The organism is Nocardia sp. NPDC051750 (assembly GCF_044453135.1).
In the GTDB taxonomy this organism is placed as follows: Bacteria; Actinomycetota; Actinomycetes; order Mycobacteriales; family Mycobacteriaceae; genus Nocardia.
In genome coordinates, this window is the sequence record NZ_JBITCK010000002.1 from 1,081,365 (window position 1) to 1,131,688 (window position 50,324).

42 protein-coding genes (1 of these 42 only partly in view) are annotated in these 50,324 nt (G+C 69.0%); 29 read left to right on the plus strand and 13 right to left on the minus strand.

The features are described 5' to 3' along the window. Positions 1–110: the start of an anthranilate phosphoribosyltransferase gene (gene trpD, locus ACIA75_RS12440; RefSeq protein WP_397102986.1), read on the minus strand. The gene continues 949 nt to the left of window position 1, outside the view; only the first 110 of its 1,059 coding nucleotides appear in the window; the start codon lies at positions 108–110; its stop codon lies off the left edge, out of view. Between the two features lie 373 nt (positions 111–483). Between trpD and ACIA75_RS12445 the strand changes: the two genes are divergently transcribed. The 4 genes from ACIA75_RS12445 to ACIA75_RS12460 are packed head-to-tail and all read left to right on the plus strand — an operon-like array spanning position 484 to position 4,818. After that, the gene (locus ACIA75_RS12445; protein ID WP_397102988.1) at positions 484–1,092 is read left to right on the plus strand and encodes a heme-copper oxidase subunit III; all 609 of its coding nucleotides are present in this window, start codon (positions 484–486) and stop codon (positions 1,090–1,092) included. Between the two features lie 59 nt (positions 1,093–1,151). After that, entirely contained in the window at positions 1,152–2,009 is an 858-nt protein-coding gene (locus ACIA75_RS12450; RefSeq protein ID WP_397102990.1) for a c-type cytochrome, read from the plus strand. A gap of 23 nt (positions 2,010–2,032) precedes the next feature. After that, entirely contained in the window at positions 2,033–3,181 is a 1,149-nt protein-coding gene (locus ACIA75_RS12455) for a ubiquinol-cytochrome c reductase iron-sulfur subunit (RefSeq protein WP_397103468.1), read from the plus strand. Further along, complete coding sequence (locus tag ACIA75_RS12460) at positions 3,178–4,818, plus strand: cytochrome bc complex cytochrome b subunit (protein ID WP_397102992.1); 1,641 nt, start codon at positions 3,178–3,180, stop codon at positions 4,816–4,818. Before ACIA75_RS12455 ends, ACIA75_RS12460 begins: the two co-directional genes overlap by 4 nt. Positions 4,819–4,880: 62 nt before the next feature. Here ACIA75_RS12460 and ACIA75_RS12465 read toward each other — a convergent pair whose 3' ends face one another. Next, complete coding sequence (locus ACIA75_RS12465; RefSeq protein WP_397102994.1) at positions 4,881–5,375, minus strand: polyadenylate-specific 3'-exoribonuclease AS; 495 nt, start codon at positions 5,373–5,375, stop codon at positions 4,881–4,883. 112 nt (positions 5,376–5,487) lie between these two features. On the opposite strand from ACIA75_RS12465, the gene ACIA75_RS12470 reads away from it, so the two are divergent. Then, positions 5,488–6,873: a class II 3-deoxy-7-phosphoheptulonate synthase gene (locus tag ACIA75_RS12470; RefSeq protein WP_397102996.1), complete on the plus strand. Its 1,386-nt coding sequence runs from the start codon at positions 5,488–5,490 to the stop codon at positions 6,871–6,873. A 161-nt stretch (positions 6,874–7,034) separates the two neighbouring features. On the opposite strand, the gene pknB is transcribed toward ACIA75_RS12470, so the two are convergent. Continuing rightward, positions 7,035–8,954: a Stk1 family PASTA domain-containing Ser/Thr kinase gene (pknB, locus tag ACIA75_RS12475; RefSeq protein WP_397103470.1), complete on the minus strand. Its 1,920-nt coding sequence runs from the start codon at positions 8,952–8,954 to the stop codon at positions 7,035–7,037. 143 nt (positions 8,955–9,097) lie between these two features. Between pknB and ACIA75_RS12480 the strand changes: the two genes are divergently transcribed. Continuing rightward, on the plus strand, positions 9,098–9,466 hold the full coding sequence (locus ACIA75_RS12480) for an Rv2175c family DNA-binding protein (RefSeq protein WP_397102998.1): 369 nt from the start codon (positions 9,098–9,100) through the stop codon (positions 9,464–9,466). Positions 9,467–9,599: 133 nt separating this feature from the next. On the opposite strand, the gene ACIA75_RS12485 is transcribed toward ACIA75_RS12480, so the two are convergent. The 4 genes from ACIA75_RS12485 to ACIA75_RS12500 form a co-directional block, all read right to left on the minus strand. Beyond that, on the minus strand, positions 9,600–10,691 hold the full coding sequence (locus ACIA75_RS12485) for a phytoene/squalene synthase family protein (RefSeq protein ID WP_397103000.1): 1,092 nt from the start codon (positions 10,689–10,691) through the stop codon (positions 9,600–9,602). Continuing rightward, positions 10,688–12,250, minus strand: a complete 1,563-nt coding sequence (locus ACIA75_RS12490) for an alpha-(1->6)-mannopyranosyltransferase A (RefSeq protein WP_397103472.1) — start codon at positions 12,248–12,250, stop codon at positions 10,688–10,690. Before ACIA75_RS12490 ends, ACIA75_RS12485 begins: the two co-directional genes overlap by 4 nt. A 172-nt stretch (positions 12,251–12,422) precedes the next feature. After that, the gene (gene crtI / locus ACIA75_RS12495) at positions 12,423–14,021 is read right to left on the minus strand and encodes a phytoene desaturase family protein (RefSeq protein WP_397103002.1); all 1,599 of its coding nucleotides are present in this window, start codon (positions 14,019–14,021) and stop codon (positions 12,423–12,425) included. 346 nt (positions 14,022–14,367) lie between these two features. Continuing rightward, positions 14,368–15,531 (minus strand): polyprenyl synthetase family protein, encoded by a 1,164-nt coding sequence (locus ACIA75_RS12500; protein WP_397103004.1) that lies wholly within the window; start codon positions 15,529–15,531, stop codon positions 14,368–14,370. A 263-nt stretch (positions 15,532–15,794) separates the two neighbouring features. On the opposite strand from ACIA75_RS12500, the gene ACIA75_RS12505 reads away from it, so the two are divergent. Next, positions 15,795–16,796, plus strand: a complete 1,002-nt coding sequence (locus tag ACIA75_RS12505; protein ID WP_397103006.1) for a methylenetetrahydrofolate reductase — start codon at positions 15,795–15,797, stop codon at positions 16,794–16,796. Positions 16,797–17,041: 245 nt separating this feature from the next. On the opposite strand, the gene ACIA75_RS12510 is transcribed toward ACIA75_RS12505, so the two are convergent. The 6 genes from ACIA75_RS12510 to ACIA75_RS12535 form a co-directional block, all read right to left on the minus strand. Then, the gene (locus ACIA75_RS12510) at positions 17,042–17,401 is read right to left on the minus strand and encodes a hypothetical protein (RefSeq protein ID WP_397103008.1); all 360 of its coding nucleotides are present in this window, start codon (positions 17,399–17,401) and stop codon (positions 17,042–17,044) included. A gap of 103 nt (positions 17,402–17,504) precedes the next feature. Next, positions 17,505–18,668: a glycosyltransferase gene (locus ACIA75_RS12515; protein ID WP_397103010.1), complete on the minus strand. Its 1,164-nt coding sequence runs from the start codon at positions 18,666–18,668 to the stop codon at positions 17,505–17,507. A 262-nt stretch (positions 18,669–18,930) separates the two neighbouring features. Next, entirely contained in the window at positions 18,931–19,707 is a 777-nt protein-coding gene (locus ACIA75_RS12520) for an LppM family (lipo)protein (RefSeq protein WP_397103012.1), read from the minus strand. A gap of 16 nt (positions 19,708–19,723) precedes the next feature. Continuing rightward, positions 19,724–20,566 carry a carotenoid biosynthesis protein gene (locus ACIA75_RS12525; protein ID WP_397103014.1) on the minus strand — a complete coding sequence of 281 codons (843 nt, stop codon included), beginning with the start codon at positions 20,564–20,566 and terminating at the stop codon, positions 19,724–19,726. Continuing rightward, positions 20,563–22,128: a phytoene desaturase family protein gene (locus ACIA75_RS12530; protein WP_397103016.1), complete on the minus strand. Its 1,566-nt coding sequence runs from the start codon at positions 22,126–22,128 to the stop codon at positions 20,563–20,565. Before ACIA75_RS12530 ends, ACIA75_RS12525 begins: the two co-directional genes overlap by 4 nt. Further along, positions 22,125–22,739 carry a GNAT family N-acetyltransferase gene (locus tag ACIA75_RS12535; protein WP_397103018.1) on the minus strand — a complete coding sequence of 205 codons (615 nt, stop codon included), beginning with the start codon at positions 22,737–22,739 and terminating at the stop codon, positions 22,125–22,127. The genes ACIA75_RS12530 and ACIA75_RS12535 overlap by 4 nt, the downstream gene beginning before the upstream one ends. 244 nt (positions 22,740–22,983) lie before the next feature. Between ACIA75_RS12535 and ACIA75_RS12540 the strand changes: the two genes are divergently transcribed. From ACIA75_RS12540 to ileS, 22 genes are all read left to right on the plus strand, one after another. Beyond that, a complete protein-coding gene (locus tag ACIA75_RS12540; protein ID WP_397103474.1) occupies positions 22,984–23,376 on the plus strand; it encodes an SAV_6107 family HEPN domain-containing protein in 393 nt (130 codons plus the stop codon). 360 nt (positions 23,377–23,736) lie between these two features. Then, complete coding sequence (locus ACIA75_RS12545) at positions 23,737–24,171, plus strand: DUF3040 domain-containing protein (RefSeq protein ID WP_397103020.1); 435 nt, start codon at positions 23,737–23,739, stop codon at positions 24,169–24,171. A 621-nt stretch (positions 24,172–24,792) separates the two neighbouring features. Further along, a complete protein-coding gene (mraZ, locus tag ACIA75_RS12550; protein ID WP_033245100.1) occupies positions 24,793–25,224 on the plus strand; it encodes a division/cell wall cluster transcriptional repressor MraZ in 432 nt (143 codons plus the stop codon). A gap of 265 nt (positions 25,225–25,489) precedes the next feature. Next, the gene (gene rsmH, locus ACIA75_RS12555; protein ID WP_397103023.1) at positions 25,490–26,467 is read left to right on the plus strand and encodes a 16S rRNA (cytosine(1402)-N(4))-methyltransferase RsmH; all 978 of its coding nucleotides are present in this window, start codon (positions 25,490–25,492) and stop codon (positions 26,465–26,467) included. 448 nt (positions 26,468–26,915) lie between these two features. Further along, complete coding sequence (locus ACIA75_RS12560; RefSeq protein ID WP_397103025.1) at positions 26,916–27,932, plus strand: hypothetical protein; 1,017 nt, start codon at positions 26,916–26,918, stop codon at positions 27,930–27,932. Beyond that, positions 27,929–29,878: a peptidoglycan D,D-transpeptidase FtsI family protein gene (locus ACIA75_RS12565; protein ID WP_397103027.1), complete on the plus strand. Its 1,950-nt coding sequence runs from the start codon at positions 27,929–27,931 to the stop codon at positions 29,876–29,878. The genes ACIA75_RS12560 and ACIA75_RS12565 overlap by 4 nt, the downstream gene beginning before the upstream one ends. A gap of 91 nt (positions 29,879–29,969) precedes the next feature. Next, on the plus strand, positions 29,970–31,565 hold the full coding sequence (locus ACIA75_RS12570) for a UDP-N-acetylmuramoyl-L-alanyl-D-glutamate--2,6-diaminopimelate ligase (RefSeq protein ID WP_397103029.1): 1,596 nt from the start codon (positions 29,970–29,972) through the stop codon (positions 31,563–31,565). A gap of 169 nt (positions 31,566–31,734) precedes the next feature. Continuing rightward, positions 31,735–33,339 (plus strand): UDP-N-acetylmuramoyl-tripeptide--D-alanyl-D-alanine ligase, encoded by a 1,605-nt coding sequence (gene murF, locus ACIA75_RS12575; protein ID WP_397103031.1) that lies wholly within the window; start codon positions 31,735–31,737, stop codon positions 33,337–33,339. After that, the gene (gene mraY, locus ACIA75_RS12580; RefSeq protein ID WP_397103033.1) at positions 33,336–34,412 is read left to right on the plus strand and encodes a phospho-N-acetylmuramoyl-pentapeptide-transferase; all 1,077 of its coding nucleotides are present in this window, start codon (positions 33,336–33,338) and stop codon (positions 34,410–34,412) included. The genes murF and mraY overlap by 4 nt, the downstream gene beginning before the upstream one ends. Before the next feature lie 49 nt (positions 34,413–34,461). Beyond that, complete coding sequence (murD, locus tag ACIA75_RS12585; RefSeq protein ID WP_397103476.1) at positions 34,462–35,928, plus strand: UDP-N-acetylmuramoyl-L-alanine--D-glutamate ligase; 1,467 nt, start codon at positions 34,462–34,464, stop codon at positions 35,926–35,928. After that, positions 35,925–37,367, plus strand: coding sequence for a putative lipid II flippase FtsW (gene ftsW / locus ACIA75_RS12590; protein WP_397103035.1), 1,443 nt, complete (start codon positions 35,925–35,927; stop codon positions 37,365–37,367). Before murD ends, ftsW begins: the two co-directional genes overlap by 4 nt. Positions 37,368–37,486: 119 nt before the next feature. Further along, the gene (gene murG / locus ACIA75_RS12595; protein WP_397103478.1) at positions 37,487–38,599 is read left to right on the plus strand and encodes an undecaprenyldiphospho-muramoylpentapeptide beta-N-acetylglucosaminyltransferase; all 1,113 of its coding nucleotides are present in this window, start codon (positions 37,487–37,489) and stop codon (positions 38,597–38,599) included. 68 nt (positions 38,600–38,667) lie between these two features. After that, a complete protein-coding gene (gene murC / locus ACIA75_RS12600; RefSeq protein WP_397103480.1) occupies positions 38,668–40,107 on the plus strand; it encodes a UDP-N-acetylmuramate--L-alanine ligase in 1,440 nt (479 codons plus the stop codon). Between the two features lie 6 nt (positions 40,108–40,113). Next, complete coding sequence (locus tag ACIA75_RS12605) at positions 40,114–40,806, plus strand: cell division protein FtsQ/DivIB (protein WP_397103037.1); 693 nt, start codon at positions 40,114–40,116, stop codon at positions 40,804–40,806. A 382-nt stretch (positions 40,807–41,188) separates the two neighbouring features. After that, positions 41,189–42,484 carry a cell division protein FtsZ gene (gene ftsZ, locus ACIA75_RS12610; protein WP_397103039.1) on the plus strand — a complete coding sequence of 432 codons (1,296 nt, stop codon included), beginning with the start codon at positions 41,189–41,191 and terminating at the stop codon, positions 42,482–42,484. Between the two features lie 135 nt (positions 42,485–42,619). Continuing rightward, positions 42,620–43,348 (plus strand): peptidoglycan editing factor PgeF, encoded by a 729-nt coding sequence (pgeF, locus tag ACIA75_RS12615; protein WP_397103041.1) that lies wholly within the window; start codon positions 42,620–42,622, stop codon positions 43,346–43,348. A 68-nt stretch (positions 43,349–43,416) separates the two neighbouring features. Then, positions 43,417–44,115, plus strand: a complete 699-nt coding sequence (locus ACIA75_RS12620) for a YggS family pyridoxal phosphate-dependent enzyme (protein WP_397103482.1) — start codon at positions 43,417–43,419, stop codon at positions 44,113–44,115. 187 nt (positions 44,116–44,302) lie between these two features. Then, the gene (locus ACIA75_RS12625) at positions 44,303–45,067 is read left to right on the plus strand and encodes a cell division protein SepF (RefSeq protein WP_397103043.1); all 765 of its coding nucleotides are present in this window, start codon (positions 44,303–44,305) and stop codon (positions 45,065–45,067) included. A 90-nt stretch (positions 45,068–45,157) separates the two neighbouring features. Continuing rightward, positions 45,158–45,460: a YggT family protein gene (locus ACIA75_RS12630; protein ID WP_280398432.1), complete on the plus strand. Its 303-nt coding sequence runs from the start codon at positions 45,158–45,160 to the stop codon at positions 45,458–45,460. 63 nt (positions 45,461–45,523) lie between these two features. Continuing rightward, entirely contained in the window at positions 45,524–46,369 is an 846-nt protein-coding gene (locus ACIA75_RS12635; protein WP_397103046.1) for a DivIVA domain-containing protein, read from the plus strand. 57 nt (positions 46,370–46,426) lie between these two features. Next, positions 46,427–46,624 carry a hypothetical protein gene (locus tag ACIA75_RS12640; RefSeq protein ID WP_397103048.1) on the plus strand — a complete coding sequence of 66 codons (198 nt, stop codon included), beginning with the start codon at positions 46,427–46,429 and terminating at the stop codon, positions 46,622–46,624. Between the two features lie 389 nt (positions 46,625–47,013). Further along, positions 47,014–50,157 (plus strand): isoleucine--tRNA ligase, encoded by a 3,144-nt coding sequence (gene ileS / locus ACIA75_RS12645; protein WP_397103050.1) that lies wholly within the window; start codon positions 47,014–47,016, stop codon positions 50,155–50,157. The last annotated feature ends 167 nt before the right edge of the window (positions 50,158–50,324 follow it).

The window sequence follows — 50,324 nt, forward strand, 5'->3', positions numbered from 1 at the left end:
GTGGAGTTGTCGGTGAAGATCTCGTCGATCACCCAGGTCGTATCGTCCGCGGTGAGGTCGTGTCCGTCGGCGAGGGCCCCGAGCATCAGGGGCCAGCTGCGCACGCTCATCTCAATCTCCTCGTAGCGCCGAAACAGGTGACCGAACGGTCATGAACACCCTAATGTGCGCGGGCGAGCGGAGCTCATCGGCAGACCGCGTGCGTCCCGGGACGTACGCCGTCCGCGCTGGATGGTGGTGTGTTCGGTGTGTCGGGATGTCGGCGCGGACGCCGGAGCGGAGGCGGGGGATCGCACGAGGTCGGTGCTGGATGGTGGTGTGTTCGGTGTGTCGGGATGTTGACGCGGACGCCGGAGCGGAGGCGGAGGATCGCAACACGCCGGAGGGTGGCGAGAAGCCCGCTGAGCCGGTGAATCCCGACACAAAAGATCTAGATGGGAACCCGACTTCGACTGTCGTACTACGAAGAGTCATACTTACGTCGTGACGACCGCAGTAGGTACCTCAGGATCGGCCATAACCCAGCGTGTGCACTCGCTGAACCGGCCCAACATGGTCAGCGTCGGTACCATCATCTGGCTGTCCAGCGAGCTGATGTTCTTCGCCGGCCTCTTCGCGATGTACTTCGTCGCGCGCAGCCAGGCGCCCGAGTGGCCGATGCCGCCGACCGAGCTCAACATCACGCTGGCCATCCCGGTCACCGCCGTGCTGATCGCCTCGTCGTTCACCTGCCAGATGGGCGTGTTCGCGGCCGAGCGCGGTGATGTGTTCGGGCTGCGCCGCTGGTACACGCTGACCTTCTTCATGGGCCTGTTCTTCGTGCTCGGTCAGGCTTACGAGTACTACCACCTGGTGGAGCACGGGACCTCGATCTCGGGCAGCTCCTACGGTTCGGTGTTCTACATCACCACCGGGTTCCACGGTCTGCACGTCATCGGCGGTCTGATCGCCTTCTTGTTCCTCCTCGCACGGACCAAGATGAGTAAGTTCACCCCCGCGCAGGCCACCGCCGCGATCGTCGTCTCGTACTACTGGCACTTCGTCGACATCGTCTGGATCGGGCTGTTCGCCGTGATCTATTTCGTCCAGTGACGCCGGCCAGCGACCGAGCGAATGCCCACCACGGTTCCGTCTACTCCAAAGGGACACAGATGAGTTCATCGCCCCCGACAGCGCCAGCGCCCGCCAGTGGTGGTGAGGCCGGCAAAAAGCGCAGGCAGCGCCGCATCCGGCGACGGATAGCGGGTGGCCTCGCGCTCATGGTGGGCCTCGTCGGAGCCGGCTTCCTCGCCTCGGCACTCACCCCTGAGCCTCAGGTCGCCACGGCGAACGAGGATTCGGTGGCGCTGATCCGCGAGGGTCAGCAGCTGTACGAGACCTCCTGCATCACCTGTCACGGCGCCAACCTGCAGGGTGTGCCGGACCGCGGTCCCAGCCTCATCGGTGTGGGCGAGGCGGCCGTGTACTTCCAGGTGTCGTCCGGGCGTATGCCGATGACCCGCAACGAGGCGCAGGCCGAACGCAAGCCCGTGAAGTTCGACGCCCACCAGACCGATGCGATCGGCGCCTATGTCGCCGCCAACGGTGGTGGCCCGACCGTGGTTCGCGACGCCAACGGCGAGATCGCCCAGGAATCGCTGCGCGGCGACGATATCGGCCGCGGTAGCGAACTGTTCCGGATGAACTGCGCCTCCTGCCACAACTTCACCGGCCGCGGTGGCGCACTGTCCTCGGGTAAGTTCGCCCCGCCGCTGGACCCGGCCTCCGAGCAGCAGATCTGGGCCGCGATGGTCACCGGCCCGCAGAACATGCCGAAATTCTCCGACCGGCAGCTCAGCCCGGAGGAGAAGCGCGACATCATCGCCTACGTCAAGGATTCGACCGAGGCCAAGACGCCCGGCGGCTGGGGCCTGGGTGGTTTCGGTCCCGCCACCGAGGGCCTCGCCATCTGGGTGATCGGCATCGTGGCAGTGGTCGGTTCCGCGATCTGGATCGGATCCCGGACATGAGTGAAGAACAGGAGCGAAACGAGATGGGTCGCCTGGACAAAGATTCCGCGGCCGCGACCCCGGCGGAACCGACCGAGGCCGAACTGGACGCGATGACGCGCGACGAGCTGGTCGAGCTCGGCACCGCGCGGGACGGCGTCGAGGTCGCCTACCGGCGGGAACGCTGGCCGGTGCCGGGCACTCGCGCCGAGAAACGGGCCGAACGGCAGGTCGCGATGTGGTTCGCGATCTCCGGTCTGGCCGCGGCCGCCCTGGTGGGTGTGTTCCTGTTCTGGCCCTGGGAGTACAAGGGCAAGGACGACGAGGGCCACGGCCTGTACTCGCTCACCACCCCGCTCTACGGTCTGACCTTCGGTATCTCGATCCTGGCCATCGGTATCGCGGTGGTGCTGATCCGCAAGAAGTTCATTCCCGCGGAGCTGTCGGTCCAGGACCGGCACGACGGCAAGTCCAGTGAGGTCGACCGGCGTACGCTGGCGGCCCAGCTGTCCGACGCCGGCGAGACCTCCACGCTGGGCCGCCGCAAGCTGATCACCCGCACCGCCGGTGCCGGCGTCGGCGTGCTCGGTATCGGCGCGCTGCTGGTGTTCGTCGGCGGCATGATCAAGAACCCGTGGGCCAAGGGCGATAAATCGCCGCTGTGGGTGTCCGGCTGGACCCCCGATTACAAGGGCGAGACCGTTTACATCCGCCGCGACACCGGCCGGCCGCAGGACATCGTGCTGGTCCGCCCCGAGGATCTCGACTCGGGCGCTATGGAGACCGTCTTCCCGTGGAAGGAATCCTGGCGCGGCGACGAGCACGCGACCCTGCAGTCGCTGCGTGGTATCCGCAATGCCGTGATGCTCATCCGCCTGCGGCCCGAGGACGCGAAGAACGCGATCAAACGCAAGGGTCAGGAAAGCTTCAACTTCGGCGACTATTTCGCCTACTCGAAGATCTGCACCCACCTCGGCTGCCCGACCTCGCTGTTCGAACAGCAGACCAACCGGATCCTGTGCCCGTGCCATCAGTCGCAGTTCTCCGCGACCGAATGGGGCAAGCCGATCTTCGGTCCTGCCGCCCGAGCGCTACCGCAGCTGCCGATCACCGTAAACTCAGAGGGGTACCTGGTCGCCAACGGTGACTTCATCGAACCCCTCGGCCCCGCCTTCTGGGAGCGTCGATCATGAGTGCTGGAACCGGTGTAGGCCGCAAGATTGCGGCACAAGCCAACGAAATGGACGAGCGCTATCGCGGCGCCGCCTTTGTGAAGCGATCGATCAACAAGGTGTTCCCCACCCATTGGTCGTTCCTGTTGGGTGAGATCGCGCTGTACGCGTTCATCATCCTGCTGCTGTCGGGTGTGTACCTGACGTTGTACTTCGACCCGTCGATGGCGCATGTCACCTACGACGGTGCCTATCAGCCGCTGCGCGGTGTCGGCATGTCGCGGGCCTACGAGACCGCCCTGAACATCTCCTTCGAGGTGCGTGGCGGCCTGTTCGTCCGCCAGGTGCACCACTGGGCGGCGCTGCTGTTCGCGGCGTCGATCATCATCCACCTGTTCCGCATCTTCTTCACCGGTGCGTTCCGCAAACCGCGTGAAGCGAACTGGGTGATCGGTTCGCTGCTGCTGATCCTGGCCATGTTCGAGGGCTTCTTCGGCTACTCTCTGCCGGACGATCTGCTGTCGGGCACCGGGCTGCGGGCGGCGTTCTCCGGTATCACCATCGGTATCCCGGTGATCGGTACCTGGATGCACTGGTTGATGTTCGGCGGCGACTTCCCGGGCGACATCATCATCCCGCGCCTCTACATCGCGCATGTGCTGCTGTTCCCGGGCATCATGCTGGCGCTCATCGCCGCGCACGTCGCGATCGTCTGGTACCAGAAGCACACGCAGTTCCCCGGGCCGGGCCGCACCGAGAACAACGTGGTCGGCTCCCGGATCGTCCCGGTGTTCGCCGCCGACCAGGGCGCGTTCTTCGCGTTCACCCTCGGCTTCGTCGCCCTCATGGGTGGCGTCCTGCAGATCAACCCGATCTGGAACCTGGGCCCGTACAACCCCTCGCAGGTATCGGCCGGTTCCCAGCCGGACTTCTACATGATGTGGACCGACGGTATGGCTCGTCTGATGCCGCCCTGGGAGATCTATCTGGGCCGGTACACGATCCCCGCCGTCTTCTGGGTGGCGCTGATCATGGGCCTGGTGTTCATGGTGCTCATCGCCTACCCGTGGATCGAGAAGAGACTCACCGGCGACACTGCCCGGCACAACCTGTTGCAGCGGCCGCGCGATGTGCCGGTCCGCACGGCGATCGGCGCCATGGCGATCACCTTCTATGTGGTGCTGACCCTGTCGTGCGTCAACGACATCCTGGCGCTGAAGTTCGATATCTCGCTGAATGCCACCACCTGGATCGGTCGTATCGGCCTGCTCGTCGCACCGCCGCTCGCCTACTTCCTGGCGTACCGGTTCTGCATCGGATTGCAGCGCAGCGACCGGGCGGTCCTGGAACACGGCATCGAAACCGGTGTGATCAAGCGCCTGCCGCACGGTGAGTACATCGAGGTGCACCAGCCGCTGGGCCCGGTCGACGACCACGGCCACCCGCTGCCCCTGGAATACCAGGGCGCCGTGGTGCCCAAGAAGATGAACCAGCTGGGTTCGGCGGGTCAGCCGGGCACCGGTAGCTTCCTGCGGCCCGACCCCCGTTCGGAAAGCGAACAGCATTTCGCCAACGAACTGGAAGAGGAGCACCGGCAGCTCGCCGTCCTCAAACGAGTGCAGGACGAAGCGCGCTCGAACGGACAGCACGGGCACTGACCCGTACCGCACAACAGGCCCCCTGGAATCCAGGGGGCCTGTTCGCGTTGTGCCCGGTTAATTCAGCTCGCCCGCCGCCGGGCGGCCTCGATGGCCTCGAATTTGGCGAGATTGTGCCGTGCGTCGGCCAGGGCGTCGTGGGCGTCGCGTGGCGGGGGCGGTAACTCCGGCCGGCCGTGCGCCTCCCAGTGCTGACGCAGTTCGTTGGTGTAGCGGGGCAGGTCGGAGGGCAGATCCACCATCGAACCCCACAGCTGGCACAGCACCACATGGTCGTACGCGCCCACCCACGCCCACATCTCGGGCTGGACGGTCGGCCGGGGGACCAGGAACCGGTGCAGCTCGTCCCGGATCTGCGTCCGGGTCCGCCACAGCGGCGACGTCTGTGGCGGCAGCTTCGGCAGCACATGCTTGGTCACCCAGGGCCCCGCCCGGCCGGCATCGAATTCGGAGGACACGGCGTAGTACTCACGCCCGTCCTCACAGACGACACCGATCGACACGAGATCGATCACGCGCCCGTCCTCGATGAACTCCGAATCGTAGAAATACCTCAACTGCGGGGGTCCCCTCGGCGACAACAGAACGGACCGAGCCTAGCCGTGCCGATCGGCGCCGAAAACCGCAGCCGGAAATACCCCCGGATCGGACACCACTTATCCTGAACTGGTGAATTGGACCGTCGACGTTCCCATCGACCGCTTGCCCGAGCTGCCGCCGCTGCCCGCCGAACTGCGTAAGCGTCTCGACGACGCGCTGTCGCGGCCCGCGCTGCAGCAGCCGTCGTGGGATGCCGGCCAGGCGGAGGATATGCGGACCGTGCTGGAGAGCGTGCCGCCGATCTGCCTGCCTGCCGAGGTCGACGAGTTGCGGGAGCAGCTGGCCGATGTGGCGCGCGGGGAAGCGTTCCTGATGCAGGGCGGGGACTGCGCGGAAACGTTCGCGGACAACACCGAGCCGCATATCCGCGGCAATATCCGGACCCTGCTGCAGATGGCCGTGGTCCTCACCTACGGTGCCAGCGTGCCGGTGGTGAAGGTGGCGCGGATCGCCGGTCAGTACGCGAAACCGCGGTCCTCCGATACCGATGCGCTCGGCTTGCGGTCCTATCGCGGCGATATGGTCAATTCGCTGGTCGCCGACGCCGCGGTGCGGGAACACGACCCGTCGCGCCTGGTGCGCGCCTACGCCAACGCCAGCGCGGCCATGAACCTGGTGCGGGCGCTGACCAGTGCCGGAATGGCGGATCTGCACCGGGTGCACGACTGGAACCGGGATTTCGTCTCGCAGTCACCGGCCGGGGCGCGCTACGAGGCGCTGGCCGAGGAAATCGACCGTGGCCTGCGGTTCATGACGGCGTGCCGGGTCAACGATCCGGGCCTGAAATCGGCTCGTATCTACGCATCGCATGAGGCGCTGGTGCTGGACTACGAGCGGGCGATGCTGCGCCTGGCCGAGAACACCGCGGGCGATCCGGTGCTCTACGACCTGTCCGCGCATTTCCTGTGGATCGGGGAACGCACCCGCCAGCTCGACGGCGCCCATATCGCGTTCGCCGAACTCCTCGCCAACCCGATCGGCCTGAAGATCGGGCCGGGCACCACCCCGGCGCAGGCGGTGGAGTACGTGGAACGGCTCGATCCGAACAACGAACCCGGCCGGTTGACGCTGGTCTCGCGGATGGGCAACACCAAGGTCCGTGAGGTTCTCCCGGCGATCGTGGAGAAGGTGCAGGCCACCGGGCACCAGGTCATCTGGCAGTGCGACCCGATGCACGGCAACACCCACGAATCCTCCACCGGCTTCAAGACCCGCCATTTCGACCGGATCGTCGACGAGGTGCAGGGCTTCTTCGAGGTGCACCACGCCCTCGGAACGCATCCCGGCGGGCTGCACATCGAGCTCACCGGCGAGGACGTCACGGAATGCCTGGGCGGTGCGCAGGACATCTCCGACCTGGACCTCTCCGGCCGCTACGAAACGGCCTGCGACCCCCGCCTCAACACCCAGCAGTCGCTGGAGCTGTCGTTCCTCGTCGCGGAGATGCTGCGGTAATTCGATGGGCTTGTCCGCGACGATGGATGAGTCCGAATGCAGGGCCGAACCGCCGAGGCATCGCCGGCTCGGCGGCGCCGGGTCCGTTCGGTTCGGGCGTGGGGCGAACCGCCGATGTCCCGCTGGACTCGGCGGTGCCGATGGGTACGTTCGTCCGGGGTTTACGGCAGAGCGACCACGGAGACCGAAGCGCCCGATTCGACGTTGGCGTTCGCGGCCGGGTTCTGGGACACCACGACCGACGAATCGAGGGGCGCGAACTGGCGGACCTGGACCTGTAGACCCAGTCCCTCCAGGGTGCGGCGGGCCTCGGCCACCGATTTGCCGACGACCGAGGGCATAGTGACGGCTTCGCAGACCACCAGCGTGACCGCGGAGCCGGCGTCGACCGTGGTGCCTACGCCGGGTTCGGTGCCGATCACGCGGCCGACCTCGACCAGCTCGTCGTAGGCGGGGCGTTCACCGGCGACTGTGAGACCCAGGCCCTCGAGCTTTTTCCGCGCCTGGTCGAGGGTGTCGGCGCGCAGATCCGGCAGCTGTACCGGTTTCGAGCCGTTGCTCTTCCAGACCTGGACGTGGGCGCCCGCCGGAAGTACGGTGCCGGGGCCCGGGTCCACACGGGCGAGGGTGCCCTCGGGGGCGGTGCTGGCGACCTCGCCGCCGTCGACCGGCTGCAATCCCTGGTCGCGGATCAGCTGCTGGACCTCGTCCCAGTCGTCGCCGGGAGAGACGGCGGGCACCTGGGGTTTACCGCTGGACACCAGGATATCGACGGTAGTGCCCTTGGTTTCCCGGGCGCCCGGCCCCGGGTCGGTGCCTACGACACCACCAACCGGGACGGTGTCGGAGGCTCGGTCGCGGGTTCCGGTGTCGAATCCGGCCTCCTGGAGCTCTGCGGTCGCCTGGTCGAGGGTCATACCGGCGACCGACGGAACGGTGTTGTAGCGGCCCATTCCGAGCCACCAGCCGCCGATTCCGACCACGAGGGTCAGGGCGACCACCGCGGCCGTCCAGATCATGCCGTTGCGGCGGTTGCCGGCGTGCGCCTCCTGATAGGAGCTGTACTGGGTGGGGCGCTGCGGTGGTATGTAGGCGGGCGGCGGCGGTGGGTCGGTTCGCGGTCGCGCCGCGGTGACCATCCGGGTCGGATGTGGCTCCGGCGGCGCCGCGGCGGATTCCGCCGGCGGCGGGGTGACCGGGTGCCGGGCGCTGGTGTGCTCGGCCGAATCCTGTGGGGCCGGAACCCGGTAGGAGGGCAGGTTCAGGCGGTCGGCGACGGCCCGCAGTTCGGCCACCATTTCGCCGGCGTCGGCGAACCGGTGCCCGGGCTCGCGGGCGGTGGCGCGGGCGACGAGCCGGTCGAATTCGGGCGGTACACCGGCGATGAGCCCGCTCGGGCTCGGCACATCGTTCTCGACGCGCTGATAGGCCACGGACAACGAGTTGTCGCCGGTGAACGGGACCTTGCCGGTGAGCAGCTCGAAGATCAGGATCCCGAAGGCGTACACATCGCTGCGGGCGTCGGCGCTACCGCTGGTCACCTGTTCGGGCGAGAGGTAGGCGGCGGTGCCCAGGATGACACTGGCGGAGGTGGTGTTGGCGGCGGCGACCGCCCGGACCAGGCCGAAATCGGCGATTTTGACGTCCCCGGCATCGGAGATGAGCACATTCTCCGGTTTCACATCGCGATGCACCAGCCCGGCCGCATGCGCGACCCCGATCGCGGCGAGCACCGGTTCGGCGACCGCGCGCACTGCGTGCGGCGGCATCGGCCCCCGTTCCCGCAGCAGTTCCCGCAGCGTCCCACCCTGGACCAGTTCCATCACCAGGAACGGATACTCACCGTCCACGCCCTGGTCGTACACCTCGACCAGGGCGGGGTGTTTGAGCCCGGCCACCGCGCGGGCCTCGAATTCGAACCGGCTCAGGAATTGCGGGTCACCGGCGAACTTGGGATCCATCACCTTGATGGCGACCGGACGCCCCAGCCGGGTATCCACCCCCCGGAACACCATCGACATCCCGCCCCGGGCGATCGGCGCGTCGATCCGGTAGCGCCGGTCGAGCACGGCGCCGATCAATTGTCCTCCGGCTGTCACGAACCTCTCCACCTTCGTACCGTGTGCACACGGTGGCCGCCCCACGCGGCTCACACGATGTTATCGGCCGAACCGATGCGGGTGTCTCACCGCGGTCCGGCGGACAACGTCTACGGTTGTCTCCCGTGAGTGCCTTTCCTTGCAGTGCCGACGTCCTGCCCGCCTCGGTACCACTGCTCTCGCTACCCGATGTCGCCAAGAACCTGGGCGTCGTGGTGACCCGGGTCCACCAGATGCTGCGGGACAATCAGCTGCTCGCGATACGCCGCGACGGCATCGTCTGGGTCCCGGAGATCTTCTTCGACGATACGGGTGCGGTGCTGAAATCGTTGCCGGGCCTGATCACGGTGATGCGCGACGCGAAATACACCGACGAGGAGATCCTGGAATGGATCTTCACCGACGACGACACCCTGCCGGGCAAACCGGTGGAGGCACTGCATGGGCCGCTGGCCCGGGAGGTACTCCGCCGCGCAGCCGCCGACCCGTTCTGAATTTTTGGCGCGCCGGCGCGCGCGGGGTTTCGCTGAACTCGGCGCCGCCGCTGGGCACGTTCGATTCGGGCCTGTCGGGCTTTCGAGGGCGTCGTTGGACTCTCGGGCGCTGGAGTCCTTCGTTGTCGTGGATTCAGCGTGCGTGACCCAGCGGCCGCCGTCGGAGCAATGCTGCGCCCGCAACCAGCCGCAGTCGGCGGTGGTTCGGTACGACCGCGCGGCGGGCGAACACGTCGTAGTCGTTTTCCTCGATGCGGTCCAGGATGGCCGCGTAGACGGCGGCCGCGGTGCGGATGGCCGGTCGCACGCGCGGGCTGAGTAGTTCGATGCCGGGGTGTGCGCCGCGGTAGAGGTCTCGGTTGACGGCGATGAGATGTTGCAGTGCGCGGCGGACCCTGCGGTCCGTGCGCCGCGTGCGGTGGCAGTGCGTGAGGAGCTGTTCGTCCACCCCGAACGCGGCGAGTTCGTCGGCCGGTAGGTAGATCCGGTCGCGGTCGAGGTCTTCGCCGATATCGCGCAGGAAATTGGTGAGCTGGAAAGCATTGCCCAGCGCCGCCGCCGCGGGTTCGGCCGCCGCACGCGGGCCTGTCGTGCCCAGTACCGGGAGCAGTTGCAGGCCGATGGCCGCGGCCGAACCGCGCATGTACTCGTGCAGGGCCGTCATGTCCGGATAGCGGTTGCGGAACAGCGGAGAGTCGGCCGCGTCCATGCGCATGGAGTCCAGGAAGAGCCAGAAATGGTGGGGGTCGACGGCGAACCGGTCGACGGTATCCGTGAGCGCGAGGACGATATCGCCGAAACCGGCGGGTAGCGCGGCCGGGCGCACGGTCCCGGTCCGCGGGATCTCGGCCGGAAGTGACCATGCGGTGCGCAACGTGAGCTCGACGGCGTCCAGCACCGCCGCGGGTCCCGGACCGGACAGCGCGCGATCCGGCGCGTCGACGATATCGTCCACCATGCGTGCGAAGGCGTAGAGGGCGTGTACGGCGGGACGCTGCTCGGCGGACAGCAGCCGAGTCGCCAGGTAATAGGTGCGCCCGTGTGCGGCGGCGGTTTGGCGGCATCGGTGATAGGCGCGGCGCAGGGCGGTGGGATCAGCAGCGCTGTTCTTGCCGGATATCACCCGCGCGGGTTCGTTGCGTGGTGCCCCGGGGCGAGCGGGTGGCGCGGCGGTGGCGCCGGGAGCGGGCTTTCCGGTGAGCTCGGTGCGGTACTCGTTGTTCACGGTCCACGAGTGACGGCGGGTGCGGTGATCCGCCGCGGTGCTCCGCGCAACCGGAGCGGGTCCACCGTCCGCAGCGACAGCGCGGCGACGACGGAGGCGAACGTCGCGGCCGCGACATGCCAGAAGTTGTAGAGCCCGATCGACCCGTCCGGCTGGAATACCAGCATCAGCCAGGTACACACCCCGACCAGTGTCATGAGCGTGGTGGTCGACAGCGCGAAACCGGCGGCCAGGGCCAGCGGCCACGAGTAGTACCAGGGCAGCGCCGCCGGCGACAGGATCACGATCGCGACGAACGCGATCAGGATCCCGAGCACCGCGTCGCGCTCGGTGAGTTTGAACTTCCACCAGGTCCACACGAGCAGCACCAGCAGCGCGAGCATGCACAGCAGCCGGGTCACTTCGAGCGACGAGTCCAGGCCGAACGGGGTGACCCAGGTGGTGGCGTGCGCCATGACCGTCGGCAGGGACAGCCAGTTGATGATTTTCTGCGACCCCGACAGCGCCGTGAGCCAGCCGATCCCGACACCGGCGATCGCCGAGGCGGCCGCGAATACCACGGCGAATACCGCCAGGCCGAGCGATGCGATCTTGGCGAACATCTTCCAGTGGTGCGCCAGGAATTCCCGGCTGCTCGTCCCGAGCGCCGCCCGCTGGCCGTCCTCGGCGCGCCGGTCGCGTTCGTGCAGCATCCAGATCCAGACCAGGAAGGGCAGCGCCACTCCCGCGGTCGCCTTGATCGCGACCCCGATCGCCACCACCACGATCCCCGCGACGTGATGGCGTTCCAGGACCAGTGCGATACCCGCGCACATCAGGCCGACCATCAGCATTTCGTTGTGCACGCCGCCGATCAGGTGGATCAGCACCAGCGGGTTGAGCACGGCCAGCCACAGCGCGACCGTGGGCTTGCCGCCGAGGTGTTTGGTCAGATAGGGCACCGCCCACATCATCAGCACCAGCCCAGGCAGCATCACGAACCGCAGCGCGATGGTCCCGGCCACCACGCTCTCGCCGGTGACCGCGGTGATCGCGCGGCCCATCAGGAGGAAAACGGGACCGTAGGGGGCGGTGGTTGTGGTCCAGACGGTGCTCACGTTGTCGAGCAGGATGCCGGGATTGGCGACCGGTCCCACCTGGTACGGATCGAAACCGTCCCGCAGCAGCGCGCCCTGCGCGAGGTAGGAGTAGGCGTCCCGGCTGAACATCGGTACCGCGAACATCAGTGGCGCGATCCAGATACCGACGATCGCGCGCAACTCGTTGAGGCGCACATCGCCGGAGTGGCCGCCGAAACCCAGCGTGATCCGGCCCAGCCGCACCCATGCGGCGACCATCATCAGCACCCCGGCCCATACGCAGATCATCGACAGGGCGTACCCGTGCCCGAAACGCAGCCAGGACAGGTGGACTGCTTCCAGCAGCGGATCGCGTTTGCGCACGCTGCCGGCGCCGAAGCCGCCGAAGGTGATCATGATCGCGCCGGCGAAGCCGAGCAGCGCCGCATGTCCCTCCGGGCTGCGCAGGAAATCGGCGCAGAACCGCATCCAGCCCAGCATGCCCGGGGCGAACCGGGCCCGGGCGGCGGGACCCGCGGGAGCGGCCGGCGCGGGAATGCCGGTGTCGGGGATCTGCACGGCGGTGGCGGTGGTGTGCGTATGGGGGGCTGGCATCAGGTGTCGGTCCCCCCGGGTGGTCGGCGGTCGCAACCGCGAGCGAATAGGTCGGCGATCAGTTTACGGCTTCCTTCCGGGAAGACCGCCGGACGGTAGCGGGGGCGCGCGTCCGGACCCCGCGATTCTCGCCCACAATGCGTTGTGCCGCGAGTTTTCCGGACAGTAGCGCGGTCGGAACACCGACCCCGGGCGTGGTTCCGCAACCGGCCAGGACCACGTTCTCGCTGCCGCGCGGGAAGTTGCGGGGCCGGAACGGGCCGGTCTGGCGGAACAGATGCGCCGCCGAGAACGGGGTCCCGGCGATCATGCCCTGATCGCGCCACGTAGCGGGCGTGTCGAGACGGTCGACGACGAACTCCGTCGCAATTCCGTGGTAGCCGCGTTCTTCCAGCACCACGAGCAGTTCGCGCAGGTAGGCGGGACCCAGGCGGGCCCAGTCCAGCGGCGCGGAATCCAGGTTCGGGCACGGGGCGAGCAGCGAGAACGGTTCGTAGCGGACCCCGTCTCGGGTGAGGTGGAGACCGGGATCGGTGAGCGCGGGCCGGGTCAGCAGCAGCGACGGATCGCTCATCGGCCGCCCGCCGCGCCGCGCCGTGATCTCGCGGAAGGTCTGCGCCCAGGCGGCGCCGAAGTCGATCGTGTGATGCGCCTGCACCGGCCACCGCCCGGCCACCGTGACCGGCACGATCCCGTGCGCGACGACGGCCGACGGAGAAGCCCGCAGGCCGCGGCGCGGTCGCATGCCGAACCGGTCGAGCGATCCGAGGTCCGCGGTGAGCACCACCGCGTCGCAGGGCAGCGCCCGGCCGTCCGCCAGCAGCACCTGCCGGGCCCGGCGCGGCCCCGGTCCCTGGGTGTAGTCGAGACCGGTGACCTCGGCGCCGAGTTCGAGACGGCCACCGGCGGCGGTGAACGCCCCGGCGAGAGTGTCGCTGACGGCCCGCATCCCGCCGTCGGGGAAGTAAACGCCCAGGCCGGTGTCCATATAGGGGATCGCCCCGTAGACCCCCAGCGCCTGCTCGGGCGCCATACCGGCATACAACGCCTGGAAGGTGAACAGCCGGCTCAGCCGCGGATCACGCAGGGTGCGGGTGACCCGCCGCCCCAGGCGGCCGAACGCCCCCAGCCGGATCAGGTCGAACAGGGCCGCCCGTTTCGGCGGAATCCGGACCATATCGAGCGGCGAATCGAAGTTCGCCGCCAGGAATTCGTCGTATTCGGCCCGATAGACGCGACCCAGCCAGTCGCGGAGCCGCCGGTAGCGGGCGGCCTCGCCGGGCCCGCAGGCCCGCGTCACTTCCGCGCTCATCCGGTCGGGATCGGAGAAGAGCCGGAACTGGGAACCGTCGGCGAACCGGGCGTGATACGCCGGTGCCAGCGGCCGGATCCGCAACGGCGGCACGGCGGAATCGGTATCGAGCCCCACGGCGGCGAGCGCGTCGTCCACCAACTCGGGGAGAGTGAGGATGGTGGCGCCGGAATCGATGTCGTAACCGTCGAACCGGTAGCGCCCGACCCGGCCACCCGGATGATCGGCGCGCTCCACCACGGTGACCGAACAGCCCGCGCCGGTCAGATACAGCGCCGCAGACAGCCCGGACAGCCCGGCACCGACCACCACAACCCGGTCGACCGGACCTTCGACCGACCTCATATGTGCCCGCTCATACTGTGTCGTTCGGGCATGAGCGAGACCGACGATCGGCTCGCATACCGACCGCGGAGGCCGGAGCGAAGGCGGAGGTATCGCACTACCGCCTCCGGGCCTGACCCGCTCATGCTGTGCCTATCGGGCATGAGCGGGGGCCCTGCGTGGTGACGCTGCGCTGCCGCCTCCGGGCCTGACCCGCTCATGCTGTGCCTATCGGGCATGAGCGGGGGCCCTGCGTGGTGACGCTTCGCTGCCGCCTCCGGGCCTGACCCGCTCATGCTGTGTCGATGGGGCATGAGCGAGGGCCCTGCGTGGTGACGCTTCGCTGCCGCCTCCGGGCCTGACCCGCTCATGCCGCGCGCCGGGTGGCGGCCAGTGCCATCGCCTTCAAGCGTTCCTTGGCTTCCGGTGTGGCGGAACTGGCTTCGATGGCTGTCAGGCCCTGGTCGGTGAGCGCGGTGATCCGGGATTCGACTGCGTCGACCGCGCCCAGTTCGGTCAGCAGGTCGCGTAGTTCCCCGACCTGTTCGTCGGAGAGTTCGGTGCCGAGCGCGGCGCGCAAGCGGTCGCCGGCGGCCGGGTTCGTGGCCGCGGCCCGCTGCAGCGCTTCGGCGACCAGGACCGTGCGTTTACCCTCGCGTAGATCGTCACCAGACGGTTTACCGGTGACCTCTGGATTGCCGAACACCCCGAGCAGGTCGTCGCGGAGCTGGAAGGCGATACCGATCTCGGTGCCGTAGGTGCGGTAGGCGGCGATGAGGCCGGGATCGGCGTCGGCGAGGGCGGCGCCGAGATGCAGCGGACGCTCGACCGTATAGGCGGCCGTCTTGTACCGGTTGATCCGCAACGCCGCCGCGACCGATTCGTCACCGCTCGCCTCGCCGTGCACATCGAGCAGCTGGCCGCCGAGCACTTCGGTGCGCATCCCGGCCCAGACCGGGGCGAACCGGCCCAGGGCCGCCGGATCCAGACCGCTGCCGTGCACCATATCGTCGGCCCAGGCCAGGGCCAGATCGCCGAGCAGGATCGCCACCGATTCGCCGTAGTGGGCCGAATCGCCGGCCCAGCCCTGGTAGTGGTGCCGCTGTTCGAAGTCCACGTGCACCGTGGGGAACCGGCGCCGGGTGCGGGAACAGTCGATGATGTCATCGTGGATCAGCGCGCACGCCTGCACCAGCTCCAGCGCGGCGCAGGCCTGCAGGACGGCCGCCGCATCGGGCCCTGCCGGGTCGCCACCGGCGCCCAGCCAGCCCATCCAGGCGAAGCCGGGCCGCGTCCGTTTACCCCCGCGCAGCACGAAGGATTCGAGCGCGCCGACGGCTTCGGTGAATACGGTGCCCAGTTCGGTGACCGCGTCCTCGCGGGACTCGAAATAACCGGTCAGCGCCTGTTCGACGGCCATCGCGAAAGCCGCCGTCCCGGGAACGAGGGAGGCGTGACCCGCCCCGGACGGCACAAGGGAGTCGGGCCCGGAGGAGGTAGCAGAGCGTGACCACGCAGGGGCTTCACTCATGCCCATCGACTCCGAGAACGGGTTCCGGCGGACAGGATGACCTCCCAGTTCGTTGGTTCGCCACGGGCGCCGACGCCCTGAAGGCGGTAGTGCGATCCCTCGCCCGCGCTCCGGCCTCCGCGTGGGTATGCGGACCGATCGCAGGCTCTGGCTCATGCCCGACGGACACAGAATACGCGCGGGAGGGCGGCCGTCCGGAACGGGTGCTGCCGTGCGCGGGGAGAGGCTCGAGCCGGACCGGAGTACGCCTTTAGACTGGGCCGGTGACTTTCGACAACGCGCGGGGACTCCCGACCCCTGGCCGGCCGTCCCCCACGTCACCGGACGTCTCCGCGACGCCTTCGGTCGTGCAGAGCCTGGAGCGGCACGCCGGCGGTGCCGTGCCCTTCTCGGTGGAGTTCTCCCCGCCTCGCGACGAGGCCGGTGAACAGCGGTTATGGCGTGCGGTACGCACCTTCGAGCGGATGCACCCGGCATTCGTGTCGATGACCTACGGCGCCGGCGGCAGCACCCGCGAACGGACGGTACGGGTCACCGGGCAGCTGGCGGAGGAGACCACGCTGCTGCCGGTCGGGCATCTCACCGCGGTCGATCACAGCGTCGCCGAACTCCGGTCCATCGTCGGCGCGTACGCCGATTCGGGGATCAGCAATATTCTCGTACTCCGCGGGGATCCGCCGGGCGATCCGCTGGGTGAATGGCATAAACATCCCGACGGGGTGGAATACGCCGAAGAGCTGGTGCGGATCGTGCGTGATCTCGGCGATTTCCATGTCGGAGTGGCGTCGTTCCCGCAGGGCCATCACCGGTCACCCGATCTGGACCGCGATACCGACTATCTCGCGGCGAAACTGCGCGCGGGTGCCGAGTACTCGATCACCCAGATGTTCTTCGATGTCGACGATTATCTGCGGCTGCGTGACCGGATCGCTGTCTGTGATCCGGTCGAAGGAGCCAAGCCGATCATTCCGGAGTTGATGCCGATCACCTCGCTGCGCACCGTGGAACGGGCCGAGCAGCTGTGCGGCCGGCCGCTACCGGAGCGGGTGCTGGAGCGGCTGCGCCGCGCCGCGGGTTCCGGGCCGGAGGAGGACCGTGCCGCGGTGCGGTCCGCCGGGATCGAGATCGCCACCGAAATGGGGGAACGGCTGATCGCCGAGGGCGCCCCGTGCCTGCATTTCATCACCCTGAATTTCGCCAAGGCCACCAGCGAAGTGCTGACCAACCTCGGCTACGGGGTAACGGCCGCGCCGCTGAGCGCCTGACCCGCGGACAACACCGACTTTGCCGGCCGGACGCAACCGCGTACCGGCAGACGAGAAAACCGCGCGGCCTGCGTGGTGGGTTTCGCTCGCCGGCCGTCCGGCCCCGGCTCGGTGCACTGCCACTCCCGGCGGGTTGTACTGCTGCCGTGCGGTGGCAGGCGTATGCCGGGTCAGGGACACCCGCCGTTCGAGTGTGCCGCGATCCGGGACCGGTGACCCGCCCGGATCGGACCAGCTCGGTAGAGCTAGTCGGCCGGGGCGTACACGCGGATCGAGGTCTGCCCCTCCTTCCGGAGGATCTCCAGCGCGCGGTTGTCGTGCCGCAGGATGATCCCGGGGGCACCGTCGACCGGGTCGAGGATTTCGATTCCCGCGATCCGCGCACCGTCGTGGTCCAGGCGGTCGCCCGGTTTGGCCGCGATGAAGACCCGGCTCTCGACCACCCACCAGGTACCGGGAACGCCCGGGAATTGCTCCGGGGCTTCGCCGAGCGAGTGCCGGGCGATCGGGCCGGGTCGGTGTTGCGGGTTGCGCAGGCGGGCCGAGTGCCGGGTATGCCACTGCGCCCAGTCGGTATCCACGCTGGGGTAGACGGCGATGGTCATACGAGCCTCCTCGAAACCCGGGCCCGGAAGGGCCTCGCACCCGTCGATCGGTCCGGGCCGATTCATCATCCGACCGGGTGCGTCTCCGGCACAAGACCAAGAATCAGGGAGAATCCAGGTCTGGCCGGGGGGTGAGGGCACGTCCTTTCCAGGTGAGAGCGTTGCGGCGCCGGTCGCGGTGTGAGCGGGTCCACAGCCACAGATAGGTGGTGACCGACAGGGGATGGGCCGCGGCCGCAATGAGATCGCACCATCCCGGCGGCCGGCCGGTTTCCAGACTCCGGGCGAACAGCCGGCCGCCGGCCGCGGCGCCGTACCCGAGCAATCCCCACCGGCGGACCCGGCCGCGGCCCAGCGCCGCGGCCAGCGGGGGCAGCCCGTATGCCCACGCGGCGACGACTCCCACCGCGAGCCCACCGGGAACCGAACCTCCGTAGGAAGACCAGAGCCAGCGGCGATACCCGGTCGCGAGTTCGGCCGGCCCCCGGTACATCCGGGTCCGGGCCAGGTCACCGGCTGCCGCCAGGGCGGTGCGGTAACCGGCACGGCGCAGCACCCGGGCGATATCGAGGTCCTCGGTGACACTTCCCGCTACTGCCGAATGCCCGCCGATGGCCCGGTAGGCAGCCGAATCGAACACCAGGAATTGTCCGCACGCCACCACGGTCGACGTCCGGGTCCAGCGGTCGGCGTACCGCACCGGCAGCGTGGACGCCCACGACCAGCACAGCAGCGGTTGCACCAGGCGCTCGGCGAGCGTCCGGGCCTGCTGTTGCGGCCACGGCGACAGCAGCGCGGTGCCTCGGCGCCGAAGCTCCCCGGTCGCGGCGGCAAGCGCGCCGGGAGCCAGGCGGATATCGGCGTCCAGGAAGATCAGCACACCGGTGCCGGTCGTGCCCGCGAGTTGTTGTGCGGTATCGGCGAGGACCTGGCATGCCGCGGCCTTGCCGGTCCAGCCCGGCGGCGGGCCGGCGGCACCGCGTAGCAGGACGCAGCGGGGGTCGCCGTCGATCGCCTCGTGGGCGCGCTCGGCTGTTCCGTCGGTGGAGTCGTCGTCGAGAACGAGTATGCGCAGTTCCCGGATACCGGTCTGGGCGCGCAGGTCGGCGATCAGCGCCGGGATCCGGCCGGCTTCGTCCCGGGCGGGCACACAGACGGTCACCGCCTCGGTGATCGGCGCGGCGGTGCGTGGCAGGCGGGGCACGGTGATCCGATTCCACGCGGTGAGCCCTGCGCAGCCGAGGGCAAGGAGCGTTCCCGCGGTCACCGCCCGCTCCCGGGCTCGCGGAGGCGGCGCGAGCGACCTCGGCCGCAGGCCGGTCACCGGCGACCTCCGCCGGTGGGGCGGCGCAAGTGACTTCGGCGGGTGAGCGGGCACAGCGGGCCGGTGGGGCGCGCAGGGAGCGTCGGCTGGTGCGCTGCTACTGAAGACCTCCGTCGGCGGGCCGGTCCGGCCGACCTCGGCAAATGGGCCGGATCAGGTCGCCCCGGCTCGGCCGGAATCCGTCGCCGACCCCGCGTAATCGACCTCACGCGTTGGTCTTGACCTGTTCCCACCAGCGGCGCAGCGAGAATCCGGCCGGCGCGCCGGGCACCGGCGGATTCCGGTCGAGGAAAGCCAGGGCGGCGATGACGGCCGCGACAGCCAGGGTGATCCCGCCGACGATCCCGGCCCAGCCCGCGAAGGAGCGGGTGTTCGGGTCGGCGTAGCCGACCTCGGCGCGGACCGTGCTCACCTCGCCGGCGGGGAGTTTCCAGGAGACCACCGAATCCCCTTCGCGGGTGCCGTTGGTCTTGGCGACCCGGGACGGGAACGCCACACTCAGTTGCACATCCGAGCCGTGCGGGGCCAGCGTTTCCAGATCGACGCGGCCGTTGAGGCTCACCAGATCGCCGTTGCGCTGGAACTTCAGCTCGAACAGGCCCTGCGCCTGGTCGGACAGCTGCCCGAGCTGTTCGACCTCACCGAAGTTGAGGTCGTCGAAGTAGATCTCGCTACCGGCATAGCCGTCCTGGTTGTACGGCTCCACCCGTACCTTGGTGGCGAGTGCTTCCGGCGCGGTGAACTGCGGCCCCTTGTCCTCGCTGTTCTCCGGAACGACCGCGGCGACGATCCGGCCCGATACCCGGTCGTTGGACGACACCCCCATCGACGCCTGCACCCGCAGGCAACCGGCCAGCGCGGGTACCAGCAGGGCCGCCAGGACCAGGGCGGCAGCGACCCGCGACCGGAGGCGGCGGGCGCGCGGAGCAGGAACCGGAGAACCGGGTTTTGCGGTAACGGGACTCGAAGTCACGGATGACATGGTGCCAGGCCGGAACTCACCGCCGCCATGCGACGGGCCCGGCGGTGTCGCCGTTCCGGCCGCCGATCGGCCCGGCGCGGCCCCGGAACAGCTGGACCAGCAGCGGAACGCCCAGCATGCCGAGCGCGATGCCACCGTAGACCGCCGAGTACGGCAGTCCGAGGAACACCGCGTGCGCCAGCGCGGAACCCAGCCAGGTCCACAGGAACATCAGGACCGGGATGCCGGTCCGGTCGGTGGGCGGGACGGTCCGCTCCCAGGCGGTCAGCGCGACGGCGATGGCGCCCGCCACCAGCAACCAGCCGAGATAGTTGGTCCAGGGGATGGCGTCGAGCCCGGGCAGTCCGGAACCGGTGTCGTGCCAGCGCCACTGCCCGTCGGCCACCATCTGGGGATCCAGGAACAGATCCCAGCCCACCGCGCCCGCCGCGGTGGCGGCGATCCGGGACGCCGGTGCGCGGCACAGCATCCCCGCCACCACCCAGATCGGATACAGGCCGCCGGTCCAGGCGAGCGGGACCACCAGCGGCACGTCGAACAGCGCCGGTCCGAGCCGCCCGATCGCATAGTCGTAGGCGCCGAACGGTATTCCGGTGGCCGTGCCCACTGCCTCGGCCGCCAGGCCGATACCGGAGACGATCACCCCGAAACCCGCCGCGTACCGGAGACCGCGCGTCAGTGCCGCGTGTACCAGCGCCGTGCCCGCCGACAGGAGCACCACCGCCACCGTCACGGTGTCGCGGGCGGGCCCGCTGGTCAGCGGGTAGACGATCTGCGCGGCGATGAGCACCCCCAGGCAGGCCGCCGGTACCAGCTCCCGCGGTCCGGCCGGCCGGATCCACCGGCCGGCGGCACTCACCGGCGTAACCACTGCCGCCCGCGCCGGCCGTCGCGCAGCACCAGCCGCGCCGCGGTGCGCCCACTCGCCCCGGACACCCCGCCGCCGGGGTGGGTGGAGGCGCCGGTGAGGTAGAGCCCCGGCGCGCCGGGCACCCGGTGACCGGACAGCTCCGGCAGCGGTCGCCACAACATCATCTGATCCAGGCTCATCTCGACGTGCATGACATTGCCGCCGCGCAACCCCATCTCGGTTTCCAGGTCCACCGGGGTCTGCACATGGCGCTGGAGCACGGACGCCGCGGCGCCGGGAGCATAGCGGTCCAGTTCGGCGAGGATCCGGTCGGCTTCCGCGTCGGCGTGCGCCGTCCAGCGGCTGCCGTCGGCGAGCCGGTAGGGATGCCACTGCGACCACAGCGAGAGCTGATGTTGCCCGGCAGGGGCGATACCGGGGTCCAAGGCGCTGAAACTCATACCCAGCACCACCGGACGCGGGGGCAATCGGCCGCCGAGGGCGTTGCCGTGGGCGAGCCGTAGCTGCTCGCGGTCGCTGACCAGCAGTTGCAGGCCGGTCGCGGATTCGCCGGCCGTCGCACCCGGATACGCGGGGAGTGCGCTGGTCGCCGCCCGCACCACCATGCCGATACCCGGGCCCACGCGGATCCGCCGCTGCCAGCCGTCCAGCAGTCCGGAGTCGAATCCACCGGCGCGCAGCATATCGAGCGTCGTGAGGATATGCGTGCCGGCGATAACGGTTTCCGCGTCGTAATCGTGGCCCGCGCCGGTGCGTACGCGCCACCGGTCGCCCCGGCGGCCGAGCGCGGTGACCGGATCGCCGGCCACGATCTCGCCGCCGTCGGCGCGCAGCCGGGCCACGAGCGCTTCGGTCAGCGCTCCGCTGCCGCCCACCGCCCGGCCCGGCGGAAGGGTGTGCATGAGGGCCGCGAACCCCACCATCGGTGCGGTCCCCGGCTCCGACATCGGTGGTCCGGACTGGGCCCCGAACCACGCCAGCGCCGCTTTGAGTCGCTCGTTGTCGAACCAGGTGTCCAGCAGTGCGTCACCGGACTGCAGGAACTCGCGCGAGAGCGCGCTTCCGCCGCCGCGTGCGTCCAGACCCCAGAACGAGCGCACCAACCGGCCGGGGGTGGGCGCACCGCCGAACGAACGCATCACACGGCGCGCCCGGGGTTCCCATTCGCCGGCGAAACGCCGGTAGGCCGCGGCATCCCGTTCGCCGCATGCAGCGGCGACGGACGCACAGGTTCGGTCGAGGTCGCGGTGGAAGACGATCGGTGCCGCACCGGTGTCCGGGCAGGCGGGTACGAAAGCCCAGGGATCGCAGTCGAGGTAGCGCAGGCCGAACCGGGCCAGGTCGAGCTCCTCGATGATGCCGGTGTGCCGGATCATCAGATGGGCCGACGAGCCGCGGTCCACGCGGTGGCCCGGGAAACGCTCCACAGTCGATACCGCGCCGCCCAGCACGATATCGCGTTCCAGCACCCGCACCCGGCGGCCTTCCCGGGCCAGATAGCACGCCGCGACCAGGGCATTGTGGCCGGAACCGACGATCACCACGCTCATGGCAGCGGCAGCGGGCGGCCGAGAATGCCGAAGCGGCGGGTATCCCCGGCGAAGACGAAATCGCGCAGTACGTCCTGGAATCCCATCCGCCGGTACAGCCGCCAGGCCCGGTTGTCCTCGGCCGACACCTCGGGGGTGGACAGCAGCACCGCGCGTTCGGGCCGGTCGCGCAGGAGCTTGCCGAGCAGGGTCGCGCCGATCCCGCGGCCCTGCGCGCTCGGATGGACATGGAGTTCGGTGAGTTCGAAATAGTCGCCCAGCAAGCCCTGCGTCGCGGGCTCCGGCCAGCCGGACCGGCGCATCCCCGCGTGGACCTGCTGCTGCCACCACTGATGGGGTCCGCCGCGATAGCCGTAGGCGATGGCGACCAGTGGTGAACTGCGCAGGTCGAACACACCGTTCTCTTCGGGCACGACCGCCGCGACGGCCTGCCAGCCGGCGCGGTGGGTGTGTTCGGTCCACATCGGCGCCCGATGGTGTTCGGTGCCGCGGGGATAGTCCATCGCCGCGACATACACCGCCAGTGCGTCGTGCAACCGGGCACGCAGCGCGGCGACCGAGAGGTCGACGACGACGGGGGCGGGGAGGTGGTTGGACTTGACGGCGGTCATTGCGGTGTCGGTGGGCTCTTTCACGGTCGGCCGGTGCGGAGCCGGCGGTTTCCGGCGGGAAAACATGTCGGTGGTCGTCTCTATATTCAAGCTCGAGCCAAACGTTCGAATACCTGTTCGGCTCCCCACGGTGCACGCTCAGCCTGCCATACCGGTGGACCGCCGCGGGGTACGACGGGTGGGATACGGAGGGACGGCCATGGTGGATCGAAGCGTTCACCCGGGTCAACCGGGCCGGGCGGGGATGTTGTTACGACGCGCCGACGGACTGCTGATGGAGGCGGCGGGAGAAAGCGACCCGCGGGAGAGGTTCCGGGTTGCCTACTTGGCCGCGTTGCGCGGGGCGGGGGCGATACTGGCACTCACCGGTGCCGATACGGCGCCGAGGGCGCGATCGCGTAACGCCTGGGTGATGTTGCAACGCGCCGCGCCCGAATTCGTGATGTGGGCGGACTATTTCAGCGGCCATTCCGCAACCAGGGCAGCCCTGGAGGCGGGCCTGCCCCGGGAGATCGATGATGCCGGGGCAGACGAGTTCTACGCCCGTGTAGGCGCGTTCCTGCACGACGTCGAGGATCTCATCGCGCCGGCGGCACGGTTGCGAGCCGCGGGCGACGACCACGGGGCGCCGCACTAGGCGTACCTCCGCCTCCGCTCCGGCCGTGCGCGGTCTGTGGATGGGCTTCGCCCAGCTGTGCCTGTGGTGCGTACCTCCGCCTCCGCTCCGGCCGTCGCGGATCACGGATGGGTAGCGCAGCTGCGCCCGCAAGTCGTATCAGCGTGTCCGCTCCCGGCCTCCGGGGCGGGCCGGAACAGCGCGGACCACGGAATTTTTGTCTCGGCCGGGGGTCGCCGCGGGCACGAACTTCACCCAGCTGTACCCATATGGTGGTACGGCTCTGGGGGAACTCGTATCATTGGTGACAGATAGCCGCCAAGGGGTTATCTGTCGCCTACCCGGAGGCGACAGCCACGTCCTAGTGCCGGGGGAGGTACCGTGCCACTCTCCGAGCACGAGCAGCGCATGCTCGAACAGATCGAGAGCGCTCTCTATGCTGAGGATCCGAAGTTTGCGTCGTCCGTCCGCGGTGGACGTTTCCGTACTGCGTCCAGTCGACGCAGGCTGCAGGCCGCGGCCCTGTTCGTCATCGGGCTGGTTCTGCTCATCGCCGGTATCGCGCTCCCGGTGCGACCCGGCGGTTTCCCGATCATCAGTCTGGTCGGATTCATCGTGATGTTCGGTGCGGGAGTGCTGCTCCTGCTCGGCGGATCGAAAGGTGGATCGGCGGGTCGGGGTGGCGGTTCCCCGAATGATCCGCCGAGCGAATCGGGTACGGCGCCGCGAACCGGCGGCCGTGGCCGGCAGCGCCGCTCCGGCGGATTCACCGAACGGATGGAAGACCGCTTCCGCAGAAGGTTCGAACAGGAGTAGTCGTCGGCGAGGCCGACTTGCCTTCAGCGATGCCGCACCGAATTCCGGTGCGGCATCGCTGTCTGCGTTCCCCGTGTACGGGGCCCCAGTATGGGGTGACGCAGCGCTGTGCCCTCGGGCCTGCCCCGCTTTCATGCCGCGTCGATGGCGCATGGACGGGGGCGCCTGCGTGGTGACGCTGCGCTGCCGCCTCCGGCCTGACCCGCTCACGCCGCGGATATCCGACACCGCGTAGTGCGTGCGATTCCGGTGCGTCACGTCGCGCCGTTGCGTTATCGGCCCGCGTCACCCACATCCCTCCACCGGACCCCTCCACAACGCCCCACCCGCGCGTCTCGCAGCGTGTGAACAGGGGGTTTGCTGGAAGTTGACGGGCAGCGCCGCGCGCGTGGCGCGCGGACGCGCGCGAGGAGGCAGAGCGCGCGAAAAGTTCACCTGACCCGTGATAGCTGGGATGACCTGCGAAATCGGTGGAGCGGGGAGGCACATCACCCCGTGTTTCGATTGAAAGTGGGGGAAAGTGGGGTAATGTGGAGCGCGCACTACAGGAGAGGCCGTAAGGCGCTCGGCCGGCCCAGCCGGCCAACACCATTCGAGGTGGTCCGGTAGGAGGTATCGGGGTTGTTTCTCGGTACTTACACACCTCGGTTGGACGACAAGGGGCGACTCACGTTGCCCGCGAAGTTTCGAGACGATCTGGCGGGAGGGTTGATGGTCACCAAGGGACAGGACCACAGCCTTGCCGTCTATCCGAAAGAAGAGTTCAGTGCGCTCGCCCGGCGTGCTGCCTCGGCATCCCGGAGCAACCCGCAGGCGCGGGCGTTCATCCGGGCGCTGGCGGCGGGAACGGACGAACAGCGTCTGGATACGCAGGGCCGGATCGTGTTGTCGGCCGAACATCGCCGGTACGCCAACCTCACCCGCGACTGTACGGTCATCGGCTCGGTCGACTTCTTGGAAATTTGGGACAAGCAGGCGTGGGAGACCTACCTCGCCGAACACGAGGAGGACTACGCACAAGCGAGAGACGAGGCACTGGGCGGAATCTTCTAGCCCGCAGCGAGTGCCACGCGGCCTCTGCCCGGATGCGGACCCTGACGTACTTCCCCGACGCCAGGTGCCGCTTCGGTCAGAGACCTCGCGGCATTCGTGAAGCCAATTTCCTTCTGTCGCACACGCTGTGGCCGCGCCCTTCGGGTGGCGGCGCCGCATCTCACGCACTTTCGCACTGCTCCGGCGCCGGTGTTCACACCGGGCGCCGCGGTCCGATACGACCCGAGAACGGTCGTTCCCCAGCGAGGCATATCCGGGAGGTCAGGTGAACCGTGAGCACCACGGCACACGACATATCCCTGTTCTGCTCACCCGCGCGGCGGAATTACTCGACCCGGTACTCGGCGAGCCCGGCGCGGTCTACCTCGACGCCACCCTGGGCCTCGGCGGCCACGCCGAATACTTCCTGCGCACCCATCCGGAGCTGCGCCTGGTAGGTCTGGACCGCGATACCGATGCGCTGGCCCTCGCCGGCGAGCGGCTACGGCCCTATCGGGACCGGATCACCCTGGTGCACACCCGCTACGACGGGATCGCCGACGCTCTCGCGGCGGCGGGTCTGGCCGCTGCGGGCACGGTGAGCGGGCTGCTCATGGATCTCGGTGTGTCGTCCATGCAATTGGACGAGGCCGACCGTGGTTTCGCCTACTCCGTGGACGCGCCGCTGGATATGCGCATGGACGCGACCACCGGGCCCACCGCCGCCGATATTCTCAACACCTACAGTCAGGGTGAGCTCGCCCGGGTGTTGAAAGTCTATGGCGAGGAACGTTTCGCGAACCGGATCGCCGCCGAGGTCGTGCGCCGCCGGGGCCGCCAGCCGTTCCGGACGAGCGCCGAATTGGTGGCCTTGCTCTACGACGCCATTCCCGCCCCCGCCCGGCGTACCGGCGGACATCCGGCCAAACGGACCTTCCAGGCGCTGCGGGTGGAGGTGAACGCCGAACTGGAGTCGCTGCGTGCCGCTCTGCCCGCCGCGCTGGACGCGTTGCGTCCCGGCGGGCGCATCGTCGTCATGTCGTATCAGTCGCTCGAGGACCGGGTGGTCAAACACGAACTGGCCGAACGGGCGAAATCCCGGACGCCGGTAGATCTTCCGGTCGAACTTCCCGGTATGGGCCCGCAGTTCCGGATCCTGACCCGCGGCGCCGAACAGGCGACCGCCGCGGAGGTCGAGGAGAACCCGCGCGCGACTCCGGTCCGGATGCGGGCCGCGGAGAAGATCGTGGAGGACCCGGCATGAGCGGGTCAGGCCCGGAGGCGGGAGCGCAGCGTCACCACGCAGGGCCCCCGGTCATGCCGCATGGATACAGCATGAGCGGGTCAGGCCCGGAGGCGGGAGCGCAGCGTCACCACGCAGGGCCCCCGGTCATGCCGCATGGATACAGCATGAAGGAGACAGGGCTGGTGGTGACAGTGCAGCGTGACCATGCAGAGCCTATGCCCTGCGCGCACCGGATGAAGCGGTGTGCCGCTCCCGCCGTCCGGTCCGCGACGACGGGTCGAACGGTGCCGAATTCGATTGTCTCCGATGATGTTTTCCAGTACGACAGGGTGTATGCGATACCGCGGTATCGCAACAATCGGTGCCGGTGGGTCCCGGCACCGGAGCAGCGGTCGAGTACGGCAGGCCGCGGCACAGGGTCACGCGGGAAGGAACCGCGGGCCATCACACCGATACGGGGGTGTCTATGAGTGTGGGAACACGTACCGAATCCGGGCGGCCGGCTCGCCGGGTGCACGATGCGGAACGGGTGAAATCCGGTGCAGCGCAACGGGCATACGCACGGCGGCGTCAGCGTTCGGGGACACCTGCCGCCCCGGCCGGTACGGAGCTGACCGGGCGGGTTCCGTTCGTCGCCGCGATTCTGGCCATGTTCGGCTGCGGTCTCGCACTCACTCTGGTCTTGACTACGCGCGCCGCCGAGGACAGCTATCAGCTCAGCGATGCGCGCGAGGCGAACCGCGTGCTCTCCGATGAGCGTGCGGCACTGCAGCGGGAGGTGGCCGCGGCCGATTCCGCGCCCGAACTTGCCACCCGTGCGCGGGAACTCGGGATGATCCCGGCCGACGATCCGGCCCGTCTGGTGGTGGCGCCGGACGGAACGGTCACCGTGATCGGGGAGCCCGCGCCGGCGCAGGGTCCGGCCGCGCCGCCGCTGAACCCGCCGCCCAGCGCGCCGCGCGGTGGTGCGGATCCGGGGGAGCGGATCGTTCCGGTGCCTACCACGCCCCCGGACCGACCGGCCGAAGCCGGTTCGGGAAATGTGCTGGCGGCGCCGGGTGCCGAGCCTTCGCAGGGCCCGGCCGCCCCGCCGCCGCCCGGTGAGCCGGTAGCGGGACAGCCGCCCGCCGGTGCGCTTCCCGCGCCGGAACCCGGTGCCGCGCCGGATGCTCCGGCTCCGATGGATGCCGGAGTGCCCCCGGCGGTACCGGGCGACGTGGCTGCTCCCGACCCGGGTGCCGCCGCGGTCGTACCGGAGAATGCCGCGGGGCCGGGCGATGCCGGTATTCCGGCACCGGCGGTGGCGCCCGCGCCGGAAGGCTCGACGTCACTCGTGCCCGTGCCGCCCGCCGGAGCACCGGTTGCCGAGGATCCCGCCGTGGCGGGTCCGGCTGCGGCCGGCGGCGACACCGCCCCTCCTGTCCCGACGACGGTGGCGGTGCCGGCCCCCGCGGGCGCCGGTGCCGGGGAGGGAATGCGATGAATCGGCGCGGGTCGGGACGCGGGCGCGGCGCGCCGAGGTCCCGCACCGCGGCGAACCGGGAAACCGGGAAGAACCGGTCGGTAGCCGCTCGCTCCGAGCCCGCCGCGCGCCGGCCTGCGCGGTCGCGGACCGGTGCGAAGAAGGGCGGCCCGGTGCGGCTGCGGCTGGGTGTGGGCCGGGTGATCATGCTCGTCGCCCTGACCGTGGTGGCGCTGCAACTACTGTGGATCCAAACCATTTCCGCGCCGGCGCTCTCCGCACAGGCGGCGGGGCAGCGGACCACCTATCAGGATCTGCCCGCCGCCCGCGGGACGATCACCGATCGGCACGGGAAATCGCTGGCGCTCACCGTGATCGCCCAGGCGCTGAGTTTTCAGCCGGTGCGGGTGCGCAAGGATCTCGCGGATGCCCGGGCGAAGGACGATACCGCGCCCGAACCCGATCAGCGCCTGCAGGAGATCGCGCGCACCGTGCACGAGGTGCTCGGTGCCGACGGGCCGAGCGAGGCGGATCTGCTGGCAAAACTGCGCAGCGACGAGACCTTCGTCTATCTGGCCCGCAATGTCGATCCCCGCAAGGCCGATGCGATCACCGCCGAATTCCCCGAGGTCGGCGCGGAGCGGCAGGATCTGCGTGAATACCCGGGTGGTTCGCTCGCGGCCAATATCGTCGGGGCCACCGGATGGGATGGGCACGGACGGGTGGGGCTCGAGGGTGCCCTGGATTCGGTACTCGCGGGTACGGACGGCTCCTACACCTACGACCGCGGCTCCGACGGCGCGGTGATCCCGGGTAGCCGTCGCGACAATCAGCCCGCGGTGGACGGCAACGATATCGAGCTCACCCTCGACTCGTACCTGCAGTACTACGTGCAGCAACAGATCCAGCAGGCCAAGGACCGCTCCGGCGCGAAATCGGCCTCCGCGGTGGTCCTGGACGCCAAGACCGGCCAGGTGCTGGCCATGGCGAACGATAATACGTTCAATCCGGCGCTCGGGCCGGAGCACTGGGATCCCGCGGGACTCGACAATCCGTCGGTGACCCAGCCTTTCGAACCCGGTTCGGTGAACAAGGTGGTGACCGCCGCGGCCGCGATCGAATACGGCCTCACCGACCCGAACGAGGTCCATCAGGTGCCCGGTGAGATCCATATGTCGGGGGTGACCGTCGGTGATGCGTGGGTGCACGGCGTCGAGCCGTACACCACCACCGGGATCTTCGGAAAATCCTCCAATGTCGGGACCCTGATGCTGGCGCAGCGCGTCGGGGAGGATCGGTACGCGGATATGCTCGACCGGTTCGGCCTGGGCCGGCGCACCGAGGTCGGGTTGCCCGCGGAGAGTTCGGGCCGGGTGCCCGCCCAGGAGCAGTGGTCCGGTGGTACATTCGCGAACCTGCCTATCGGACAGGGTCTTTCGATGACCACACTGCAGATGACGAGTATGTATCAGGCGATCGCGAACGACGGTGTGCGGGTTCCGCCGCGGATGGTGCGCGCCACCGTCGCTCCGGACGATTCACGGACCGAGGAACCGGCGCCCGACGGTGTGCGGGTGGTGAGCCCGGAGACGGCCCGCACCGTGCGGTCGATGTTCCAGTCGGTGGTCCAGAACGACCCGACCGGTGTGCAGATGGGTACCGGCGCGGCCGCGGCGGTCGACGGCTACCGGATCGCCGGGAAGACGGGCACGGCGCAGCAGGTGAACCCGGACTGCGGCTGCTATTCGAGCGACTCGTACTGGATCACGTTCACCGGTATCGCCCCCGCCGATGATCCGCGGTATGTGATCGGTTTGATGCTGGATGCGCCGGTACGCAGCTCCGACGGCAGCGGTGGGCAGTCGGCCGCACCGCTGTTCCACGATATCGCCTCCTGGGCGCTGCAGCGGGATCGGATACCGCCGTCGAGTGAACCGCAACGACAGTTCGTCCTGCAGGCGTCGTGATTCGGCGAACCGGCTTACCCGGCCGAGACCCGGCGTCGGTACCCTGACTCGTCGTCGTATCCGCGCGCTCCATCATGCAGAGAGGAACCCCGTGCCCGCGCAGTCCAGCCAGCATGTGCTGCGGCCCGCCCGGCCGCCGTCGACACCGCTGTCCGATCTGCTCGAAACGATCGCCGCCGACCCTCGGCCACCGGTGCCCGCCGACCTGCTGATCACCGGTATCGAACAGCGCTCCGACGCCGTACTCCCCGGCGACCTGTTCGCCGCACTACCCGGTTCCCGCGCACACGGCGCGCGCTTCGCCGCAGACGCTGTGGCGCGGGGCGCTGTCGCCGTGCTGACCGATGCCGCGGGTGCCGAGACGGCAGGTGATCTCGGAGTGCCTGTGCTGGTGCGGGAGAACCCGCGCGCGGTACTGGGCGAACTGTCGGCGGTGATCTACGGCCATCCGTCCGAGCGGTTGTCGATCATCGGGATCACCGGTACCTCCGGGAAGACCACCACCTCGTACCTGGTGGAGGCCGGGCTGGCCGCCGCGGGCCGGTCCACGGCGCTGATCGGCACCATCGAGACCCGGATCGGCGGCCGCCGGGTGCCCAGCGCGCTCACCACTCCGGAAGCTCCGCAGCTGCACGCCGTTTTCGCGCTGATGGTGGAACAGGGCGTGGACGCGGTGGTGATGGAGGTGTCCAGTCACGCGCTGGCGCTGGGCCGGGTGGACGGGGTGCGGTTCGCGGTGGGCGCGTTCACCAACCTCTCGCAGGACCATCTGGATTTCCACGCCGATTTCGAAGACTATTTCGCGGCCAAACGCCGGTTGTTCGAACCCGATTCGCCGGTGGCGGCCCGGACCGCGGTTGTGAATGTCGACGATGCCTGGGGCCGCCGTCTCGCCGACGGCCTGGCCGAGCCGGTGCGGGTCTGCACGACCGGGCCGGCGGATTGGTCGCTGGCCGGTCCGGCGCGTGCGCACGGCGGTGAACAGGAATTCACTGTGGCCGGTCCCGAGGGCGAGACCGTCGTGCGGTTGCGGCTGCCCGGCGACTACAACGTCGCCAACGGATTGCTCGCGATCGCGGTGTGCGCGGCGGCGGGAGTCGCGCCCGCGACCGCCGCGCCCGCCCTGGCCGCGGTGGATGTGCCGGGGCGGATGCAGCGGGTGGACCACGGACAGGATTTCCTCGTGCTGGTGGACTACGCGCACAAACCCGCCGCGGTGGAGTCGGTGATCGCGACCCTGCGCGCCCATCTCGCCGCCGCGGAGAGCGGCGGCCGGCTCGCGGTGGTGGTCGGTGCCGGTGGCGACCGCGACCCCGGTAAACGTGGACTGATGGGTGCGGCGGCCGCGCGTGGCGCGGACCTGGTGATCGTCACCGACGATAATCCGCGGACCGAGGATCCGGCCGCGATCCGCGCGGCGCTGGTGGCGGGAGCGCAGAGCGTGCCCGACGAACAGCGCGGCGAAGTACGCGATATCGGCGACCGCGCCGCGGCGATCGAGGCCGCGATCGGCTGGGCACGCGTGGGTGATGTGGTGCTCGTGGCCGGTAAGGGACATGAGGTAGGACAGGAGATCCAGGGCGTGAAATATCCGTTCGACGACCGCGAGGTGCTCACCGCGGCGATCGAGGCGATCCGACGGGACGGCCCGCAGAGTACGAATGCGGAGGATTTGACGGTTCCATGATCGACATCACCCCACCGGACGACACCCGCATGACGGCGTGCGGAGCAGACATGACACAGCCGTATCGGCAGTCGGTGCCATCGGGCGATCGTGCTCACCGCTGGGCGGGCCGGCCGGCTGTCCGCCTGCGGAGACCGCATCGGACCGTGACCCTTCCCGGCGGTGGCCGGTGAATCGGGAACCCACCGAGAGAGAAACAGGAACCCCCGTCCGACCGGGCTGGGCGGAGGTCACCCTGCGGGATATCGCCGGCATTGTCGGCGGCGAGCTCCACGACGTCGACGACGCCGAGGTAGCGGTCACCGGTACGGTCGAGTTCGATTCGCGCCGGATCGGTCCCGGGGGTCTGTTCGTCGCACTGCCCGGTGAGCACGTGGACGGTCACGATTTCGCGCAGGCCGCGATCGATGCGGGGGCGGTGGCGGTGCTCGCCGCCCGTCCGATCGGCGTGCCCGCGATCGTCGTCCCGTCCGTGACGGCCACCGGCACGTCGGCGAATTCGCTTGCTCTGGAGCATGATTCCGACGGCTCCGGCGCTGCGGTGCTGGCCGCGCTGGCCGCGCTGGCCGAGTCCCACGTGCGCCGGCTGGTCGCCGCGGGCGGACTGACCGTCGTCGGCGTCACCGGTTCGTCCGGGAAGACCTCGACCAAGGATCTGCTGGCGGCGGTGCTGACGCCGCTCGGCCCGGTGGTCGCCCCGCCGGGTTCGTTCAACAACGAAATCGGTCATCCGTGGACCGCGCTGCGCGCCGGACCGGACACCCGGTTCCTGGTGCTCGAGTTGTCCGCCCGCCGGCCCGGCAATATCGCCGCGCTGGCGCGGGTGGCACCGCCGAGTATCGGCGTGGTGCTCAACGTCGGCACCGCGCACCTCGGTGAATTCGGTAGCCGGGAGGCCATCGCCCAGACGAAGGGCGAACTCGTGGAAGCCCTGCCGGACACCGGGCTGGCCGTGCTGAATGCCGACGATGCGAAGGTCAGTGCGATGGCAGCCCGGACGGCTGCCCGCGTGACCATGGTGGGACAGGCCGCCGCAGCGGATATCCGGGCCACCGGTATCACCCTCGACGATCAGGCCCGTGCCTCCTTCACGCTGCACACGCCCGCGGGTGATCGCGAGATCACCTTGGCGGTGCACGGGGAGCACCAGGTGGGTAATGCCCTGTCGGCGGCGGCGGTGGCGCTGGAATGCGGCGCCGATCTCGACACTCTCGCCGCCGCGCTGGCCGGCGCCCGGGCCGCCTCGGCGCGCCGGATGGACGTGCGCACCAGTCCGGCCGGGGTCACGGTGATCAACGATTCCTACAACGCCAACCCGGATTCCATGCGTGCCGCGCTGAAAGCGCTGGTCACCATGGCGCGGGCCGGTGCCACACCACGCCGCAGTTGGGCGGTACTCGGTGAAATGGCCGAACTCGGCCCCGAATCGGTGGTGGAACACGACGCGATCGGCCGCCTGGCCGTCCGCCTGGATGTGCACCGGCTCATCGTGGTCGGCACCGGACGGCCCTCCCGGGGCATGCACCAGGGAGCGGTCATGGAAGGCTCATGGGGTGAGGAGTCGGTGCTCGTCCCGGATATCGAAGCGGCCGTACGCCTGCTCGACGCCGAAGTCGAAGCGGGTGACGTGGTGCTGGTGAAGGCATCGCAGTCGGTCGGACTGTGGACTGTGGCCGAGCAGTTGCTGGCCGCGGGAGAGAACTCGGGTGCCGGTACGCCGGCACCGGGCGGCGCCGGCGCCGCCGGTGGGGTGAGCACGGAGGCAGTGCGTTGAGACAGATCTTGTTCGCGGCGGCGATCGCACTGACGGTGTCGATCCTGTTGACTCCGCTGCTGATCCGGATATTCGCCCGGCGGGGCTTCGGGCAGGAGATCCGGGTCGACGGACCGGCCAGCCATCAGTCCAAACGTGGCACACCCACCATGGGCGGGGTCGCGATCATCATCGGTATGTGGGCCGGCTATCTGGGATCCCACCTGATCGGCATCGGCTACGAGGCCGAGGGGCCCACGGCGTCCGCGCTGCTGGTGCTCGGCCTCGCCACAGCGCTGGGCGTGGTCGGGTTCATCGACGATTTCATCAAGATCCGCAAGGGCCGCAATCTGGGGCTCACGGCGGCGGGTAAATACCTGGGCCAGGTCACGGCGGCGGTGGTGTTCGGTGTGCTCGCCCTGCAGTTCCCGGGCGGCAGCGGACTCACCCCGGCCGGCCGGCAACTGTCGTATGTGCGCGATATCAACACCGTCACCATGAGCGTGGTGGTGTTCCTGGCGTTCATCTGCTTCATCGTCGTCGCCTGGTCCAACGCGGTGAATCTCACCGACGGCCTGGACGGGTTGGCGGCCGGGTCGATGAGCCTGGTGCTCGGCGGCTATGTGGTCATCACCTTCTGGCAGTACTACCACTCGTGCGAGACCAAACCCGAGACCGGCTGCTACAACGTGCGCGACCCGCTGGACCTGGCCTTGGTCTGCGCCGCCGGGACTGCGGCGTGTATCGGCTTCCTCTGGTGGAACGCCGCGCCCGCCAAGATCTTCATGGGCGATACCGGTTCGCTGGCGCTGGGCGGTCTGCTGGCCGGTATTTCCGTCACCACCCGCACCGAACTGCTGATGGTCGTCATCGGCGCGCTGTTCGTCGCCGAGGCGGCGTCGGTGGCGCTGCAGATCGCGGTGTTCCGGACCACCCGCAACCGGTTGTTCAAGATGGCGCCGTTCCATCACCATTTCGAGCTGAGCAAATGGGCGGAGACCACGGTGATCATCAGGTTCTGGTTGCTGGCCGCCATGGCCTCGGCGGCCGGCCTAGCCCTGTTCTACAGCGAATATCTCTCCGCGGTCGGGTGAGCTGACGATGGAGGAACACGTACCACGGGCCCTGCGCTCGCCGGGTCCGATGCTGGAATTCCTGCGCGGCCGCGAGGTACTGGTCGCGGGCTGGGGGATTTCGGGCCGGTCGCTGATCGCGCCGCTGCGCGATATCGGTGCCCGCCCGGTGGTCACCGACAGCGGGGCGCGCGCCCTGGCCGAGGCGGCCGAACTGGGGCTCGATATCGCCCCCGCCCCCGAACTGGAGAACACCGACTGGTCGCGGTTCGCGCTGGTGATCACCAGTCCGGGCTGGCGTCCCGATTCGCCCGTGCTGGCCTCGGCGGTCGCCGAGGGGATCCCGGTCTGGGGTGATGTGGAGTTCGCCTGGTGGGTCGACCAGGCCCGGATCTACGGTCCGGTACGCAAATGGCTGGTGGTGACCGGCACCAACGGTAAGACGACCACCACCTCGATGACCTATTCCATCCTGCGGGCCGCCGGTATCCCCAGCGTGGCCTGCGGAAATATCGGCCTGCCCATCCTCGACGCACTGCGCCGCAATCCCGGCCCCCAGGTGCTCGCGGTGGAACTGTCCTCGTTCCAGCTGCACTGGGCGCCCTCGGTGCGCCCGGAAGCCGGAGTCGTGCTGAATGTCGCCGAGGACCATCTGGACTGGCACGGCGGACTCGACGCCTATGCGGCGGCCAAAGCCCGCGCGCTGCTGGGGCGGGTCGGGATCGTCGGACTCGACGACCCGATCGCGGCCGGCCTGGCGCGCCGGTCGAAGGCGCGCCGCACCCTCGGTTTCCGGATCGGTGTACCCGCCGACGGCGAACTCGGCGTGGTCGACGGAAAACTGCTGGACCGCGCGTTCACCAAGGCGGCGATCCTGGCCGAGGCCAAGGAGATCAGCCCGCCCGGACCTGCCGGTATCGCCGACGCGCTGGCCGCCGCCGCGCTGACCCGGGCGATCGACGTGGCACCGCAGTTCGTCCGCGAGGGCCTGGTGGAGCACAAGGTCGGACCGCATCGGTCGGCGCTGGTGCGGGAACTGGGCGGGGTCGAGTTCGTCGACGATTCCAAGGCCACCAACCCGCATGCCGCGCGGTCGTCGATCCTGGCCCATCAGCAGGTGATCTGGCTGGCCGGTGGCCAGTTGAAGGGTGCCCACGTCGAAGATCTGGTGGAAGAGGTGGCCGAGCGGCTGGTCGCCGTCGTGCTGTTCGGGCAGGATGCGTCGGTGATCGCGTCCGCGCTGGCGCGACACGCGCCGGAAGTCCCCGTGGTCGAGCTGGATACGCGAGATTATTCCGGCATGGGCCAGGCCGTTATGAACGAAGCGATCACGGGCACGCCGGATACCGATATCGCCGATGCGATCATGGCCCGCGCGGTGCGGGAGGCGGCGGCGTTCGCCGGCCCCGGCGATACGGTGCTGCTGGCCCCGGCAGCGGCCTCGTTCGACATGTTCACCGATTACACCCACCGCGGCCGCAGTTTCGCCGGCGCGGTCGAGGAGCTGAAGGACGAGGACCTCGGGCGGCGGTTATGAGACCGCGCGGCACGCGACAGATCCAGGTGGGCCGGTTCGGCGCCTGGCTGGCGCGGCCGCTGGCCTCGTTCCACCTGGTGGTCACCATCGCCACCCTGCTGACCGTGCTGGGTCTGGTGATGGTGTTGTCGGCGTCGAGTGTGGAGGCCTATGCCGACGACGGTTCGGCCTACAAACTGTTCGTGGACCAGGCGATGTTCGCGGTGATCGGTGCCGTGCTGTTCTACCTCGCCCTGCGGATTCCGCTGCGCTGGTTGCGGCAGGCGTCGTTCCCGCTGTTCGGGTTGTCGGTCCTGCTGCTGGTGCTGGTGCTGGTGCCCGGTATCGGCAGTACGGTGAACGGCGCGCGTCGTTGGATCGACCTGGGACTTTTCTCGATCCAGCCGTCCGAACTGGTCAAGGTGACCTTCGTGGTGTGGGGTGCGCACCTGCTGGTGTCGCGGCGCGCCGCCGCGCGGGCGGCCAATGATCCGGGCGGGTTGAAGAATCTGCTGGTACCGCTGGTCCCGGCCGGTCTGCTGGTCTGTCTGCTGATCGTGTTGCAGCCGAACCTGTCCACCACGATCGCGCTCGGGATCGTCCTGCTGGCGCTGCTGTGGTTCGGCGGGCTGCCGCTGCGGTTGTTCGTCGCGATCCTCGCCTCCGGTGCGATCGCCGCCCTGGTCCTGGCGCTGTCGGCCGGGTACCGCTCCGACCGGATGCGGGCCTTCTTCAATCCCGGCGACGATCCGCAGGGCATCAACTACCAGGCCCGCCAGGCGATGTACTCGCTCGCCGACGGGGGTTTGTGGGGCCGGGGCCTGGGCCAGAGCCGGGCCAAATGGAGCTACCTGCCCAACTCGCACAACGATTTCATCTTCGCCATCATCGGCGAGGAGCTCGGTTTTCTGGGCTGTGCCCTGGTGCTGGGCCTGTTCGCCCTGTTCGTCTACACCGGCCTGCGGATTGCGGCACGTTCGGTGGACCCCTTCCTGCGACTGCTCACCGCCACCGCGACCACCTGGATCACCGGGCAGGCGCTGATCAATATCGGGTACGTGGTCGGGCTGCTGCCCGTCACCGGGCTGCAGCTGCCGCTGGTATCGGCCGGTGGTTCGTCGCTGGCGCTGACTCTGCTGATGTTCGGCATCGTCGCCAACGCCGCCCGGCACGAACCCGAGGCCGTCGCGGCGCTGCACGCGGGGCAGGACGGCCGGGTCAGTCGTTTGCTGCGGCTGCCCAAGCCCGAGATCTACCATCCGCGGTCCCGCCCGGGTACGCCGGCCAAAGGCACCCAGGGGCAGGCCCGCGGGGCGCCCTCCGACCGCTCCCGGGACCGCGACCAGCCGCGAGCCCGCACCCGGGCCAACAGCCGGGGTACGGATACGCTGCGGGCGACGCGGGCCTGGGAACCCACCTATTCGGTGACACACGCACGAGAACGGGGAAAGTACAGGTGAGCGCACCTCAGTCCGCCCACGAGGATTCGGCCCACGAGATCTCGGACCAGGAGGATTCGGCGCACAACGATTCGGCCCGGCAGGATTCGGCCCATGAGGATCCGGCCCGGCCGGATTCGATCCGGCCTGCGGACGGAATATCGGTGATCGTCGCCGGTGGGGGTACGGCCGGTCATATCGAACCGGCCTTGGCCGTCGCCGACGCGCTGCACCGGCTGGCCCCGGGGATCCGGGTGACCGCCCTGGGCACCCAGCGCGGGCTGGAAACGACACTTGTTCCCGAGCGCGGTTACCCGCTGGAGCTGATCCCGCCGGTTCCGCTGCCGCGGAAGCCGAGTATGGATCTGCTGCGGCTGCCCGGCCGCGTCCGGGCGTCGGTGGCACGCACCCGGGAGATCATCGACGCGGTCGGCGCCGATGTCATCGTCGGGTTCGGGGGATATGTCGCGTTGCCGGCGTATCTCGCCGCCGGACCCGGTGTCCTGCGGCGCCGCCGCGCGGTGCCGATCGTGGTGCACGAGGCGAATGCCAAAGCGGGGATCGCGAACAAGGTGGGTGCCCGGCGTGCCACCCGGGTACTCGCGGCGGTTCCGGATTCCGGGCTGGCCGCCGATATCGTCGGTATCCCGGTGCGTTCGGCCATCACCTCGCTGGACCGGGCCGGATTGCGCGCGCAGGCCCGGGAACATTTCGGGCTGCCCGCCGAGGGGCCGGTCCTGCTGGTGTTCGGTGGCTCCCAGGGTGCGCGGTCGATCAACGAGGCGATCTCCGGCGCCGCGCCGCAGCTCGCCGCCGCGGGGGTTTCGGTGCTGCACGCGCACGGCCCGAAGAACACCCTGGACGTGGTGGCCACGGACCCCCGCGCGCCCTATGTCGCGGTTCCCTACCTTTCCCGGATGGATCTCGCGTACGCGGCCGCCGACGCGGTGGTCTGCCGCAGCGGTGCGATGACGGTGGCCGAGGTGTCGGCGGTGGGTCTGCCCGCGGTGTATGTGCCGCTGCCACACGGTAACGGCGAGCAGGAACTCAATGCGCGACCCGTCGTCGCCGCCGGTGGTGGCAGAATCGTCGGTGACCCGGAACTGTCCCCGAAGTATGTGACCGACGAGGTGATACCGCTGCTCACGGATCCAGCACGCATTGCCGAGATGGGCCGCGCCGCCGCCGGTGCCGGCCATCGCGACGCCGCCGACGAAGTCGCGCGGATCGTGTTGCGGGCGGCGGGCCGGTGAGCGAGGACCAGGTGACCGCGGTCCCCGGCGGGCCGGGTGCGCTACCGCCGGAACTGAGCCGGGTGCATATGGTCGGGATCGGTGGCGCCGGGATGTCCGGTATCGCCCGGATCCTGTTGTCGCGCGGTGGGGCCGTCTCCGGTTCCGATGCCAAGGAGAGTCGCGGTGTGCTGGCCCTGCGGGCGCGCGGCGCGCAGGTGCGTATCGGTCACGACGCCGGCGCGCTGGACCTGCTGCCCGGCGGTCCCACGGTGGTGGTGACGACCTACGCCGCCATCCCGAAGACCAATCCCGAACTGGTCGAAGCGCACCGCCGCGATATCCCGGTGCTGCTGCGGCCGGCCGTTCTGGCCGCGTTGATGAGCGGCCATCACACCCTGCTGGTTTCGGGCACCCACGGTAAGACCTCGACCACCTCGATGTTGATCGTCGCGCTGCAGCACTGCGGACTGGATCCGTCGTTCGCGGTGGGCGGTGAACTGAACGAGGCGGGCACCAACGCCCATCACGGCAGCGGCGATACGTTCGTGGCCGAGGCCGACGAGAGCGACGGGTCGCTGCTGCAGTACGACCCCGATGTCGCCGTGGTCACCAATATCGAATCCGATCATCTCGATTTCTTCGGGTCCGACGATGCCTACGTGCAGGTCTTCGACGATTTCACCGACCGGCTCACCACGGGCGGCCTGCTGGTGGTGTGCCTGGACGATCCGGGCGCGCGGGCTCTCGCCGAGCGGACCGGGCAGCGCCTGGCCGAGCGCGGAGTCCGGGTCCTCGGCTACGGCTCGGGGGATCTGCCCGACGCGCCGATCCCCGTCGGGGTCCGGCTGCACAGCTGGGAGCCGCGGGATGTCGGCGGTATCGCCCAGTTCCAGCTCACCGGCGAGGCGGCGCCGCGGACGTTGCGGCTTTCGGTGCCGGGCCGGCATATGGCGCTCAACGCGCTGGCCGCGCTACTGGCGGCGCGCGCCGCGGGCGCCGATATCGACGAGATCATCCAGGGGCTGGAAGGTTTCGGCGGGGTGCACCGCCGGTTCCAGTTCGTGGGCCGGGAGAACGGCGTCCGGGTTTTCGACGATTACGCCCACCATCCCACCGAGGTCCGCGCCGTTCTCGGCGCCGCCGCGGAATTGGTCGACCAGGAGGCACGCGACGGCGCCCGGTCGCGCCGGGGCCGGGTGATCGTGGTCTTCCAGCCGCACCTGTACAGCCGCACGGCGACTTTCGCCGCCGAATTCGGCGCCGCCCTCGACCTGGCCGACGAAGTGGTGGTGCTGGACGTGTACGGGGCCCGGGAGGAGCCGTTGCCGGGGGTCAACGGTGCCCTGGTCGCGCAGGCGGTCGGGAAACCCGTGCACTACCAACCCGATATGTCGCGGGTGGGCCGACAGGTCGCCGGTCTGGCCCAGCCCGGCGATGTGGTGATCACGATGGGCGCCGGGGATGTCACCATGCTCGGCAGCCAGATCTTGGACGGACTACGCGCGCGTCCGCAGTACGGGCGGTGACGCGGGGTGCGGTCCGGGACGCGACGATTCGGGGTGGGCGGATTGCGGCGTTTCCGGCTGTGGGCGGTGGTCGCGGTGGCCGTGGTGATCACAGTCGTCGCCCTGGCCTGGTTCACGCCGGTACTGTCGGTGCGCGAGGTGCGGATCGAAGGGGCGCACGCCGTACCCGAGGACAAGATCCGGGAGCTGTTGCAGATCCCGGGCCAAGGTTCGATTCTGCGGATCGATACCGCCGCGATGGCCGCGCGGGTGGCGAGTATTCCGACGGTGCGCAGCGCGCGGGTGCAGCGGGTGCTGCCGTCGACGGTGCGGGTGCGGATCGAGGAACGAACTCCGGTGCTGTACTACGACACTCCCGAAGGTGCGCATCTGCTGGATGCGGACGGGGTCGAGTACGCCATCGAGCCGGCGCCGATCGGCGTCCCGGAGTTGCTGACCGAGCGGCCGGGTACCGCGGACGTGCTGACCAGAGCGGCGATCGCCGTGGTATCGGTGCTGCCACCACAATTGACGGTGCAGGTGGACAGTGTGCATGCCGAGACCGTCTCGGATATTTCGCTGACACTGCGCGACGGTCGCACGGTACTGTGGGGCAGCAGCGAGGACGGCGAACGCAAATCGGCGGTGGTGCTGCCGCTGCTAACGCGTCCGGGATCCGTGTTCGACGTCTCGAGTCCCAGTCTGGTCACGGTAAAATGAACTCCACCACTCTTGTTCGGTTCGCCCCTGTTCGATTCCACGGGCCGCAACCCGGGTCGTTCGTCCGGCGGATGCCCGCGGCGGGGGCCGGGGGCGTCCCACGATGTGGGCGCGGACCGCACGGCAACCGTTCACGATACGACGCATACCGTCCCGGCGTCGGTGCGTTCGGCAAAGAAACTGGTTTTCGCCTCGGCGCGCCTGCGAGCGGATCGCGACGGCGGCGAATAGCGTTCGGCACCAGCCGGATACTTGACATAACTCCAACCCTATGGTTGAGGTTCAGGGTTCGCCCGGATCACGGACCGCGGATTGCTATCTCGCGGACCGCAAACGGGTATCCGAAAACGACAGACTTTGGATCGAAGGAAGGCGAGAGCTCATGACGCCCCCGCACAACTACCTTGCCGTGATCAAGGTCGTCGGTATCGGCGGCGGCGGCGTGAACGCCGTCAACCGAATGATCGAGCAGGGTCTCAAGGGTGTCGAGTTCATTGCGGTGAACACCGACGCCCAGGCCCTGCTGATGAGCGATGCCGACGTGAAGCTCGATGTCGGGCGGGAGCTCACCCGGGGACTCGGCGCCGGCGCCGACCCGGAGGTAGGCCGTAAGGCCGCCGAGGATCACAAGGACGAGATCGAAGAGGTGCTCAAGGGTGCCGATATGGTCTTCGTGACCGCGGGTGAGGGCGGCGGTACCGGTACCGGCGGCGCGCCCGTGGTGGCGAGTATCGCGCGCAAACTCGGCGCGCTGACCATCGGCGTGGTCACCCGCCCGTTCTCGTTCGAGGGCAAGCGGCGCGGTAACCAGGCCGAGGTGGGTATCAACCTGCTGCGCGAATCCTGCGACACCTTGATCGTCATCCCGAACGATCGGCTGCTGCAGCTCGGCGATGCCGCGGTGAGCCTGATGGACGCGTTCCGCTCCGCCGACGAAGTGCTCCTCAACGGTGTGCAGGGCATCACCGATCTGATCACCACCCCGGGTCTGATCAACGTCGACTTCGCCGACGTCAAGAGCGTGATGTCCGGCGCCGGCAGTGCATTGATGGGTATCGGTTCGTCCCGCGGTGAGGGCAGATCGGTCAAAGCGGCGGAGGCGGCGATCAATTCGCCGCTGCTGGAGGCCTCGATGGACGGCGCGCACGGCGTGCTGCTCTCGATCGCCGGTGGTTCGGACCTGGGTCTGTTCGAGATCAACGAGGCCGCGTCGCTGGTGCAGGAAGCCGCGCATATCGAGGCCAACATCATTTTCGGTACGGTGATCGACGATTCGCTCGGCGACGAGGTCCGGGTGACCGTGATCGCCGCCGGCTTCGATGGTGGCGGTCCGGCGCGGCGTACTTTCGAATCGGCCGCCGGCCGGGGTTCGCTGGGTTCCGGCCGTAGCACGGAGATCTCCGCGCAGTCCTCCCGCACCGCCGAACTCGGTCACTCGCGTACCGCTGAACTCGGTGCGGGCCGTGGCCACTCGGAGGAATCCGCGCCCGTCCGGTCGGCCGATACCGGTTCGTCGGTCGCCCGCGGCCCCGCGCCGAGTTACCGGGATACCGAACGTGGCCGAGGTGCGGTGGATCCCACGCTGACCCACAACAGCCGGTCGCATATCCAGCCGCCGGCCGCCGAGTTGCCCGACGACGACGATGATGTCGACGTCCCGGATTTCATGCGCCGCTGAGGCGGTCGGTCCCGTCCGCCCGGACGGTCCGTACGCGGTGATACCCGCGGATGCGGACCCTCCGGGCTGCTGCTGTCGCCACCCCGCACGGCCGGGAACGGAGCGTTCCCGGCCGATGCCATTAGGCTCGACATCATGACTGCGGCATCGGTACTGACGGTTCGACGAGTAGTGACCACACGCGCCGGAGGTTTCTCCGCGCCGCCGTACGATTCGTTCAACCTCGGCGACCATGTCGGCGACGATCCGGAAGCTGTGCGGCGCAATCGCGCCCGGCTCGCGGCCTCGCTCGGCCTGCCCACCGATCACCTGATCTGGATGGACCAGATCCACGGCCGCACCGTGGCGACGGTCGACGGGCCGCTGTCCGAACCGGTCCCGGGAACGGACGCCCTGGTCACCACCCGGCCGGGGCTGGCGCTGGTGGCGCTGAGCGCGGACTGCGTTCCCATCCTGCTCTCCGATGACGAAGCCGGGGTGATCGCCGCGGTCCACGCCGGCCGGGTCGGGGCGCGGATCGGAATCGTGGGCCGTGTCCTGGACGCGATGATCGCCGCCGGTGCCCGGCCCGAACGGATCGGCGCGCTCCTGGGTCCCGCGGCCAGCGGCCGGCAGTACGAGGTGCCCGCCGAGATGCGGGCCGATATCGAAGCGCATCTGCCCGGTAGCGCCACCACCACCGTGCGGGGCACCCCCGGGCTCGATCTGCGTGCCGGGATCCGCCGTCAGCTCACGGCGGCCGGGGTCGGCGCGATCGCCGAGGATCCCCGCTGCACGATCGAGGACACGACCTTGTTCAGCCATCGCCGCGCCGCGCCGACCGGGCGGCTGGGCAGTGTTATCTGGATGGAGACCGGCGCGTGAGCAGGCCGGCGTCCGGTGTCCCGGACACCGAGCGGTCCGAGGCCGGACGTGGCACCCGCGGCGAGGTACTGGCCCGTCGGCTGACCGGCCTGCTCGCGCGCATCGACGCAGCGTGCGCCGCCGCGGGCCGCGATTCCGCCGAGGTGCGACTGCTTCCGGTGACGAAATACTTCCCTGCCTCCGATATCGCCGAGCTGCATCGTCTGGGCCGCCACGACTTCGGTGAGAACCGGCCGCAGGAGGCGGATGCCAAGGCGGCCGAACTGAGCGAATTGCGGCCGCTGCGCTGGCATCTGATCGGCCGGTTGCAGCGGAACAAGGCGCGGCAGGTCGTGCGGTGGGCGCACGCGGTCCATTCGGTCGACAGCGAACGTCTGGCGACCGCACTCGAAACGGCCGTCGCGGCCGCCTTGGACGCGGGGGAGCGGGAGGCGCCGCTCGAGGTGCTGATCCAGGTGAGCCTCGACGCCGATCCGGCGCGCGGCGGGGTGCGGCCCGCCGGTTTGCCGGCCCTGGCGGACCGTATCGCGAAATCACCGGAACTGCGTTTAGCAGGGCTGATGGCTATTCCGCCGCTGGCTGCCGACCCCGATGCGGAGTTCGCCCGCCTGGCCGGGCTGTATAGCCGGCTGCGCGCCGATCACCCGGAGGCCACGGAGCTGTCCGCCGGAATGTCGAATGATCTTGAAAGAGCTATTGCCCATGGATCGACATGTGTGCGTGTCGGTACCGCCCTCATGGGCGAGCGACCGATAACCTCGGCGTAGCAAACAAACCTCATCAGTCACATTCGACACATATGCTGGGACACGACGAGGGCTGAGCAAGACTTCAACACCCGGCCGCCACCGGGGCCGAAGGAAGGTCGACCAGAATGAGCGAGCGCAGCGAGCGAAAAATCGGCGCAGCCGCAGTCGTGGTCATGACGGAGCCGAGCGACAGCGAGGTGGCGTCGTGAGCACACTGCACAAGTTCAAGGCGTACTTCGGCATGGTTCCGCTCGAGGATTACGAAGACGATTACGTCGACGATCGCACCCCCCGCGGGGTCGACGATCGCGGCGCGCGCCGGCCGCGTGACTACTCCGACCGCGCGCCCCGCGACTACGACGATCGTCCGGACTACGACCGGTACGCCGAGGATCGTTACGACGGCCCCGACTACCGCGAGGCCCCGTATCAGCCCAGCTACCCGCCGCCCCGGCGCGACGACTACCCGGGCGATGCCTACGCCGACGACTACGAGGGTCCGCGCCGCCCCACTCGGATCGACGCCGGTGGTTCCGGCCGGTACCGGCCGGGCGGCGGTGCTTCGCTGCGCGGCGCGACCAGGGGAGCGCTGGCAGTCGATCCCGACGCCGAGGAGCGCCGGCTGGCCGAACGGGTCCGTCCCGAACCGGCCGCCGCCCGCCGTCCCGCGATCTTCGAGGACGGAGGTCCCTTGTCCAGAATCACCACGCTGCGCCCGCGGGATTACAGCGAGGCCGCGATCATCGGCGAGCGGTTCCGGGAGGGCAACCCGGTGATCATGGACCTGGTGGACCTCAGCAACGCCGACGCCAAACGCCTGGTCGATTTCGCGGCCGGCCTGGCCTTCGCCCTGCGTGGTTCGTTCGACAAAGTGGCCACCAAGGTGTTCCTGCTCTCCCCGGCCGATGTCGACGTATCGGCCGAGGAACGCCGCCGGATCGCGGAAACCGGGTTCTACAACCAGAAATAGCGGGCGCGCGCCCGGCTCGGGCGCGATGTGGCCGGGACAGGATCGGCGCGGGCATTTTGCACCGCGCCGATTTTGCGGCAGAGTGAGTTCGTGGCCTTGTTCGCGGTGCTGTACTTCGTACTGTTCATCTTCTGGCTGTTGCTGATCAGCCGGGTGATCGTCGAGTTCATCCGGAGTTTCGCCCGCGACTGGCGTCCCACCGGGGTGGTCGTCGTGATACTCGAGGTGATCTTCACGATCACCGATCCCCCCGTGAAGCTGCTTCGACGGCTGATCCCACCGATCTCGCTGGGCGGAATTCGACTGGATTTGTCGATTATGGTCCTGCTGTTCCTGGTGTTCATCCTCATGTCCGTCGTCAGCAGCCTCGGCGGGTCGGTAACTCCGGTGTGACAGAATGGTCCGAGAAGACTTGCCAGAGCCGCTAGATCTGACAACGCGCGAAGGGATCCTTCCATGCCGCTGACCCCAGCCGATGTGCACAACGTCGCGTTCAGCAAACCGCCTATCGGCAAACGCGGCTACAACGAGGACGAAGTCGATGCCTTCCTGGATCTGGTGGAGCAGGAACTCTCCCGGCTGATCGAGGAGAACGCGGACCTTCGCCAGCGGGTTGCCGAACTCGATGCGGAACTGGCCGATGCCAAGAGCAACCGCGGTCCGGGCGGGCCCGGGCTCGGGAAACCGGTCCAGCAGGCACCTCCGCCGGAACCGGTCAAACCGGTGGTCCAGGCACCGCCCTCGGCGCCCATCCCGGTGGTGCCGGCCGCACCGGCCCCGTCCGACGGCGGTGCCGACGCGAATATGCAGGCCGCCAAGGTGCTGAGCCTGGCGCAGGAGATGGCGGATCGGCTCACCAGCGACGCGAAATCGGAAGCCGAGAATTTGCTGGCGAACGCGCGGGCCAATTCCGAGCGGCTGGTCAACGACGCACGGGCCCGGTCGGAAGAGATGATCGCCGATGCCCGGCACAAATCCGATTCCATGCTTTCCGACGCGCAGACCAGGTCGGACAGTCAGCTGCGGCAGGCCAAGGAGAAGGCCGACGCCCTGCAGGCCGATGCCGAGCGCAAGCACACCGAGATCATGGGCACCATCACCCAGCAGCGCAATGTTCTCGAGAGCCGGATCCAGACCCTCAAAACCTTCGAGCGCGAGTATCGGGTGCGCCTCAAGTCGTATCTGGAGTCGCAGCTCGAGGAACTGGAGAACCGTGGTTCGGCCGTACCGGTGGACGAGGGTGACAGCTTCGATACCGGCGCCAACCAGCTTGCTCCCGCGTCGTTCGGCCAGGGCGAGTAAGCGCTCGACACCGCTGGGGAGCGAACGGGCACCCGGCCTGCTGTCCTGGGGGTCATCATGCTTGTCTTGACACTGGCGCTCGCCGCGATCGGCTTGGTGCTGCTGATCCTGTCCCTGACCACCGGCTCGGTGATCTGGGCCTGGGGCTGCATCGTGGTGTGTGGACTGGGTGCTGTGGTGTTGCTGGTGAGCGCACTGTCGATGCGCGCACCCGATGAAGAACTACCGTCGCGGGACCAGCACGCGAAACGCTGAGGGGGATGCGCGAGGCCGGAGACGGAACTGCTGCGAGCGAAGATAGATCGTCCTTCCGGGGTGTGCGGGCCGTGCGACTCCGCGGGCGCTGTATAAGTGGTTGACCGTCACGGTTAGAATCAAACCTGTAAGTCGGCGACGATCCGGCCATCACCGGGGAGCTTTCGGAAGAACGGCGCCGTGCAGCAGATGATCCGCCAGGCTGCGCACGCTCATTAGAACCGAACGGGAGAGCCCGTCACAGCTCGTAACGAGAGGTCCGCCCGGCCGCCGGGCCGGTGGACAAGCGGGGTGGTACCGCGGTACCGGCGCACCGATTGTGCCGGTCGTCGTCCCCGTGCCGGACACAGCGCGCTCAGGCGCCGGGCACGAGGAGATGTGAATCCGCGATGGCGGACCAGAATTCCAGCAGCAGCGCATATCCGCGTGTCGATCTCGGCGGCGGATCCGGCGTGACCTTCCCCCAGTTGGAACAGGCCGTCCTGGACGCATGGGCCGCCGACGGAACGTTCCGCGCCAGCATCGACAACCGGGCGACCGGGGACGGGGAGTTCGTCTTCTACGACGGCCCGCCGTTTGCCAACGGTCTGCCGCATTACGGGCATTTGCTCACCGGATACGTCAAAGACGTCATCCCCCGTTTTCAGACCATGCGCGGAAAACGGGTCGACCGGCGTTTCGGCTGGGACTGTCACGGGCTGCCGGCGGAAATCGAAGCGGAGAAGCAGCTCGGTATCACGGACAAATCACAGATCGATTCGATGGGTCTCGCGGAATTCAATGCCGCGTGCAAGAGTTCGGTACTCCGCTACACCGGCGAATGGCGTGAGTACGTGACCCGGCAGGCCCGCTGGGTGGACTTCGACAACGATTACAAGACCCTCGATCTCGACTTCATGGAGTCGGTCATGTGGGCCTTCAAGTCGCTGTACGACAAGGGCCTCGTCTACCAGGGTTTCCGGGTGCTGCCGTACAGCTGGTACGAGCAGACTCCGCTGTCGAACCAGGAGACCCGGCTCGACGACGCCTACAAGATGCGTCAGGACCCGGCGGTCACCGTCGATATGGTGCTACGGGTACCGGCCGAGCATCCGCTGCACGAACTCGACGGTGCGGCGGCGCTGATCTGGACCACCACCCCGTGGACCCTGCCGTCCAACCTGGCGGTCGCGGTGCATCCGGATGTGCGCTATGTGCAGGTACGGGGTGTCGACGGTAAGCGGTACCTGCTCGCTGCCGAACGGCTCGGCCATTATTCCCGTGAACTCGGCGAGGAACCGGCCGTGCTCGGCGAGTACGACGGTGCCGCGCTGGTCGGCCTGGACTATGCGCCACCGTTCGACTTCTTTGCCGGCCATCCGCGCGCGCACCGGGTGCTCTCGGCGGACTATGTCGCCACCGACTCCGGTACCGGCCTGGTGCATCTGGCGCCCGCGTTCGGTGAAGAGGATATGGAGGTGTGCAGCACCAACGGGATCGAGCTGGTGCAGCCGCTCGACCCGGGCGGAAAGTTCACCTCGATGGTGCCCCCGTACGAGGGGCTGATGGTGTTCGACGCCAACCCGGTGATCATCAAGGACCTCAAGGCCGCCGGGAAACTGTTGCGGCACGAGACCATCGAGCACTCCTATCCGCACAGCTGGCGGTCGGGACAGCCGCTGATCTATATGGCGGTGCCGTCCTGGTTCGTCGCGGTGACCGAGTTCCGCGAGCGGATGGTGGAGCTGAACAAGCAGGTCAACTGGGTGCCGGAGCATATCCGGGACGGGCAGTTCGGGAAGTGGCTCGAAGGTGCCCGGGACTGGAACATCAGCCGGAACCGGTACTGGGGCAGCCCGATCCCGGTGTGGATGTCCGACGATCCCGAGTATCCCCGCATGGATGTCTACGGTTCGCTCGACGAGCTGGAACGTGATTTCGGGGTCCGGCCCACGGACCTGCACCGACCGATGATCGACGAGCTGACCCGGCCCAACCCCGACGATCCGACCGGCCGCTCGACCATGCGGCGGGTTCCGGAAGTGCTGGACTGCTGGTTCGAATCGGGTTCCATGCCGTTCGCCCAGGTGCACTACCCGTTCGAGAACAAGGACTGGTTCGACACCCATTTCCCCGGCGATTTCATCGTCGAGTACAACGGGCAGACCCGCGGCTGGTTCTACACGCTGCACGTGCTGGCCACCGCGCTGTTCGACAGTCCCGCGTTCTCGAACGTGGTCGCGCACGGCATCGTGCTGGGCGACGACGGCCTGAAGATGAGCAAGTCCAAGGGCAACTACCCCGATGTGAACGAGGTATTCGAGCGCGACGGCTCCGACGCCATGCGCTGGTTCCTGATGAGTTCGCCCGTTCTGCGGGGCGGGAACCTCATCGTGACCGAACGCGGGATCCGCGAGGGCGCGAGCCATGCGCTGCGGCCGCTGTGGAACGCGTGGACCTTCCTGCAGCTCTACGCGGCCGAACCCGGCGTGTGGCGGACGGATTCGGCCAATGTGCTGGATCGCTACATCCTGGCGAAGCTGGCGCAGACCCGCGACCGGATGACCACGGCGTTGCAGGATCTCGATATCGCCGGGGCCTGTGAGGAGCTGCGCGCCTTCGCCGACGCGCTGACCAACTGGTATGTGCGACGGTCGCGTTCGCGTTTCTGGGCCGAGGACCGCGACGCGGTCGATACCCTGCACACCGTCCTGGAGGTCGCGACGCGGTTGGCGGCGCCGCTGCTGCCGCTGGTCACCGAGGTGATCTGGCGTGGTCTGACCGGTGGGCGTTCGGTGCATCTGGCCGACTGGCCCGCCGCCGGTACCCTGCCGGACGACCCGGCGCTGGTCGCGGCGATGGACGAGGCACGCACCGTGTGTTCGACCGTGCTGAGCCTGCGCAAGGCGCAGAAGCTGCGGGTCCGGCTGCCGTTGGCGGAGGTGACCATTGCCGCGCCCGATGCCGAACGGCTGGCCCCGTACGCCGATATCATCGCCGACGAGGTGAATGTCAAGAAGGTCGATCTGACCACCGATGTCGCGGCGCACGGCCGGTTCGAGTTGGCCGTCAACGCGCGGGCCGCCGGGCCGCGGCTGGGTCGTGAGGTGCAGCAGGTGATCAAGGCGGTCAAGGCCGGCGACTGGTCGGAAGGCGCCGACGGTGTGGTCAGCGCGGCCGGAATCGCGCTGCTGCCGGAGGAATACACCCAGCGGCTGGTGGCCGCCGAACCGGAGTCCACCGCGGCGCTGCCCGGTAATGCCGGTCTGGTGGTGCTGAACTCGGTCGTCACCGAGGAACTCGAGGCCGAGGGCTGGGCCCGCGATATCATCCGGGATCTGCAGGAGACCCGGAAATCGCTGGGGCTGGACGTCTCCGACCGGATCACCGCGACGCTCGAGGTGCCGGCCGAACGGCAGCAGTGGGCGCAGACCCATCGTGATCTCATCGCCGGTGAGATCCTGGCCGTCGAACTGGAATTCGGCCCGGTGGGACCGGAGGGCGCGGAACTGACCGGCGGGTCGCGGGCTCGGATCGTCAAGGCGGCCCGGTAGTTCGTGCCCGCCCGGGCGGGCGGCTCATCGGCGGGGGGGGGGGGGGGGGGGGGGGGGCCCCCCCCCCCCCCCCCCCCCCCCCCCCGGCCGCCCGGCGGGGGGGCGGCCCGGGGCGTGGCACAGCAGACCCCCCCCCCGGCGGCCCCCCCCGCGGCGACGTGAAGAAG

Coding starts and splice junctions, on each gene's coding strand:
- murC (WP_397103480.1), top strand. CDS start 38,668: ATGGTCGGGATCGGTGGCGCCGGGATGTCCGGTATCGCCCGGATCCTG.
- ACIA75_RS12535 (WP_397103018.1), bottom strand. CDS start 22,739: ATGACCGCCGTCAAGTCCAACCACCTCCCCGCCCCCGTCGTCGTCGAC.
- ileS (WP_397103050.1), top strand. CDS start 47,014: ATGGCGGACCAGAATTCCAGCAGCAGCGCATATCCGCGTGTCGATCTC.
- ACIA75_RS12530 (WP_397103016.1), bottom strand. CDS start 22,128: ATGAGCGTGGTGATCGTCGGTTCCGGCCACAATGCCCTGGTCGCGGCG.
- ACIA75_RS12455 (WP_397103468.1), top strand. CDS start 2,033: ATGGGTCGCCTGGACAAAGATTCCGCGGCCGCGACCCCGGCGGAACCG.
- pgeF (WP_397103041.1), top strand. CDS start 42,620: ATGACTGCGGCATCGGTACTGACGGTTCGACGAGTAGTGACCACACGC.
- ACIA75_RS12560 (WP_397103025.1), top strand. CDS start 26,916: ATGAGTGTGGGAACACGTACCGAATCCGGGCGGCCGGCTCGCCGGGTG.
- ACIA75_RS12565 (WP_397103027.1), top strand. CDS start 27,929: ATGAATCGGCGCGGGTCGGGACGCGGGCGCGGCGCGCCGAGGTCCCGC.
- ACIA75_RS12640 (WP_397103048.1), top strand. CDS start 46,427: ATGCTTGTCTTGACACTGGCGCTCGCCGCGATCGGCTTGGTGCTGCTG.
- ACIA75_RS12460 (WP_397102992.1), top strand. CDS start 3,178: ATGAGTGCTGGAACCGGTGTAGGCCGCAAGATTGCGGCACAAGCCAAC.
- ACIA75_RS12490 (WP_397103472.1), bottom strand. CDS start 12,250: ATGCTGGGCTGGATGCGGTTCTGCGCCGATTTCCTGCGCAGCCCGGAG.
- ftsZ (WP_397103039.1), top strand. CDS start 41,189: ATGACGCCCCCGCACAACTACCTTGCCGTGATCAAGGTCGTCGGTATC.
- crtI (WP_397103002.1), bottom strand. CDS start 14,021: ATGAGGTCGGTCGAAGGTCCGGTCGACCGGGTTGTGGTGGTCGGTGCC.
- ACIA75_RS12540 (WP_397103474.1), top strand. CDS start 22,984: ATGTTGTTACGACGCGCCGACGGACTGCTGATGGAGGCGGCGGGAGAA.
- ACIA75_RS12510 (WP_397103008.1), bottom strand. CDS start 17,401: ATGACCATCGCCGTCTACCCCAGCGTGGATACCGACTGGGCGCAGTGG.
- ACIA75_RS12500 (WP_397103004.1), bottom strand. CDS start 15,531: ATGAGTGAAGCCCCTGCGTGGTCACGCTCTGCTACCTCCTCCGGGCCC.
- ACIA75_RS12635 (WP_397103046.1), top strand. CDS start 45,524: ATGCCGCTGACCCCAGCCGATGTGCACAACGTCGCGTTCAGCAAACCG.
- ACIA75_RS12450 (WP_397102990.1), top strand. CDS start 1,152: ATGAGTTCATCGCCCCCGACAGCGCCAGCGCCCGCCAGTGGTGGTGAG.
- murD (WP_397103476.1), top strand. CDS start 34,462: ATGCTGGAATTCCTGCGCGGCCGCGAGGTACTGGTCGCGGGCTGGGGG.
- ACIA75_RS12520 (WP_397103012.1), bottom strand. CDS start 19,707: ATGTCATCCGTGACTTCGAGTCCCGTTACCGCAAAACCCGGTTCTCCG.
- ftsW (WP_397103035.1), top strand. CDS start 35,925: ATGAGACCGCGCGGCACGCGACAGATCCAGGTGGGCCGGTTCGGCGCC.